This is a genomic window from Amycolatopsis marina, assembly GCF_900111885.1.
Classification (GTDB): domain Bacteria; phylum Actinomycetota; class Actinomycetes; order Mycobacteriales; family Pseudonocardiaceae; genus Amycolatopsis; species Amycolatopsis marina.
This window is the reverse complement of sequence record NZ_FOKG01000018.1, coordinates 1-57,671: the sequence shown is the minus strand read 5'-3', so window position 1 is coordinate 57,671 and position 57,671 is coordinate 1. Positions and strand designations below refer to the sequence as shown.

General features: G+C 68.2%; 50 protein-coding genes and 1 pseudogene. 25 read left to right on the top strand and 26 right to left on the bottom strand.

The genetic code is table 11. From position 1 onward, the window contains the following. The first annotated feature begins 224 nt into the window (after positions 1-224). From BM199_RS25150 to BM199_RS25130, 5 genes and pseudogenes are all read left to right on the top strand, one after another. Positions 225-794, top strand: a complete 570-nt coding sequence (locus BM199_RS25150; protein ID WP_091676424.1) for a DinB family protein — start codon at positions 225-227, stop codon at positions 792-794. A 189-nt stretch (positions 795-983) separates the two neighbouring features. Next, positions 984-1,286 (top strand): putative quinol monooxygenase, encoded by a 303-nt coding sequence (locus BM199_RS25145; protein WP_091676220.1) that lies wholly within the window; start codon positions 984-986, stop codon positions 1,284-1,286. A gap of 76 nt (positions 1,287-1,362) precedes the next feature. Beyond that, complete coding sequence (locus BM199_RS25140; RefSeq protein WP_091676218.1) at positions 1,363-2,058, top strand: TioE family transcriptional regulator; 696 nt, start codon at positions 1,363-1,365, stop codon at positions 2,056-2,058. Positions 2,059-2,117: 59 nt separating this feature from the next. Continuing rightward, positions 2,118-2,666, top strand: a pseudogene (locus tag BM199_RS25135) (cutinase family protein); the annotation flags it as partial. A 178-nt stretch (positions 2,667-2,844) separates the two neighbouring features. After that, positions 2,845-3,546 (top strand): hypothetical protein, encoded by a 702-nt coding sequence (locus tag BM199_RS25130; protein ID WP_218160435.1) that lies wholly within the window; start codon positions 2,845-2,847, stop codon positions 3,544-3,546. A 327-nt stretch (positions 3,547-3,873) separates the two neighbouring features. On the opposite strand, the gene BM199_RS25125 is transcribed toward BM199_RS25130, so the two are convergent. The 3 genes from BM199_RS25125 to BM199_RS25115 all read right to left on the bottom strand — a co-directional run bounded on the left by BM199_RS25125 (position 3,874) and on the right by BM199_RS25115 (position 7,204). After that, on the bottom strand, positions 3,874-5,361 hold the full coding sequence (locus tag BM199_RS25125) for a DHA2 family efflux MFS transporter permease subunit (protein ID WP_091676213.1): 1,488 nt from the start codon (positions 5,359-5,361) through the stop codon (positions 3,874-3,876). A gap of 74 nt (positions 5,362-5,435) precedes the next feature. After that, positions 5,436-5,924, bottom strand: a complete 489-nt coding sequence (locus BM199_RS25120) for a MarR family winged helix-turn-helix transcriptional regulator (RefSeq protein ID WP_091676210.1) — start codon at positions 5,922-5,924, stop codon at positions 5,436-5,438. Between the two features lie 143 nt (positions 5,925-6,067). Beyond that, positions 6,068-7,204: a tyrosine-type recombinase/integrase gene (locus tag BM199_RS25115; protein WP_091676208.1), complete on the bottom strand. Its 1,137-nt coding sequence runs from the start codon at positions 7,202-7,204 to the stop codon at positions 6,068-6,070. Between the two features lie 210 nt (positions 7,205-7,414). Between BM199_RS25115 and BM199_RS25110 the strand changes: the two genes are divergently transcribed. Beyond that, positions 7,415-8,563, top strand: a complete 1,149-nt coding sequence (locus BM199_RS25110; protein ID WP_091676206.1) for a hypothetical protein — start codon at positions 7,415-7,417, stop codon at positions 8,561-8,563. Between the two features lie 293 nt (positions 8,564-8,856). Here BM199_RS25110 and BM199_RS25105 read toward each other — a convergent pair whose 3' ends face one another. Further along, positions 8,857-10,218, bottom strand: a complete 1,362-nt coding sequence (locus tag BM199_RS25105) for an FAD/NAD(P)-binding protein (protein ID WP_091676204.1) — start codon at positions 10,216-10,218, stop codon at positions 8,857-8,859. A gap of 89 nt (positions 10,219-10,307) precedes the next feature. On the opposite strand from BM199_RS25105, the gene BM199_RS25100 reads away from it, so the two are divergent. Then, the gene (locus tag BM199_RS25100; RefSeq protein ID WP_091676421.1) at positions 10,308-11,378 is read left to right on the top strand and encodes a response regulator transcription factor; all 1,071 of its coding nucleotides are present in this window, start codon (positions 10,308-10,310) and stop codon (positions 11,376-11,378) included. A gap of 119 nt (positions 11,379-11,497) precedes the next feature. Then, positions 11,498-12,445 carry a helix-turn-helix transcriptional regulator gene (locus BM199_RS25095; protein WP_091676201.1) on the top strand — a complete coding sequence of 316 codons (948 nt, stop codon included), beginning with the start codon at positions 11,498-11,500 and terminating at the stop codon, positions 12,443-12,445. Between the two features lie 78 nt (positions 12,446-12,523). On the opposite strand, the gene BM199_RS25090 is transcribed toward BM199_RS25095, so the two are convergent. After that, positions 12,524-13,141, bottom strand: a complete 618-nt coding sequence (locus tag BM199_RS25090) for a DinB family protein (RefSeq protein WP_091676418.1) — start codon at positions 13,139-13,141, stop codon at positions 12,524-12,526. 170 nt (positions 13,142-13,311) lie between these two features. On the opposite strand from BM199_RS25090, the gene BM199_RS25085 reads away from it, so the two are divergent. Together BM199_RS25085 and BM199_RS25080 are read left to right on the top strand one after the other, a co-directional pair. Continuing rightward, complete coding sequence (locus BM199_RS25085; RefSeq protein WP_091676198.1) at positions 13,312-13,950, top strand: GNAT family N-acetyltransferase; 639 nt, start codon at positions 13,312-13,314, stop codon at positions 13,948-13,950. A 5-nt stretch (positions 13,951-13,955) separates the two neighbouring features. Next, positions 13,956-15,968, top strand: a complete 2,013-nt coding sequence (locus tag BM199_RS25080) for a bifunctional MFS transporter/dTMP kinase (RefSeq protein WP_245788655.1) — start codon at positions 13,956-13,958, stop codon at positions 15,966-15,968. On the opposite strand, the gene BM199_RS25075 is transcribed toward BM199_RS25080, so the two are convergent. Beyond that, the gene (locus BM199_RS25075; RefSeq protein ID WP_091676196.1) at positions 15,936-16,346 is read right to left on the bottom strand and encodes a winged helix-turn-helix transcriptional regulator; all 411 of its coding nucleotides are present in this window, start codon (positions 16,344-16,346) and stop codon (positions 15,936-15,938) included. The genes BM199_RS25080 and BM199_RS25075 overlap by 33 nt on opposite strands. A 92-nt stretch (positions 16,347-16,438) precedes the next feature. Between BM199_RS25075 and BM199_RS25070 the strand changes: the two genes are divergently transcribed. After that, positions 16,439-17,107, top strand: a complete 669-nt coding sequence (locus tag BM199_RS25070; RefSeq protein WP_091676193.1) for an NADPH-dependent F420 reductase — start codon at positions 16,439-16,441, stop codon at positions 17,105-17,107. Between the two features lie 4 nt (positions 17,108-17,111). Here BM199_RS25070 and BM199_RS25065 read toward each other — a convergent pair whose 3' ends face one another. Then, a complete protein-coding gene (locus BM199_RS25065; protein WP_091676191.1) occupies positions 17,112-17,405 on the bottom strand; it encodes a putative quinol monooxygenase in 294 nt (97 codons plus the stop codon). Between the two features lie 125 nt (positions 17,406-17,530). Here BM199_RS25065 and BM199_RS35000 point away from each other — a divergent pair, with 125 nt between their 5' ends. From BM199_RS35000 to BM199_RS25045, 4 genes are all read left to right on the top strand, one after another. Then, positions 17,531-17,665, top strand: coding sequence for a hypothetical protein (locus tag BM199_RS35000; protein ID WP_281245754.1), 135 nt, complete (start codon positions 17,531-17,533; stop codon positions 17,663-17,665). Positions 17,666-17,708: 43 nt separating this feature from the next. Beyond that, the gene (locus tag BM199_RS25060; RefSeq protein ID WP_091676413.1) at positions 17,709-18,674 is read left to right on the top strand and encodes a helix-turn-helix transcriptional regulator; all 966 of its coding nucleotides are present in this window, start codon (positions 17,709-17,711) and stop codon (positions 18,672-18,674) included. Between the two features lie 294 nt (positions 18,675-18,968). Then, complete coding sequence (locus BM199_RS25050) at positions 18,969-19,484, top strand: CGNR zinc finger domain-containing protein (protein ID WP_091676185.1); 516 nt, start codon at positions 18,969-18,971, stop codon at positions 19,482-19,484. A 34-nt stretch (positions 19,485-19,518) separates the two neighbouring features. After that, positions 19,519-20,280 carry an SGNH/GDSL hydrolase family protein gene (locus tag BM199_RS25045; RefSeq protein WP_091676183.1) on the top strand — a complete coding sequence of 254 codons (762 nt, stop codon included), beginning with the start codon at positions 19,519-19,521 and terminating at the stop codon, positions 20,278-20,280. Positions 20,281-20,377: 97 nt separating this feature from the next. On the opposite strand, the gene BM199_RS25040 is transcribed toward BM199_RS25045, so the two are convergent. The 8 genes from BM199_RS25040 to BM199_RS25005 form a co-directional block, all read right to left on the bottom strand. Beyond that, positions 20,378-21,673, bottom strand: coding sequence for an SPFH domain-containing protein (locus BM199_RS25040; protein ID WP_177242789.1), 1,296 nt, complete (start codon positions 21,671-21,673; stop codon positions 20,378-20,380). A 147-nt stretch (positions 21,674-21,820) separates the two neighbouring features. Then, complete coding sequence (locus BM199_RS25035) at positions 21,821-22,252, bottom strand: NfeD family protein (protein WP_091676179.1); 432 nt, start codon at positions 22,250-22,252, stop codon at positions 21,821-21,823. A gap of 89 nt (positions 22,253-22,341) precedes the next feature. After that, complete coding sequence (locus tag BM199_RS25030; protein WP_091676176.1) at positions 22,342-23,148, bottom strand: DUF3097 domain-containing protein; 807 nt, start codon at positions 23,146-23,148, stop codon at positions 22,342-22,344. Between the two features lie 69 nt (positions 23,149-23,217). After that, complete coding sequence (locus BM199_RS25025) at positions 23,218-24,111, bottom strand: aminoglycoside phosphotransferase family protein (RefSeq protein ID WP_091676174.1); 894 nt, start codon at positions 24,109-24,111, stop codon at positions 23,218-23,220. Then, complete coding sequence (locus BM199_RS25020) at positions 24,108-25,037, bottom strand: MBL fold metallo-hydrolase (RefSeq protein ID WP_091676171.1); 930 nt, start codon at positions 25,035-25,037, stop codon at positions 24,108-24,110. The genes BM199_RS25025 and BM199_RS25020 overlap by 4 nt, the downstream gene beginning before the upstream one ends. 15 nt (positions 25,038-25,052) lie before the next feature. Beyond that, entirely contained in the window at positions 25,053-26,285 is a 1,233-nt protein-coding gene (locus tag BM199_RS25015) for an alpha/beta hydrolase (protein WP_091676168.1), read from the bottom strand. A gap of 70 nt (positions 26,286-26,355) precedes the next feature. Then, entirely contained in the window at positions 26,356-27,162 is an 807-nt protein-coding gene (locus BM199_RS25010) for an SCO1664 family protein (protein ID WP_091676165.1), read from the bottom strand. Then, on the bottom strand, positions 27,159-27,734 hold the full coding sequence (locus tag BM199_RS25005; RefSeq protein WP_091676163.1) for a DUF3090 domain-containing protein: 576 nt from the start codon (positions 27,732-27,734) through the stop codon (positions 27,159-27,161). The genes BM199_RS25010 and BM199_RS25005 overlap by 4 nt, the downstream gene beginning before the upstream one ends. A gap of 103 nt (positions 27,735-27,837) precedes the next feature. Here BM199_RS25005 and BM199_RS25000 point away from each other — a divergent pair, with 103 nt between their 5' ends. Next, complete coding sequence (locus tag BM199_RS25000) at positions 27,838-29,784, top strand: prolyl oligopeptidase family serine peptidase (protein ID WP_091676160.1); 1,947 nt, start codon at positions 27,838-27,840, stop codon at positions 29,782-29,784. 20 nt (positions 29,785-29,804) lie between these two features. Further along, complete coding sequence (locus tag BM199_RS24995; protein ID WP_091676411.1) at positions 29,805-30,710, top strand: S66 peptidase family protein; 906 nt, start codon at positions 29,805-29,807, stop codon at positions 30,708-30,710. On the opposite strand, the gene BM199_RS24990 is transcribed toward BM199_RS24995, so the two are convergent. After that, complete coding sequence (locus BM199_RS24990; protein WP_218160433.1) at positions 30,707-31,903, bottom strand: amidohydrolase family protein; 1,197 nt, start codon at positions 31,901-31,903, stop codon at positions 30,707-30,709. The two genes, BM199_RS24995 and BM199_RS24990, sit on opposite strands and share 4 nt — an antisense overlap. A gap of 41 nt (positions 31,904-31,944) precedes the next feature. Continuing rightward, on the bottom strand, positions 31,945-33,087 hold the full coding sequence (locus BM199_RS24985; RefSeq protein WP_091676157.1) for an MAB_1171c family putative transporter: 1,143 nt from the start codon (positions 33,085-33,087) through the stop codon (positions 31,945-31,947). A gap of 149 nt (positions 33,088-33,236) precedes the next feature. Here BM199_RS24985 and BM199_RS24980 point away from each other — a divergent pair, with 149 nt between their 5' ends. Further along, complete coding sequence (locus tag BM199_RS24980; protein WP_091676155.1) at positions 33,237-33,662, top strand: TIGR03668 family PPOX class F420-dependent oxidoreductase; 426 nt, start codon at positions 33,237-33,239, stop codon at positions 33,660-33,662. A gap of 167 nt (positions 33,663-33,829) precedes the next feature. On the opposite strand, the gene mptB is transcribed toward BM199_RS24980, so the two are convergent. The 8 genes from mptB to BM199_RS24940 form a co-directional block, all read right to left on the bottom strand. Beyond that, the gene (mptB, locus tag BM199_RS24975) at positions 33,830-35,497 is read right to left on the bottom strand and encodes a polyprenol phosphomannose-dependent alpha 1,6 mannosyltransferase MptB (RefSeq protein WP_091676152.1); all 1,668 of its coding nucleotides are present in this window, start codon (positions 35,495-35,497) and stop codon (positions 33,830-33,832) included. A gap of 154 nt (positions 35,498-35,651) precedes the next feature. Beyond that, positions 35,652-37,343: a nickel ABC transporter ATP-binding protein NikE gene (nikE, locus tag BM199_RS24970; RefSeq protein ID WP_091676149.1), complete on the bottom strand. Its 1,692-nt coding sequence runs from the start codon at positions 37,341-37,343 to the stop codon at positions 35,652-35,654. Further along, entirely contained in the window at positions 37,340-38,245 is a 906-nt protein-coding gene (locus tag BM199_RS24965; protein ID WP_177242788.1) for an ABC transporter permease, read from the bottom strand. The genes nikE and BM199_RS24965 overlap by 4 nt, the downstream gene beginning before the upstream one ends. Positions 38,246-38,277: 32 nt before the next feature. Beyond that, positions 38,278-39,282 carry an ABC transporter permease gene (locus tag BM199_RS24960; protein ID WP_177242787.1) on the bottom strand — a complete coding sequence of 335 codons (1,005 nt, stop codon included), beginning with the start codon at positions 39,280-39,282 and terminating at the stop codon, positions 38,278-38,280. Between the two features lie 37 nt (positions 39,283-39,319). Then, positions 39,320-41,128, bottom strand: coding sequence for an ABC transporter substrate-binding protein (locus tag BM199_RS24955; protein ID WP_091676401.1), 1,809 nt, complete (start codon positions 41,126-41,128; stop codon positions 39,320-39,322). Between the two features lie 192 nt (positions 41,129-41,320). Then, the gene (locus tag BM199_RS24950) at positions 41,321-41,536 is read right to left on the bottom strand and encodes a hypothetical protein (protein ID WP_143101916.1); all 216 of its coding nucleotides are present in this window, start codon (positions 41,534-41,536) and stop codon (positions 41,321-41,323) included. A 186-nt stretch (positions 41,537-41,722) separates the two neighbouring features. Continuing rightward, positions 41,723-42,439 (bottom strand): TetR/AcrR family transcriptional regulator, encoded by a 717-nt coding sequence (locus tag BM199_RS24945; protein WP_177242779.1) that lies wholly within the window; start codon positions 42,437-42,439, stop codon positions 41,723-41,725. Between the two features lie 38 nt (positions 42,440-42,477). Beyond that, positions 42,478-43,317, bottom strand: coding sequence for a pentapeptide repeat-containing protein (locus BM199_RS24940; protein WP_091676144.1), 840 nt, complete (start codon positions 43,315-43,317; stop codon positions 42,478-42,480). A gap of 191 nt (positions 43,318-43,508) precedes the next feature. On the opposite strand from BM199_RS24940, the gene BM199_RS24935 reads away from it, so the two are divergent. From BM199_RS24935 to BM199_RS24905, 7 genes are all read left to right on the top strand, one after another. Further along, on the top strand, positions 43,509-43,976 hold the full coding sequence (locus BM199_RS24935) for a hypothetical protein (RefSeq protein WP_091676141.1): 468 nt from the start codon (positions 43,509-43,511) through the stop codon (positions 43,974-43,976). 111 nt (positions 43,977-44,087) lie between these two features. Further along, positions 44,088-44,915, top strand: a complete 828-nt coding sequence (locus tag BM199_RS24930) for a M55 family metallopeptidase (RefSeq protein WP_091676139.1) — start codon at positions 44,088-44,090, stop codon at positions 44,913-44,915. Then, positions 44,908-46,239: a M20/M25/M40 family metallo-hydrolase gene (locus tag BM199_RS24925; protein ID WP_091676136.1), complete on the top strand. Its 1,332-nt coding sequence runs from the start codon at positions 44,908-44,910 to the stop codon at positions 46,237-46,239. Before BM199_RS24930 ends, BM199_RS24925 begins: the two co-directional genes overlap by 8 nt. A 392-nt stretch (positions 46,240-46,631) precedes the next feature. Next, entirely contained in the window at positions 46,632-50,888 is a 4,257-nt protein-coding gene (locus BM199_RS24920) for a GH92 family glycosyl hydrolase (RefSeq protein WP_245788653.1), read from the top strand. A 33-nt stretch (positions 50,889-50,921) separates the two neighbouring features. Beyond that, positions 50,922-54,182: a GH92 family glycosyl hydrolase gene (locus BM199_RS24915; protein ID WP_091676131.1), complete on the top strand. Its 3,261-nt coding sequence runs from the start codon at positions 50,922-50,924 to the stop codon at positions 54,180-54,182. A 32-nt stretch (positions 54,183-54,214) separates the two neighbouring features. Then, on the top strand, positions 54,215-56,350 hold the full coding sequence (locus BM199_RS24910) for an FUSC family protein (RefSeq protein ID WP_091676397.1): 2,136 nt from the start codon (positions 54,215-54,217) through the stop codon (positions 56,348-56,350). Positions 56,351-56,392: 42 nt separating this feature from the next. Further along, a complete protein-coding gene (locus BM199_RS24905) occupies positions 56,393-57,382 on the top strand; it encodes a malate dehydrogenase (protein ID WP_091676129.1) in 990 nt (329 codons plus the stop codon). A 100-nt stretch (positions 57,383-57,482) separates the two neighbouring features. On the opposite strand, the gene BM199_RS24900 is transcribed toward BM199_RS24905, so the two are convergent. Next, a partial coding sequence (locus BM199_RS24900) for a transposase family protein (RefSeq protein WP_218160432.1) occupies positions 57,483-57,671 on the bottom strand: 189 nt, incomplete at its 5' end.

Below are 57,671 nucleotides of genomic sequence, written 5' to 3'. Positions count from 1 at the left end.
GCACCCGGTACGAACCTAGGCACACACGAGCACGCCCGCGCATTCCTCCGACCTCGCTGGCCCGAGGATGTGCTGGCGACCTGCCGCCAGTCCACGGTCCGCCCGCCGACCAGCATCCCAGTTTCAGCGCCGCCGAAAGGCGGACACGTCCTGGCCGCATTCCCTGCGACTCTTGACCGGTCAGCCAACGAGAACGACCGGAAGGGCCGATCACCGTGACCGCCATGACCACACCACCGTCCACCCTCGACGCCGAGCGGACCGACCTGCTCGACGCGCTCGCGACCGCGCGGTCCACCCTCACCAACACCGTCCGCGGGCTCAGCGACGGGCAACTCGGCGAGCACCCCACAGTCAGCGCGTTGTGCCTCGGCGGATTGATCAAGCACGTGGCCTCGACCGAGGAATCGTGGCTGCGCTTCGTGGTCGACGGCCCGTCGGCGCTGAGCTACGACCTGCCCGACGGTGTCACCTGGGACGACATCATGGCCGGGACCGCGCGTGAGTTCCCGCAGTGGCTGATCGACCACCAGAACGACTTCCAGATGCAGCCCGGCGAGACGCTGACCGGCATCCTCGCACGCTACGAGCAGGTGGCCGCCCGGACCGAGGAGATCGTTGCCGCCGTTCCAGATCTCTCGGTTGCCCACCCGTTGCCGGAGGCTCCCTGGCACGAGTCGGGGATGGTGTTCACCGTGCGCAGGGTGCTGATGCACGTCATCGCCGAGACCGCCCAGCATGCGGGCCACGCCGACATACTGCGGGAGACGCTCGACGGACGGACGGCGACCTGAGGACTTGCCGGTCCTCAGCGTCGCAGACGATGAGACCGTGCGGACCCCGATCGCGCTGCTCTTCACGATCGGGGTCACGTCGGCGATTCACCGATGACTTTCGTTTTCCCGAACTGTCTGCACAGGAGGGACAAGCGCCCACGGGCGCCACAGCAGAGACAACGGGCCGATGCCAGAAGGAGCGCTCAGATGGTCATCGTTGCAGGACACATCATCGTCGAACCCCAGCAACGCGAGTCCTATCTCGCGGGATGCGTGAGCGTGGTCGAACAAGCACGCGGGACGGTTGGCTGCCTCGACTTCGCCATCACCGCTGACCTGGTCGTCCCCGGCCGCATCAACATCTATGAGCGCTGGGAGTCGCGAGCGGACGTCGAGAACTTCCGTGGCAGCGGCCCCAGCGACGAGCAGAGCACCGCAATACTCTCGGCTTCGGTAGCCGAGTACGACGTCGCTGGTGTGCGGTCCCTGATCGGGGAAGCCACGGTATGAACCAGGCCGGCCGCTTGGCCAAGCACGATCGGTCGCCGGGAAATCACTAGGGTGAAGCCTCAAACGGAGGTACACGCTGCGACCCATCGACCTCGCCCGGGAACACGGGTTGTCCGCCCAGGCGATCCGCAACTACGACGACGCCGGAGTTCTCCCGCCGACCGAGCGCAGCGAGACCGGCTACCGGCGTTACACACCGCTGCACGCACAGGCGCTACGCACCTTCCTCGCGTTGCGCCTGGGCCACGGGCACCAGCAGGCCGTGGAGATCATGCGCGCGACCAACCGGGGTGACACCGAGTCCGCCTACCGGCTCATCGACGCCGCGCACGTCGCGCTGCTCACCGAACGCGACACCCGTGCCAAGTCCGCGTCGACTCTCGGCAACCTGTCCACCACGACTCCCACCACGGTCAACGGTGGACCGCTGACCGTGGGCGAACTCGCGCGTCGGCTCGGCGTGCACCCGGCGACGCTGCGGACCTGGGAAGCCGAGGGCATTCTGCGCCCCGAACGCAACCCGGTAACCGGGTACCGCGAATACGGACCGGACTGCGTGCGCGACGCCGAGATCACCCGGCAACTGCGCCGGGGCGGGTACTTGCTGCGCAAGGTCGCGCAGTTCATCGAGTCGCTGCACGCGGCGGGCGGGGCGGACGCGCTGAGCGACTTTCTCGACTCCTGGCAGGGCCGGCTGACCACCCGTAGCCGCAACCTGCTCGCCGGAGCGGCCCAGCTTGACGCCTACCTCACCCTGCTTGATCAGGCATAGCTCGTGTCATCAGGATTTCATCGGTCACCGATAGCGTCCCCGGTGATCTTGGCCGAGCGATGTGCCGCCTTGGATGCGGTCGCGAACGCCATCCGAACGGGGAGGTAGGAATGAGCAAGCGAAGGACCGCGGGACTGCTGGCCGGTCTTCTGCTGACAACGGGGATTTCCCTTGCGGGAACACCGAATGCGCAGGCGGCGGCGCCGTGCGTGGGCACCTACACGATTGTGGTCGGCGGGACCGGCAGCAGTTGGGACAACGACGGTTTCGTCGGCGACATTCAGCAGCATGTGGGCTACCCGACCCAGATCCCCAACGGGGCGAGCGCCCGGGCGGGAGTCAACGAGCTGAACCGACTGGTCCGAGACCAGCGCAACATCTGCCCCGGCCAGCACGTCAAGGCGGTCGGATATTCCTTGGGTGCTGCGGTGGTGCATATCTGGGTTACTGAGAACTGGGCGACGTTCGGCAACGTCAACGCCGTTCTCATCTCGGACCCCAAACGCCAGGCACCTCCTGGCGCGAACGGCGGGAGCGTCCCGTTCGGCGGTGTCGTCGGCGCTCCGCTCGCCGGCGCCGACCGGAACTTCGGAAACGTGCCCGTGAAGTCAATCTGCCACTGGGACTACGTCTGCGACGAGTCCGCCGGAATTTGGACGTACCCGCACAACCATATGCACAACTATCCCGAAGACTTCAACGTCAATCATCACAACGACACCGCTCACGAGCAGTGGTACAACGGCACCTGGCAGCCCTGGTGAGCGGACGTCGAGGAGCAGATCGGTGCCCCCGGCCGCGGCCAGGGGCACCGTCGTCACCCGGTCGGAGGTAGCGCAGAGACAGGATTCGGCATTGGGTCCTGTGGTGACCTTTGCTGTCGGGTTGTTCGACCTGTTCACCTACACCATTCCTGGTGCGTTGTATCTGTCGGCTTTTGCCTACCTTGCCGGCCGGTTGCACTGGATCGACCTCGGTGCGCTCGGCGGTGGGCCGCTGGTGCTGCTGGTGATCGGCATCGTGCTGGCCAGCTATCTGCTCGGCTACCTGGCGTATCCGCTCGGCGCGCGGGCCGAGCGACTGCTGCCCCGATGGCGCTCGCGGAATCCCCGGCAGGAATTCCTCCGCAGGAATCCTGCGGCGCGCCATCGGACCTTCGTCAAGGCGGATGCGTTCCTGCTGTACTCCGCGTTGCAGGCGCACGACAAAGAGGTCGCGGTCGATGTCACGCGACTGCGGACCGCTGGGTTGATGCTGCGCAACTCCAGCCCGCCCATGGCGCTCGGATTCGTCGCCTCGGCGGTCGAACTCGCCCTCGGACGGAACATCCTGTTCGCGGCGGGTTGCCCGAGGAGTGAGGGGAAGCCCACCGGGGCAGCTCCGCGAAGAAGGCGAACAACTTGGGTGGGAACGCATAGACAGCGCTCATGTCCGCGTCCTTGTAAAGGCGTGGTTGTGTTCCAGGGCAGCGTCCAGGCATGTGTGTGACACAGTGCGTTCCCTTCGTTGATCATGGTGGGCGGTCTCGACTCGCCGATGGGCCGCCAGTGGTCGGGCCCGGCGTCGCCCAGTCACTTGTACTTATCGCAATGGGTGGAGTTGGGGGGAATCCCGGGCGCGGATTGGTCATCACGTCGTGTCGGCCAGCCGTCCAGGACGGTGGACAGATGTGGGTGGCTGCTCCGCTTCACCGCCGCGAGCACACCGAACTGCGGCTCCTCGCGCAGTCTGGCCAGTTCGGTTCGTTGAGGATTCGGGGAGCTGGACCGGTGTCGCTCATGTGGATCGGTTTCCTTCCGGGGAACGGCCGGCTGATCAGGCAGTCTGCGGTCCGGGTCTGTCCGATATCGCTGTCTCGTTGACGACGGCCTGGGGCGTGAGTCGGCGAAGCAGCATCAGCGCGACGACGAATGCGGCCACGAGCAGTCCACTGGCGATCTCGAAGGCCAGCCGGTAGCCGGCGGTGAGTGCCACGGCTTCGTTCGTACCGATGGCCCGCAGGCCCTCGGTACGGGCGACGGCCAGCGTGGACAGCACCGCGAGTCCGATCGCCATGCCGATCTGCTGGGTGGTGTTGAACAGTCCGGACGCCAGTCCAGCGTCGTCGGCCCTGGCGCTGGACATGGCGAGCGTGGTGAGCGCGGGGAGCACCAGTCCTCCGCCTGCGATGAGCAGCATTGCCGGGAGCAGATCGCTGACGTAGTTCGCGTTGACCGGGATCCGGGTGAGCCACCGCATCGCCCCGAACAGCAGGAGCAAACCGGCCAACAGGACCGCGCGGGGACCGAACCGCGAGTTGAGGCGGGCGGAGACGAACAACGACACGCCGCCGATGGCCATCGCGGCGGGAAGCATGGCCAGGCCGGTGTCGAGCGCGCTGTAGCCGAGAACCTTCTGCATGTAGAGCGCGACGATGATCTGGAACGCGAACATCGCCGACAGCGTCAGGATCTGCACCAGATTGGCGCCGGAGACGTTGCGGGATCGGAAGATCCGCAGTGGCATCAGCGGTGTCCGTGCGGTCGCCTGCCGGACGACGAACGCGGCGAGCAGGGTGAGCGACAGCGCGCCGACTACGAGTGTGTGTGCCGCGAACCAGCCGTACTGCTCGATCTTCACGACAGCGTAGATACCGAGCATCAGACCACTGGTGACGAGCACCGCGCCGAGGATATCGGCGCCTGCGCCGAGTCCTATCCCCCGTTCGTTCGGCAGTATCCAGATCGCCAGCGCGACGGTCGCGGCCCCGATCGGCAGGTTGATGAAGAAGATCCAGTGCCAGCTGAGCGCGTCAGTGAGTACTCCGCCGAGGACCTGGCCGATGGATGCTCCCGCGGCGCCGGTGAAGCTGAAGACCCCGATCGCCTTGGCGCGTTCCCGCGGCTCGGTGAACAGGGTCACCAGGATGCCCAGCACGACCGCGGACGCCATGGCGCTGCCGATGCCCTGCAGGAACCGGGCACCGATCAGAAGGCCAGGACTGTTCGCGATGCCTGCCAGCAGCGAGGCTGCGGTGAAGACGACGCTCCCAGCCAGGAACATGATCTTGCGGCCGATCAGGTCCCCCAGTCGTCCTGCCAGGAGCAGGAGTCCACCGAATGCGATCAGATAGGCGTTGACCGTCCAGCTGAGCCCGGAGGACGAGAAGGCCAAATCCTGTTGGATGGCCGGCAGCGCGACCGTCACGATGCTGCCGTCGAGGATCGTCATCAGCATCGCGGCGGACAGCACCACGAGGGCAAGCCATCGGGACGACGGTGTGTCGGCGCGAGTGGCCGGACGTGCGGACGCGGGGTGCGGCATGGGCTCTCTCCTGTTCACGAAGCAACAAGAGAGACCGTAGCAGATAGTTCCGTTGTAGACGTTCTAGCTTGGAACTAGGTGGCGCGTTGCCGTGCGCGGCGGGCGGTTGGCGGCGCTTCTGCTGGCGTGCGCAGATGCCCCTCCACCAAACGGTTCATGGCCCGCAGGAACACGCTGCGTTCGTCCTCGGGAATCGCGTCGAGCGCAGAACGGTGCACGCGGTCGGCGATCGCCTGGCTTCGTTTCGCGACCTTCGCCCCTTCCTCGGTGACCGCGATGATTCGTGCGCGGCGGTCGGTACTGGACGGCCGGCGTTCGGCCAGTCCCGCCTTCTCCAGTGCGTCGACCGTGACGACCATCGTGGTCTTGTCCATATCGCCGATCTCGGCGAGCTGGATCTGGGTGCGCTCCTCCGCCAAAGCATGGACCAGCACACAGTGCATACGGGCCGTCAGCCCGATCTCCCCGAGAGCGGCCGCCATCTGCGTGCGCAGGACGTGACTGGAGTGATCCAGGAGGAACGACAGGTCCGGCGCGGTGTTCGAGGCGGTCATGACTGTCATGTGATCAGTCTAGCCACTGATCCGGCTCGGGATAATCCGCAGATAACTGGTCGGCGAGCAGTGCAGGCGAAGTGGCGGCACCCTGGCCCCCGGAACACCGCCTCGCCGTCGAGGTCGTCAAAAAGTGACTTCGTGCGACCTGATCAGTTCCTGTCGCTACCGAGTGCGTCCGCGATCGTGTAGGCGGGGCTGCCGGTGATCTTGTAGCTGTTCGCGGCGTACCGGCGGGCGATCCGGATGTCGGCAAGGCCGAGCAGGTCCTGGATCTGTTCGATCGTCGCACCGCCTGCCAACGCCACCTCAGCCGCCGAACGCCGGGTCGAGTGCGCGGTCAGCTCCGGCAGTCCGGCCGCCACCGACAACGCTCTGATGCGCCGATCCAGGTCCCGCTGCTTCAACGCGCTCCCCCGCAACGAGACGAACAACGGCCCGGACAGATCATTGCGTGCGACGCCCTCGCGAACGGCACGCACACTCCAGTACCGCTCGCAGGCTCGCAGTACGGCGTCCGGCAAGGGAACAAGATCGCTCTGGCCACCCTTCTTCGTGTATCGCAACGCCGCCCGGCCGGCCTCCTCGGTCAGATCGCCGAACCGAACTGATGTCGCCGCCGCCACCCGCAGTCCAGTGGTGAACATGAGCCGGAACTGCGCGGCCTCGCGCAACGGCACCTCGGTCGCGAGCGTGACCGCGCGTTCGTCCAGGAAGGCCAGGAAGCGCCCCACCTGTTCGGTGGCCAACGCGGGCAGCGGCGAGAAGTCCGGTGGCTTCGGCCGAGACGTTCCCCGGACCGGATTGCGCACGGCGAGGTCGCTGCCGATCAGGTACTCGTACCAACTCGACACCGCGGCCAGCCGTCGGCACACGGTCGCCGGAGCGGCTGACTCACTGGTTTCACTGGTCGTTCCCGTCGCCGGGTCACGCCTGCGCCGGGTGATCGTCATGCCTGCTTTCCAGGCGTCCACGTCCGGTCGGCGCGCCTGGAGCGGATCGAGGTCATTGCGCTCGCAGTGCGCCAGCCAATCAGCGAGATCTCGAAAGTAACCGCGGCGGGTGTTGGCGGAGGCGTCGACAAGCCAGAGCACGGTCAGTGCGCGCGGGTGGTACCGGTCCGAGCGGTCCGGTGGCGGCAACGCGGGCAGCAGTTGCACCGCCGAGGTGCCGTCGAGACGCAGAAGCTCGGCCGCCGCACCGGCGTCGACACCTGCCGCCTGAGTCCGGCCGACGGCCATCGGCTGCAGTTCACGTCCGGTGTCCTTGCCCTCGCCGTAAAACGTCACGTGACGATCTCCCAGTTTTCGACGGTCCTCCACACGGCCTCTCGCTGGCGGTACTCGCGTACCCCGTCGCCCGGCTCGCTCCCGATGATCCTACTTGAAGAACGGGTGATAACAGTCATTATCACCCGTAATCTTTGGGGACTATTGCTCGCGTTACGCGACGCGAGTAAATAACTCGCGTCGCGTGCACGCGACAAGTAGGCTCAGGCCATGACCGAAGACGCCCCGCCTGTCACGGTGCCATCTCCACCGGAGACCAGCGAGGAAATATCGCCGATCTGCCTGCTGGAGGGCTGCTCCGCGCCGATCCCGCCGAACCGGAAAGGTGGAAAGAAGTACTGCTCGAAGGCGCACGCCGACCAGGCATCCCGGCAACGGCGCCAACTCGCCGAGACGACAGCGGGCCCGGTGCTCGACGAGCTGCGCCTCCTGCGGCAGGAAGCGGAGACGGTCTTCAGCGAGCACACCACTCCCCTGCTCGCAGCCGTGGCGGCGCTACAGGAAAGGTTTGCCACCCTCGACACCTCGGCGGTGGCCGAAACGGCCAGGGCGCGAGAAGAGGCGGCGGCCGCGCGACTTGCCCAGCAGGAGGCGCAGGAAGCCGCGGAACAGGACCGACTCCGTGTGCAGGCAGCCGAGCGCGCGGCGGCGGAAGACCGGGAACACCGCGCGCAGGCCGAACGAGAGGCAGCTCGAGCCCGGGACGCCGCGCGGGACGCCGAGATCGCCCGAGCGAGGGCGGATGGCGCGCGGCAGAGTGCGCTGGAGGACAAAGGTGCCGCCGAGGAGCGGGCGGCACTCGTCGCCGGCGAATTGGCGGACCTGCGCGCCGAACACTCACAGCTACAGACCCGGCTGCACCTGCTAGACGAGCACATCGTGGCCAACCGGCAACGACACGAGGAGACGGTGCGCGAGTTGCGGGAGCAGCACCAGGCGGACCTGCGCACGCAGCAGAATCACCACCAGGACCTGCTGCGCCGTCTGGAATCCGACCGGGACGACACACGTGCGCAGCTCGCCCAAGAACGAAAGGCCCACGGCACGTTTCGAGCGGAACTGGACCAACTCCGCGGCCGGTGGGACATCGAACGAAGCGAGCTGTCGCGCACGCACGCCGACGAGCTCGCGGCGCTGCACGAGCGCATCGCCGAGCTCAGCGGCGAACTCGGAGCGACACGGGAACGCTCAACGACGGCCACCGCGACACTGACGGGCTGGCGGTCCGCGCTGACAGACCTCCTCGACCATCCCACCGAGTCGCTGCACAGCAGGCTCCGATCCCTGCTCGACCAGGCGGGTGACGTACCCGAGCCCGGTGATTTGCGCCATCCGGGCGGCCCGGAGACCACAGTTTGATTCCAGCGCCCCTCGACGGTCCGTTTTGTCATAGCTGCGGAGCATCATCTTTCGGATGAACATGAACCTGGTGCTATTGCTCCTTGGCCTAGTCGGCCTGTATTTGCTGACGTCTTCGCTGTGGCCTTACACGAAATGTGGCGGCTGCACTGGCGGAAAGCTGGCCTCGCCGACCGGGCGGTACTGGCGGCCGTGTGGCCGTTGCGGTGGTAAGGGACGGCGTCGCCGATTCGGCGCCGTACTGCTCGGGCGAGGAGAGTGACCGGCTCGCTGCGTTCCCGGCGGAGCCGAGTTCAACGACCGGACGTGATCTCCGCCGCCACCGCACTGGCACCGGCCGCTAGCGTCGGCACGCTCGGGGTGATGAACGACGTGCTGGCCGTGATACCACCGAGCGTGTGCACCCCGCCGGACCGCAACGACACCCCACCGGTCGCCGGCAGGGTGATGACGCCCGCGTCGAGCAGCGAGCTCACCAGCGGCTCGGTGCGGGCTGGAATCGCGTGGGCGGGCGGGTTGACCGCGTTCAGCACGACATCCGCCGACAGTTCACGGGCCCCGCGCACGCGGAACCCCCGCATGGCGGGCTCGATCTTCGGCACACCGGACATGAGCCGCAGCTGGCCGGAGTCGAACAGCCGCAACAGGATCTCGGCGTTGCCCGGGACCATGGGGGAGGCCAGGCTGGTGATCGTGCGGAAGTGCTGTGTCCGCAGCACGGTCCGCTCGCCAGCGGGGAGCCGCGGCCAGACGACCGGACCGAACATGTGCACGGCCGCCGACAGCATCCGGCGTCCCGGATGCGGGGAGTCGACCTCGGACAGCTGGCGGCGGAGCCGCTCGACCGCGTCCTCGGCGCCAGTGATCTCGGCGGCGAGCGGTGCGAGGTCCTCGCCCAACTCCGCCCGCATCGCGGCCACGAGACCGGCGAAGGTGTCCGGCAGGTTCTCGCGCGTCAGGTGCCGAAACTCGAGCTTGACGGGCGTCTGCTGCACGTACGGCAGGACTCCCTGGCGCGACAGCAAGGTTATCGGTCCACTGTGTCCGTTGGCCGCGAGTGCGGCGACGATGTCGACCGCCGTCAACCCGCTGCCGATCACCACGACATGGCTTCCGTCCGGAACGCCGTACAGGGTGCGCGCGAGCGGGTATGGCTCGAGCACGAAACCGGGGCTGCCCTCCAGCCCGTAGTGATCCAATGGACGCCCCCCGCCCACGCACAGCACGGCGTGATCCAGCGTGTGCGTGCCGCCGGTGCGGGTGAGCAGCGGCGAGTACCCGGTCACCCAGTCATTGATCACGCTGACATGACAACCGCGGTGCCGCAACCGCGAGATCGCAGCCATTGCCGTGGCCTCGAGGTATTCGCCGTAGACCGCACGCGGCACGATCGGCACTCCCAGCAAAGTGTCCAGATGACCGTCATGCTCGGCAAGCCAGCGCGTGTAGTGCAGTTGGTCATCGTGCCGGATGGACATGAGCGCTGGCGGCGCGTTCACCCGCACCGCGTCCACGTCGGGTTGGTACGCCCGCCCGCGCCACAAGCACGACGAGCCTTCGAACACGGTGACACCGCTCGGCGGCGGTTCGGTCAGAGACAGGGCATCGAGCAGGCTCACACCCGCTGCGCCGGCCCCGATGATTCCGATTTCCATGGCAGTCAGTCTTTGCCGAACGCACCGTCGGCTCCATCCCCCGTTTTCGGGATTGCTCCCCCTTCGCACAGGAGACGATGATCATGGTCATGACGAGCGAGCGCGGAGCCATGGCCACGGCGTCGGACGCACTGGCCCTGTTCGCCGAGACATCCACCGCACTACGCCGTCGCATGACGTTCGATGCCGCCATCATGCAGGCCACCGACCCGGCAACCGGACTGGTCACCGCGCCAATGCGTGCCGAGAACCTGGGCGAGGACGGCTGTGCCACCTACTGGGATTGCGAACTCCTGTCGGAGACGGTGAACCGCTTCCGCGATCTTGCCCGTGCCCCGGTCCCGGTGGCAGCCTTGCGTGACAGCACAGGCGACATGCCCGAACACAGCACCATCTATCGCCGGTTCCTGCAGCCGAGGGGACTGGACGACGAGCTGCGTGCCGTGTTGCGTGTGGACGGCCAGTGGTGGGGCCAGATCAGCCTTTACCGCTCACGGGGGCGTTTTGGCCGTGGTGATATCGACATCGTGGCCGGCCTGACCTCCTTCCTGGGGAAGCGTCTTCGCTCCTTCGCCGTGCCCGCAACGGGAACTGTGGCCGATGGCGCGAAGGGCCCCGGCCTGCTGCTGTTCGCCGCCTCCGGCACCTTGCTGTCGATCAACGACGAAGCACGCGAAGTCCTCCGCGACATGCCTCCAGGTCCTTCGGCGCCGACCCGGTTCGGCATTCAGATCCCGGCGTGGATCCACAGCACGGCCGCCCGCGCCCTGACTGAGGAGGGCGTGCGTGTCCGGGCCCGTGACAACGCTGGCAGGTGGCTGGTGTTCCAGGCGTCCTGCCTGCGTGACGCCGACGGAACACCGACCCAGACGATGGTCGTCGTCGAGTCGGCCAGAGCCGCGGAGATCGCGTCCCTGCTGACCGCGGCTTATGGTTTGACGGACCGCGAGGTGGAGATCACCCAGCTCATCGCCCGCGGCCTGTCCACCGCGCAACTGGCCAACAGGTTGTACATCTCGCAAAACACGGTCCGCGACCACGTGAAGGCCATCTTCGCGAAGACTGGCGTTGCCAGCCGCGGCGAACTGGTCGCCAAGCTCTATACAGAGCACTACCGGACCCTGAATCTGGACACCCGTATCCGGGTATGGCGAGATTGACGGCCATTTCGTCGGTCTTGACCTTCCAGCCGCCGCAGCGGCGAGGTCGCGGCGCAGAAGGAGACGAGGCCAGCGGCAAACTGCTCACCTCTGAGCACTTTGTTTGTCATGCTGACGTCATGCGCGCTGACCGTCTCGTCGCCACCCTGTTGCTGATGCAGAGCCGTGGCCGCTTGACGGCCGCCGAGCTGGCCCGGGAGCTCGAGGTGTCGGTCGCGACAGCACGCCGCGACCTCGAGTCGTTGTCCGCGGCGGGTGTTCCGGTCTATCCGCAACCGGGTCGCGGGGGCGGCTGGTCGCTGGTTGGTGGGGCCCGGACCGATCTCACCGGGCTCACCGCCGTCGAGGCCCAGGCGTTGTTCCTGCTCGCGGGCCCTTCGGCGGCCACGGCACCGGAACTCAAGTCGGCCCTGCGCAAGCTGGTACGGGCCCTCCCCCAGACGTTTCGCGCGGATGCGGAAGCCGCCGCCGAAGCTGTGGTGATCGATTCGGCCCGCTGGGGAGAGTCCGACCACGAGCGGCCCGAGCGGATCAACGTGCTGCAGAACGCCGTGGTGCGCAGGCGGAAAGTCTGGCTGACCTACGTGGGGCGCAAGCGAGAGGAGTCGAATCGGCTGGTCGACCCGTGGGGGCTGATCGACAAGGACGAGATCTGGTATCTGCTTGCCGGGACCGAGAAGGGTCAGCGCACTTTCCGGGTGGACCGGATCGTCGACATCACCCTCACCGAGATGGAGGCCGACCGGCCGCACGACTTCGAGTTGTTGCAGGCGTGGCAACGCGTCGTCGCCGAGGTTGAGCAGAAACGTTCGCTCGAATCGGCGATCGTGCTCATCGACCCCAAGTTCGTCTGGGTGTTGCGAGATCAGTTCGGCCGCCACTGCGAGGTCGAGAAAACCCTGGACGACGGCCGTGCCCGGGTGCGGGTCGCCGCGCCGGCGCCGCTGTCGATCGCGCAGTACCTGGCCGGCTGGGGCAACCAGGTGGAGGTGATCGAATCGGAGCCGGTTCGGGCTCACCTCGCACGGATCGGTGCCGAGCTCACCGCGCAGTACGCGCCGGATTGACGGCCGTGGAGGCGGAGCGAGACTGCCGCGGCGAGAGTGCGGTTCTGCGGGATCAGCCCGCGACCAGTTCGGTGGCGGTCAGCCGCGCTGTTCGCGGTACAGGTCACGCAGCAGAGCGATCTCCGCACCGTGGTGCAGTATTTCCTGATTGACCCACCAGACGATCTCGAGGAACGGCTCCTCCGGGTCGCTGCCGTACGGGTAGGAGCTACGGCCGACTTCGTCGAGTGCCGCGTCGTCGGCGCTCACGAGCGCCGCCCGCCACGACCGCGTGCCCTCCGCGAAGTCGCGCAGCCCACCGGTGACGTCGCCGTGGAAGACGTAGTGCTGTTCGGTCAGTGAACGGCTGCCAACCGTGTAGTCCGCTCGTAAGGTGAGCATCTCGCTGAGATGAGCGAGCCGCCAGGCGATCGTCGTGATCGGTGGCGGCCACGGGTGCGGGCGTCCGGCGTCTCGGCCCCAGTCCCCCGCACCGGCGAGCATCGTCGCACCAGGACCCGGCCCAGCCGCTTGCGGGCGGATCGACCAGCAGTTCCGCACCGGCTCCCACAGGTACTCATCGTCGGTCATCGCCGTGACCTCGATACGCTCCCCGTCTCCGCTGTCCATCCGCGGGCCGCTCAATCGGTCCACGAGGCGTTGGCAGGCGAAGTCGAACTGCGCGAGCAGCGGGAGAAGCCGCGGTGGTGTGGTCATCGTGTCCCCGATACGCCGGTTTCGGTGCGCCTGCCGGGCGCTGACGATTCCACAGTCCGCACCGCGCGTGCCACGGAATTTGGCCACCGCTGGCCCAGTCGCCAAGGACCGGCGGGTCGGTGACAGACTGCGGATCGAGATTCCGGGGCGAACACTGGGGAGTGCATCGAGTGGAGATCCGTACCTTCGCTGAGCGCGATCGGGCAGAGTTGTATGCACTGTTCGAACGCGCAGGCGAGGGCAGCCCCACCGCGTCGCTCTGGGGACACACGGAATCCGAGGCCGCCGTCTATCTCGAGCCGTACCTGGACCTGGCGCCGGAGTCGGTGTTCGTCGCCGAGATCGACGGAGCGTTGGCCGGGTACCTGACAGGCTGTCCGGACACCGCGAGCTTTCCGAGCGAAACCGAGCGGATGGAACGGGCCATCCGGAAGTACCGCCTGGTCTTGCGTGCGAAGCCCGCGGCCTTCTTCGCCCGCAGCCTCGCTGATCTGGTCCTCGCGAAAGCCCGGCGGGTGCCCACCTCGGGAGACTTCGAGGACGCCAGGTGGCCCGCGCATCTGCACATCAATGTGGAGCCGGCGGCACGGGGAACCGGTGCCGCCGGCGGACTGATGAGTCACTGGCTCGAACGGCTGAGTGAGACCGGCTCTCCTGGTTGTCACCTGCAGACCCTGCGCGAGAACACCCGCGCCGTGCGGTTCTTCCGGCGCATGGGATTCGTCGAACACGGCCCGTCTCCGCTGGTCCCCGGGATTCGACACGGCAGCGCACGCCTGCACCAGCAGACGATGGTCTGGAACCCCTGACCGTCGTGGTGAGAATCGCAGCCGCCGGTGACGGAACCGCTGTCGCGCGCCAGGGCGCCTCGACGTTTCATCAGGCGCGGTTGGTGCTGGTGCTGCGACCTTTCCGGCGGCTGTGGCTGGTCACCGGCCTGTGCAGCTCGGCGGACTGGCTGACGGTACTGGCGCTCGCCGCGCTCGCGAGCAGTACCGCGACGAGCGCAACCGGGGTGAACTTCGCGCTTCCCGGCGTGCTGTTCGCGAACCTGCTACCCGGACTGCTGTTCGCCCCGATCGGCGGACTGCTCGCGGACCGGTTCGACCGGCGCACGGTGATGGCCGCGGCCGACGTCGTGCGGTTCGGACTGCTGTTGTCGATCGCGTTCGCGGACACCTACTGGTGGATCTTCGCCGGCACGTTCCTCATGCAGGTCGCGACGATTCTGTGGATTCCGTGCAAGGATGCGGCGCTGCCCAACCTGTTGCGCCGTCCCGAGCAGTTGCCCGCCGCGACTCAGGTCGGCCTGGTGATGACCTACGGCCTTTCCGTCCTCGTCGGTGGCGGATTGTTCGTGCTGGTCACCGGTGCGGGCACGGTCCTGCAACTGCCTGCCGGGTTCTTCGGCACGAATGGTCTGGTCAAGGCAGCGATCGTCCTCGCGGCGCTGTTCTACCTCGGCAGCGCGGCGATGATCGTGACGAGGCTTCCCGAACTGTCGCTGCACACCACGGCCGCATCGGCTCCGCATACCGAGGAACAGCGACCGCCACGGCTGTGGGAAATGGTGCGGGACGGCGCCGGCTACGTCTGGCGGACGCCGCTGGTTCGGGGCCTGCTGCTCGGGATGATGGGGGCGCTCGCCGCGGGAGGCGCGGTCGTGGGCGCGGCCCAGTCGTACGTGCTGAGCCTGGGCGGCGGGCAGGCCGCGTTCGGCCTGTTGCTCCTGGCGATCTTCCTGGGGCTGATCACCGGGTTGGTCGGGGCGCCGAAACTCGCGCCGAAACTGCCGCAGGAACGCCTCTTCGGCGCCGCGATCATCGTCGCGGGCACCGCGCTCGTGCCGATGGCGCTGTCGCCACACATCGTGGTGTCGCTTGTCGCCTCGGTGGTGGTCGGCGCCGCCGCGGGTGCGACCTTCCTGACCGGGGTCACCATCATCGGTTCCCGTGTCGAGGACTCGATGCGGGGCCGGGTCAATGCGGTGTACCAGGCGATGCTGAAGGTCGTCCTCGGGTGTTCGGTCGCCTTGTCCTCGTTGCTGGTCACCATGATGCAGACGCGGACGATGACCCTGTGGCGGCACACGTTCTCGGTGGACGGGACCCGGCCGGTGATCCTCGCGGGCGGTCTGCTCGCCGTTCTGGTCGGTGTACTCGCCTACCGGCAGATGGACACGCGCAGGGCGGAACCGATCCTTGCCGACCTGCGCGGTGTGATCCGCCCTCGCCCGCATGCCGGAAGCGGCCTGCTGATCACCGTCGAGGGCTCCGGGGCGGCCGACACGGCAGAGCAGGCCACTCGGCTCACGTCCCACCTGCGCGCCCGCGGTCACCACACCGTGCTGTTCGGCGATGTGAAACCCGACGACGACCGGCTCGCCGCGTTGGTCCTGCGGGCGTCCCCGAAAGGCCACCGGGCGTGGGCGCTGGCGGCTGCGGCGGTCCGTGCCGACATCGTCGAGTGCCAGGTCCGGCCCGCGCTCACTGCCGGCACCGTCGTGGTGATGGAGCGGGTCCTCGAATCACGATTCTCGACGGCAGCCGACGTGGACAGGGCCGAGTTGCGCAGTCTTGCCGACTGGGCAGGGGCCAAGCTGCGGCCCGACCTCGTCGTACTGCTCGACACCCCGACGGTCCCGGCTGGCGAAGCGACAGCGGCCGGACATTGGTCTGTCGAGGAACTGGTGTCCGAGATAGCCACCGTCGCCTCCGACCGCTACCTGCTGGTGGACGCGGACGGCTCGGCGGACGAGGTCGCCGAACGAGTGACCTCGGCGATCGACCCCGTGCTATCGGAGCTGTTCCCCTGCTCCGACCGGTGACACACCCGCCGAGGACGCCGCTCGCTGCTGTGCGGCGAACAACTCGTCGCCGTGTTCCACCGTCCACTGGGCAAGCGCGGCCATAGGGCCGTCGACCAGACTGCGTCCCAGCCTGGTCAGTCCATACTCGACACGCGGTGGAGCCTCCCGGTACGCACGACGCTCGATCAGCCCGTCGGCGAGCAGCCGGCGCAACGCCTCGGTCAGCATCTTGTCGCTGATGCCCCCGATCGAGCCCTGCAGATCTCGTCGTCGAAGCGGACCGAAGTTCAGCGCCGCGAGCACGACGGGCGACCAGGTGTGGGCGAACAGGTCGGTCGCCGCGCGCAGCCGGCAGTCCGCCACCTGTTCGTAGCACCCGCTTTCGTGCTCGTCCATCCGCGCCCTCCCCTGTGTCTCCGTTACACACCTATCGGTGCGTAACGCCTTCCCTACCGTAGCGGCAGAGACATCGCGAGAGAGGAAGACGGATGCGAATCGGGATTCTGGGCACCGGAACAATGGCCGAGGCACTCGGCGGTAGCTGGGTACGAGCGGGCCACGAACTTGTCGTCGGTGGGAGGTCGGAAGTGAAGGCGAAGGCCCTTGCCGCTCGACTCGGCGGTGCGGCGCGGGCAGCCGCTCCACCCGACGTCGGCACCGGCTGTGACGCCGTTCTGCTGGCGGTGTTGTGGTCCGGTGTCGAGGACATACTGCGCAGTGCAGGCGCGAACGACGGCACACTCGCCGGAATGCCGCTGATCGACCCGACCAACGCTGTCGAGCACGGCGTCGGCGTACTGCTGACCGGATCCGGCGGATCGGCGGCTCACCACATCGCCGCGCTGGCGCCGGGAGCGCATGTGGTGAAGGCATTCCACCTGTTCCCGGCCGAACAGTGGACGACCCCCGGCAACCACACCGCCCCCGTCACCGTGCCCCTGTGCGGCGACGACCCGAGGGCACTGGAGACCACCAGCGAACTGGTGCGCGACAGCGGTGCGGTGCCCGCCGTGCTGGGCCCGCTGTCCCGCGTTCGTCAGCTGGAAGAGGTGGCGGGCTTTCTCGTCGGCCTCGCCTTTTCCGGCTTCGACCCGAACTCCGCGATTCCACGAGTACCGTCAGCGTCTCCCAGGGCCGTCGCCGATTCACCGGCCTGACCTGTCAGTCGAAGGGCGGACCGGACTTGGCGACCTCGTGCTTGAGGACCTGGACGTCGCTGATGCGGACCGAGGTCGACGGGGCAGGTGCGATCGCGCGCCAGGCGTCCAGCGCCTCCCCCGATTCCCAGTATTCGACGAGATTCACCCTCCCCGGTTCGACCGGGTCGGGTGAGATGGCCAGATCAAGACAACCGGGATGCGCACGCCCCTGGGTGATGAGCTCCCGGTGGCCTTCGATGAACCGGTCCCTCTCCTGTGGGGCGACGTAGACCTTGCCTGCGACGATCAGCGCCACGATGCTGTTCCTTCCACTCACGTCAGTTCGGTTGCGTTCGTCAGGACGACGAACGGGATCGGCCCAGCGGGACAGATCGCGCGAATTTCCTTTACGGCAACTGCCGTCCAGGTCAGATTGGGGACGTGAGTTCAGTTGTCATCCGCCCTGCCGAGCCTGGCGACCTGGGCGAGGTCGCCAGGCTTCGGTGGCACGCCAGGCACGGATTCGCCGTGTCGCCTCGCCTGCTGCAGGCCGACGTTCCACCTGAACGCCGCTGAATTAGGACAGCTTTCGTCCCACTCGGCTGGCATGCTGAACGGCATGACCGACACCGCCTCGCGGCTGCTGAGTCTCCTGGCGCTGCTCCAAACACCCCGGGAGTGGCCTGGCAGCGAACTCGCCGAGCGGATGCGGGTCAGCCCGCGCACCATCCGCCGAGACGTCGACCGCCTCCGCGAACTCGGCTACCCCGTAGCGGCCTCGCTGGGAGTGACCGGCGGATATCGCCTTGTCGCGGGCAAAGCCATGCCGCCGCTGGTGCTGGATGACGAGGAGGCAGTCGCCATCGCCGTCGGGCTGCGCAATGCGGCGGGGCATGCCGTGCACGGAATCGAGGAGGCATCGGTGCGGGCACTGACGAAGCTCGAACAGGTGCTGCCTCCGCGGCTGCGCCGTCGGGTCGCCACGCTGAACGCGGCTACCTTTCCAGCGCCGCCCGGCGAAGGACCGAAGGTCGACGCTGTGACCCTCACCGTGCTCGCGGGCACGGTGGCCAACGGCGAACGGCTGCGCTTCACCTACCGCTCCAGCGAAGGCGCGGAGAGCAAACGACTGGTCGATCCGCACCGGCTCGTACCGCTACAACGCCGTTGGTACCTCGTCGCGTTCGACCATGTCCGTGACGACTGGCGGATCTTCCGCGTCGATCGGATCACCGCACCGTTGGCCACCGGAGCCCGGGCAACGCCACGGGAGTTGCCCGCCGCCGACGCGGCCGAGTTCGTCACCAGCAAGCTGTACTCACTCGCTCCCACCTACCGTGCGGTGGCGACACTGCACCTGCCGCTGGCGGATGCGCTCGGCCGCATCGGCGACGGACTCGCCGACCTCGAACCCATCGACGAACACAGATGTCTGCTGCGCAGCCACAGCGACACCCTGGAATGGGTCGCCTTCCGGCTGGTCCTGCTCGGCTGTGAGTTCGAGGTCCACGAACCACCCGAACTCGCCGAGTACCTGCGGGCTCTGGGAGCGCGAGTCCTGCGAGCCTCGGCCGCCCCCGACTGAAAGTGCACCGCACGCTGCGTAGTACGGCTTCACCCCGACCCCGGCCCCGGCGTAAGCAGTCGCGGATCCCGGCCGAGGGACGGGACAGGAGCCGTCGAGCCCACGACCGCGGTGCGCACTCGCACCAGCCAACTGCCACAAATGCAGCGCCGGTAGCTCACCGTGCCCGAGGAGGTCCGGTGTTCCGACACGGATGCGCTGGCGAGTTCGTCCACCGGACAGCCGCATCTCGGGCAGCGCTCTCGTGTTGTCGCGGGTTCTTGCTTCATGGGACCACTGTGTTGTAATGAGTCGGTGCACTTCAACCCTTACGGCGGCGCGGCGGCGCAGGTGGCGGCCGCGCTGGTCAACGCGAGCACATGTGCCGCGGCCGAACTGCTCACGCTCATCCGCACGGAGGGCATGACGCTGACCAGCCTGACCGAGGAAGAGGCCACGGAAACTGCGATCTGGGCCCAGCGACTGCGACCTGTCTTCGAGGAGACCGACCCCGCCACCCGCGCGGACCTGGTGAACACCCTCCTCGACGACTCCGCCTGCAGGCCGTACATCTCCCGGCACGACGGGCTGCCCCCGCACCTGCACTACGCGAGTGAGAACGCCGGATCGGTGAGCCGGATCAGGGCCTACACCGCGGGCGGGCTCGCGCACCTCGTCTGTGACGCCCCGGACAGAATCGGGCACTGCGCGAGTCCGGGATGCGCGACGGTGTACGTGGACACCTCCCGCAACGGCAGACGCCGGTTCTGCTCCACCCGATGCGCGACCAGGGTGCACGTCGCCCAACATCGAGATCGGCAGCGCGTGTGACAGAGCACAACCCCCCCACGCTTAGAGTGCGGTCATGAACACTCGCTTCGTGGCACTGGGGGACTCCTTCACCGAGGGTGTCGGAGACGACGATCCTGCCTATCCCAACGGGGTCCGGGGCTGGGCCGACCGAACCGCCGAGGTTCTCGCCCGCCACGAACCGGACCTCGGTTACGCCAACCTCGCCGTGCGCGGCCGGCTGCTGCGCGATGTCGTCGGCGAACAGGTCGGTCCGGCACTGGACCTGCGGCCGACACTGGTGACGCTATATGCGGGCGGAAACGACCTGATGCGACCGAAAATCGACCTCGACGCACTTGCCGAGGTGTACGACGACGCTGTGAGCGCGCTGACCGCGACGGGTGCGACGGTAGTCCTCTTCACCGGAGTCGACGGTGTGGAGGACCCGTTGTTCCGCCGCATGCGAGGCCGCACCGCGATCTACAACGAACATGTCAGGCTGATCGCCGCGCGGCACGGCGCCTTGCTCGTGGACATGTGGGCGATGCGGATGCTGCGCGACCGGCGCATGTGGGCGGCGGACCGCATCCACCTCAACCACAACGGGCACGCCGCCATTTCGATCGCCGTGCTCGACGCGCTCGGCGTGGCCCACGAGTTCACTCCGGTCGATCTCGGACCTCGGGAGTCGGTGAATCCCAGGCAGCAACGCGCCCAGAACCTGCGCTGGGCCCGCGAGCACGCGGTTCCCTGGGTCCGACGCAGGCTGCGCGGCGAATCCTCCGGTGACACCGTGACCGCCAAGCGCCCGGAGTTGAAGCCCGTCTCGTTCTGAACGGAACAGGTGTCGCCTGGCCGGTGCAGCCGCAAGGTTCCGGACACGAAAACGGGGCGGACCGAATCCTTCGGTCCGCCCCGTTTTCGTTCAGGCGTTACTGCCGCGGCGGCGGCCCACCCTGTCCACCGCCGTACGGCCCTCCGGGCGGCGGCATCGGGCCGCCTGCGGGCGGCTGCGGTGCCCCCGGTGGCGGGGGCGGCGGAGGTGCCTGCTCCCCGCGCCGCTGGAACTCCGGTGCGGGCGGCTCCGGCGAGCGCTTCGGCAGCGGAACCGGCTGGTTCTCCTGCTCCTCTTCCTGATTCCCGCCGCGCAGACTCGACAGCGCTGACGGCACCGAACGCGGACTCGGGGTACTCAGCGGGCCCGGAACTTCCTGCCGTGCCACCGCTTCGGCCGCACGCACAGCTTCGGCCACCTTCGGATCCGTGCTCGTGTCGAACCAGGCCGCCACTTCTTCGTCCTCGATCGGCGGCTGCTCCACGTCCTCGTGCTTCGGCGGTTCGTACCGGAAGACCCCGTCGTCGCCGGGCGCGCCAAGGGTGCGGGCGAAACCTTCCAGGGCCTTGCCGTAGTCGCTGGGCACCAGCCACACCTTGTTCGCGTCGCCCTGCGCCATCTGCGGCAGGGTCTGCAGGTACTGGTATGCCAGCACCTCTGGTGTCGGCCTGCCCGCCTTGATGGCCGCGAACACCTTCTCGATCGCCTTCGCCTGCCCCTGCGCCTGAAGGTAGCGGGCAGCTCGTTCACCCTGCGCCCGTAGGATCCTGGACTGCCGCTCCGCCTCGGCGGCGAGAATGGCCGCCTGCTTGGAACCTTCCGCCGCGAGAATCTGGCTCTGCTTCTGCCCTTCCGCGGTCTTGATCGCGGATTCCCGCTGTCCTTCCGCGGTGAGGATCATCGCGCGCTTCTCTCGGTCGGCGCGCATCTGCTTCTCCATCGAGTCCTGAATGGAGGGTGGCGGGTCGATCGCCTTCAGCTCGACACGAGCGACCCGGATGCCCCACCGGCCCGTGGCTTCGTCCAGAACGCCGCGCAGCTGACCGTTGATCTGATCGCGGGAGGTCAGCGTCTCCTCGAGGCTCATGCCACCCACGAGGTTTCGCAGCGTCGTCGTGGTCAGCTGCTCCACACCGACGATGTAGTTCGAGATCTCGTACACCGCGGCACGCGAGTCGGTGACCTGGAAGTACACGACGGTGTCGATCGACACCGTCAGGTTGTCCTGGGTGATCACCGGCTGCGGCGGGAACGACACCACCTGCTCGCGAAGGTCGATCCTGGCCCGCACCTTGTCCAGGAACGGCACCAGGAAGTTCAGACCGGGCGAGGCGACCGTCCGGAACCGGCCAAGTCGTTCGACGACGGCCGATTGTGCCTGCGGTACCACCATGATGGCCTTCGCGACCGTGACGATCACGAAGAGCGCGATTATCGCGACGACAATTATCGCTGCGGTCCCCAAAACGTTCTCCCCTTCAGACTATTCCGGCCCGGTACGGCCGGATGCGGGTGCTTGGCCCCTGGGTAGGCGGTGTTGTCACAGTTCCGCCGAGACGACCGCGGTGGCTCCGGATATCTCGACAACGGTCACAGACTCACCAGGCTGGATCACCTGACCGTCCGAGAAACTCCGCGCGGACCAGACGTCCCCGGCGAGCTTCACCTGGCCGCTCTGGGCGTCCACCGTCGACAACACGATCGCCTGCGCACCCACCAGTGCGTCGGTGTTGGTCTTCACGCCAGGGCCGGAAAGAAAGCGTCGTTTCAGTGCGGGTCTGGCCAGCACGAGCAAGCCGATGGAGGCGACCGCGAACACTCCGACGTCGATGAAGATGTTGCCGGTCAGTGCCGCGGAGCCGGCGGCCGCCAGCGCTCCGAACCCGAGCATCAGCAGAACGAGGTCGCCGGACAGTACTTCCGCCACCACCAGAGCGATCCCGATGATGAGCCAGATCAGTGCCGGTGTCATGCGGACATGTTGTCAGAAAGTGACGGTTCGCACTAAGTCGGCGACGGGACGTGATCCACGCGTGACCTGGATCGGGCGAGGCTCCCACCTCACTCCTCCGTCACCGTGACGAAATCGATCAACCTCTCCACCGCGCCGATCAACGGTGTTTCCAGATCCCGGAAGGAACTGACGCCGGCCAGCACGCGCTGCCAGCCCTCGTAGGGCTCGCCCCAGCCGAGCGCGGCACAGATCCCCTCCTTCCACTCCACTCCCCTCGGCACCGACGGCCACGAGGAGATGCCCACGGACTCCGGTTTCACCGCCTGCCAGATGTCCACGTACGGATGCCCGGTGACGAGGACGTTGTCGTCCTGGACTGAGTCCACGATGCGCGACTCCTTGCTGCCACGCACCAGGTGATCGACGAGCACGCCGAGTCGCCGTCCGGGGCCGGTACCGAACTCCTCGACCCGCTGTGCGAGTTCGTCCACGCCGTCGAGCGGCTCCACGACGACGCCCTCCACGCGAAGGTCGTGCCCCCACACGCGCTCGACGAGTTCGGCGTCGTGTTTGCCCTCCACCCAGATGCGGGAGTCGCGAGCGGTCCGTGCCTTCAGACCGGCGACCCGTACCGAACCCGAAGCCGAGACCGCGGAAGTCGCCGGAGCGGACTGCGGCAGCGGAACGAGGGTGACCGGTTTGCCCTCCAGCAGGAACGCGGCCGGTCCGAGGGGAAACACCCGGTGTCTGCCGCGCGCGTCCTCGAGCACGGCGTTGCCGTATTCGAGGCGGATCAGTGCACCGCAGAAGCCGCTGGCTGGATCTTCGAGGACCAGTCCGGGTTCCGCGGGAACCTCGGCGACCTTGCGTTTGCGTGGCCCGGCCAGCACGTCGTCATAGGAGTGGGAACGCACGGGCTCAGACGGTATCGGGCCGGGACCGGACTGGCAGCGCGCCACGCCGCGAGCAGGTCAGGCCACGCACTAGGGAATCAGCTTCAACATCGTCTCGGCTTCGCCGGTACGGCCGTGCCTGCGCAGCTGCGCGATCGCCATCAACACCGCGAACGACCGGCACCACGCGGTGAGGCGTTCGACGTCGAGTTCCGGAACGGCCGCGACGAGCGTGGACACACCGTCGTCCAGACTGCCGCCGTGCAACAGCGGCAGCATCGCCCAGTCCGTCGCGTCCGCGGCAGGGTCGCCGAGGCATGGACGCGGATCGATCGCCACGGCGCCCCGGGCGGCCCCGGCGTCCAGCACGTTGTTCGGATGCAGGTCGCCGTGTAACAACCGGACCGGGCCGCTGCTGGCCAGCTCCCTCGCCAGAGCTAGTGATCGAGTGATCGCCGCCGGGTCGATGCCCACACCCTCCGCTCGTCGCGCGAACAGGCCGAAGATGAAGTCGAGCCGCTCGCGCAGGGTGATGAACCCGCCATCGGGAACGGGGGTGGTGGCAAGCTGACCGAGCAACTCCGCGATCTCCGGCACCGGAAAGTGCGGGCCGTGCTCGGCGAGCGGCGTGCCTGGAGCAAGCCCCTCCAACAGGATCGCCCCTTCGGCGGGAGCGGTCTCGAGCAGGTTCACCACCCGGCCGCAACCAGCCCAGACGCGCAGCGCGGCCGCCTCGGTCCGCGCGATCTCGGGCTCGGGGGTCACCTTCAGCACCACGAACATGCCCGAGGTGTCCTCCCCGAGGAACGTGCGGCCGGTGCCACCCGCCACCGAGGAGTGCAGGCGCAGTCCCCAGTGCACCGCAAGATCGGCGATCAGGTCCGGCAGTGCGTCACACCACGGCCCGACGTCTGTGCCGAACCGATCCACCAGCCGGGCGCGAGCCTGCTCGTCGAGCACGAGCGCGGGGTCGATGGCCGTCATGCCCGGTCCTCGAGGACGCGGGTCTCCCCCACGGCCAGTGCCCACAGATCAGCCGCGTCCCGGCCTGCCGTCGCCCACTCCTTGCGGATCAGTTCGAGCGGCTGCTCCACCGGCTCCCTGGTGAGCACGAACGTGCCCCAGTGCATGGCGGCGAGCCTGCGGGCACCGAGATCGCCGAGCGCGCGTACGGCCTCCGCCGGGTCCATGTGCACCGCGCGCATGAACCAGCGCGGCTCATAGGCGCCGATCGGCATCATCGCGACCTCGATTCCTGGATAGCGATCCCCGATCTCGCCGAACCAGGTGCCGTATCCGGAGTCGCCGCAGTGGTAGGACCGCGGTCCGTGTTGCGGCGTGATCACCCAACCACCCCACAGTGACCGGCAGGTGTCGAACATGCTGCGCCTGCTCCAGTGATGTGCCGGCGTGAAGTCGAATCGGACTCCGCCGACCTCGGCGGACTCCCACCAGTCCAGTTCGACGACCTCGCTGAAGCCGCGCTTGCGGAACCAGCGGCCGAGGCCCGCGCCGACCAGGATCGGTGTGTGTCTGGGTAGTTTGCGCACGGTGGGCGCGTCGAGATGATCGTAGTGGTCGTGACTGATCAGGACCGCATCGATCTCGGGCAGGTCCGCCCACGCCACTCCGGGAGGAGTGAGCCGCGGCGGTACCCCTGGGATCTTCGTCGACCACACGGGGTCGGTCAGCACCGAGATGCCCCCGGTTCGCACGAGGTAGGTCGAATGCCCGATCCAGGTCCACGTCGATGTGCCGGGTTCGAGCGAAGGCAGACCACCCCGCAGGACCGGGATCCGGTCGGCGTTGTCGGTCGGCCCGCGGAACCCGCCCTCACGCAGGATTCGGTACAGATCCTGTGGGCGGGGCAACGGCGAGGTCAGCCGGTCGCGGTAGGAGACGCGCGTCATGTGTTCAGCCTGCCATCACCCGCGGGTTCCGGCTCGCGGCACCTTTCCGGTCAACCGCTCCAGGCGCAGCCGCGCCTCGAGTGCCTTGGGCAGCAGGGCACGCATCGTGGGCCGGGCGAGTGCTTCGATGCGCGGCAGGAGGCCGGGAAGCAGCCGTTGGTTACCGGCCGCCATGGCACCCGCGATGTGGATCGCGGCGCGGGGACGGGTGTCGAAAACGCTGTGCGCCACGTCGTCGAACGGCAGCAGGACCGCACCCGGGATCCGCTCGGCCATCCGCCGCAGGACAGGTCGCACCATGCGCATGTCGCGCCGGCCGGAAAGCACCGCGGTGGGCCAGTCGAAGTGCGGTAGTTCATCAGGCAGATGGCGCGGCTCGCCGGCGAACGGCGGAAACCTGCCCGCGATCTTGCCGAACGCCGCTGCTTGGTCCATCGGCAAACCATCTGGCCGTAGCGGGTAGAGATCTCGGAAGTTGATCACGCCTACGAGATCGAACTCCATGAGGTAGCGCTTGGTCTCGTGCAGTTCGGCGTTGCCGAGGCCGGCAAGCCAATTCCAGGTGCCCAACCGCCCTCGCTCGGCGGCGTCGAGCAGCCGCCGGAGCAGGTCTGCGCCACCGAGGTCATAGGCCACCGGCACCACGTCCCCGGTCTCCTCCACGGGGACGACGCCGGTATCGACCAGGGTCCGCAGCCGTTCGGCGAGCGGAGCGGTGACGGGGTCGGTGCCATGCCACAGCAACTCGCGTACATAGGACCTGGCCAGTTCGAACTCACCGGCCTCGGACCAGGTGGAATCGAGCACCATTCCGGCGACCCGCTCCGGGTGGGCGGCCGCGAAGCTCTGCGCGAGGTACCCGCCGTACGACGTGCCGTACACAACTGCCCGTGCGATGCCTTCCGCATCGAGCACCGCCGCCAGATCGGCGACCACGGCATCGATGTTCAGTGCCGCGCGCGGAAGATCGGCTCCTGCGGTATCCGTGCGGGACAGACCGACCCCACGATGCTCGACCATGATCGTGTCGAGCCCGTACTTCGCCGCGAGGGGGCGGAAACGCAGGTACGGGTACACCGCTCCCAGCCCGGGGCCGCCCGGGATGAACAGCACCGGAGTGTCCGCACGGGGACCGGTACGGACATAGGTCAAGTCGAATTCGATGCCATCGGCGGCCGGGCGGCGTACGGACGTGACCCCCGGTTGCCGTCGCAACCGCTCGCCGAGCTCATCGACTGACCTGTCCATGACACCTCCCAGTTCCAGGGTTAGCACGTCTCGGGCCGAAACGCCGCCGACCAGGAGGGGTGGCTCGTCCCTAGAACAGGGGCCAGGGAATCGCTCGCCATTCGTCGCTGGGCGCGGGAAACACCGGATGCGCGAGCAGACGGCCCGCGCGTTCGCCGACGGCCGCGACCTCGGCGGGTGTCAGGTGCTGGCCGAGCGCCCGTCCCAGATCACCGTCGAGTGCCCGCCGCAACCCGTGCAGCTTCTCCACGACGTCGTCGTCGAGCGCGTTCCCCACCCAGCCCCAGAGCACGGTGCGGAGTTTGGGGTCCGGATGCAGGCAGATGCCGTGATCCACCCCATAGACGCGGCCGTCAATCCCGGCCAGCACATGCCCACCCTTGCGGTCGGTGTTGTTCACCACGACGTCGAGCACCGCGAGTTCGCGCATGCCGGGGCGATCGGCGTGGGCCAGTACCGCCGGTTCGCCCGTGCGGTCATGCGCGTGCAGGACGACGCGCCAGTCCTCGGGGACGTCGTCGGGTGAGCGCACGTCGACGAGTTCGTCGTCACCGGTTTCCACCCAAAGCTGGACCATGCCCTGACCGAACGGGCCGTCGCGCAGGGCGGTCGGCGGTATCGCGCCGAGGTCCACGGCCTCGGCGACAAGGTAGGTCGCCACCTCGCGGCCCGCCAGTGTGCCATCAGGGAAGTCCCACAGCGGTCGTTCCCCGGCCACGGGCTTGTACACCGCGTTCGCCTGCACGCCGTCCAGTTCGATCGTGCAGAACAGGGTGACGTTGGAGGCGTCCACCAGCCTGCCCTCGACCTCCAGCCGGCCCTGCGCGACGAGGTCCTTCGCGGCGGGGTCCTTCGGGTCGATCTCGGGCGAGCTCATTCCTCGGTGAGGTCTGAGTCGCGCCGGTAGCCGTTCTGCCTCGGGCAGATGTGCCCATCCGGGTCCAGCGGTTCCCCGCACAGCGGGCACGGCTTGCGCCCCGCGTTGACGACGCGCTCGGCACGTTCGGCGAACGCCCTGGCCGCGGCGGGTTCAAGGAACACGCGGACGGCGTCCGGGCCCTCTTCGGTGTCATCGAGCACGACGGTCTCGTCGACCTCGCCCTCGGTGATCGCCAGCAGTTCGATCACCACGGCGCTGCTCTCGGCGTCCCAGCCGAGGCCCATCGTGCCGACGCGGAACTCCTCCTCGACCGGAACGCTCAGCGGCTCGACGTCCCGCAGTTCCTCGGGAACCTCGTCGGGGACCTCGGCGCCGAATCGGTTCGACACTTCTTCGAGCAGGGAGCTGAGACGCTCGGCGAGAACAGCGACCTGTTGTTTCTCGATCGTCACGCTGATCGTGCGGACGTCCTCGGACGCCTGGAGGTAGAACGTGCGGTCACCGGGTTCCCCGACGGTGCCCGCTACGAAGCGGTCGGGTTGGCGGAAGACATGAATGACGCGAGCCATGGCACTGATGACCCTAAGCCACGCCTCCATGATCGGCATCCGCCGCCCCCTCTCCACCCAGAAGTCGATGCGACCGGCGACCCTTTCGCTCTAGGGTGGCGTGATGCCGAGGATCACCGCGAACGGATCATGGACCTCTCCCATCGGCGCCGCTGACGTCGCGGCAGCCGGGGGTACCGCGCAATGGCTCGAGGTGGTGGACGGCGAGACCTGGTGGGCGCAATCCCGTCCTGCGGAGGGCGGCAGGGTCGCGCTGCTGCGCGCCAGCGGTGGTGCTGTGACGGAGGTGCTGCCCGCGCCGTGGAACGTGCGCAACCGGGTGCACGAGTACGGCGGCCGCCCCTGGGTGGTCGTCGGCGACCTGCTGTTCTTCACACACTGGGACGATCAGCGCGTCTACGCCATGGACCGCACCGCTGGAACGGTGGAACCGATCACCCCGAAACCGGCCGACACGCACGGTGTCCGGTACGGGGATCTGCGTGCGGGCCTCGACGGCGAGGTGTGGGCCGTCCGGGAGCGCAGTACCGGCCCCCGCAGGGCGGATGTCGCCCGTGACCTCGTCGCGCTGTCCCCTGCCGGTGCGCAGCCGCGGACGCTCGCGGCGACCCATCACTTCCTCACCTCGCCGCAGATCTCCCCCGACGGCAGGCGTGCGGCCTGGCTCGGCTGGGATCACCCCGCGATGCCATGGGACGGCACACAGCTGTGTGTCGCCGATATCGAGCCGGACGGCACCTTCGCCGCGCACCGGGTACTCGCGGGGGGCCCGGACGTGTCGGTCTGCCAGCTGGACTGGGAGACGGAGGACACGCTGCTGGCACTCCTCGACCCCGAGGGGTGGTGGAACCTGCACAGAGTGACCCTCGACGGCGAGATCACGAACCTGGCGCCCGTGCCGGCCGAACTCGGCGGTGCGCTCTGGCGAATCGGCTCCCGCTGGTTCGCTCCGCTGGGCGGCGGCAGGCACGCGGTGCTGAGCTCCGGCAGGCTGGCGGTGCTGGACGAGAACACCGCGACGGTCAGCCCTGTCGAGGAGGCTGCCGAACTCGTGTCCTGGTCGCCCGCCTTCGCGGTGCGCGACGACACAGTGGTGGGCGTGGCGGCGGGTGCCATGAGCGAAGGCGCGGTAGTGCAGGTCGACCTGCGCTCGGGGACGATCACCGAGCTCGCGCGGTCCGAGGTGAACACGGCCCATCTGCCCGACCCGGCCTACCTCCCCACACCGCGGGAGCGGACCTTCCGCTCGCGTTCCGGGGAGGACATCCACGCCTATGTCTATCCGCCCGCGAATCCCGACCACAGCGCTCCCGCGGACGAGTTGACGCCCTACCTGGTACACGTGCACGGCGGGCCGACGGGTCGGGCGTTCGGAGTGCTCGATCTCGACTTCGCGTACTTCACCAGCCGGGGTATCGGCGTCGTCGCGGTGAACTACGGCGGCTCGACCGGGTACGGCCGTCGCTACCGGGAACGGCTACGAGAGCAGTGGGGTGTGGTGGACGTGCAGGACTGTGTCGACGTCGCGGAGGCGCTGGTAGCCGAGGGGATCGCCGATCCGAACCGGCTGGCCGTCCGGGGTGGCAGCGCGGGGGGTTTCACCTCAGCCGCGTCGATGACCACCGTGCGCACCTACCGCGCGGGCACCGCGCAGTTCCCGATCCTCGACCTTCTGAGCTGGACCGGTCAGGGGGGCGAGACCCACGACTTCGAGTCGCGCTACCTCGACAGCCTGGTCGGGCCGCTGCCGCAGGCTCAGCGGCGGTACGAAGAACGCTCGCCGATCAACAACACCGACGCACTGGCCGGGCCGGTGCTGTTCCTGCAGGGTCTCGAGGACGAGATCTGCCCGCCCGAGCAGGCGGACCGGTTCGTCGCCGCCCTTGACGGCAGCGGCGTTCCGCACGCCTACCTCACGTTCCCCGGCGAGCAGCACGGCTTCCGCAGGGCGGAAACGATCATCGCGGCACTGGAGGCTGAACTGTCCTTCTACGGCCAGGTGTTCGGCTTCGACACGCCGGACGTGCCCACTGTCGAACTGCGCTCGTGACGTCCACGCCGATGACCGCGATCAGGCCGCGCCGGCTTCGCCGAGGTGACACCGTCGCCCTGGTGGCACCCGCGGGACCGGTCCCCCGAGACCTGCTCGACCGGGCCGTGCCGGTACTGCGCTCCTGGGGCCTGACGGTGCGGGTGTTCGACTCGGTGCACGCGGGGAACCCGACCTTCGACTACCTGGCCGGAACCGACGAGGACCGGGCCGCTGATTTCCAGCAGGCCTGGCTGGACCCGGCCGTGTCGGCGGTGTTCGCGGCCCGGGGCGGCTATGGCTGCATGCGGATGGTCGACCTCGTCGACTGGGCGAGACTGCGTGCCGCCGGGCCGAAGCTGTTCGCGGGGTCCAGCGACACGACCGCCCTGCACGAGGCCATCGGGGTCCATCTCGGTGTCAGCACGTTGTTCTCACCGATGCCCGCGACCGCACACTTCGACGAACTGGCCGCCGCCGGTCTGCGCCGCATGCTGTTCGAACCGGAACTCGCCATGGAGCTGCGTGGGCCCTCGTCCGGCGCGCTCCGGGGTGGGAGTGCCACCGGGGTGACCGTCGGCGGCAATCTCAGCCTGCTCGTGGCGAGCGTCGGCGCCCCCGAACACCGGCGAGCCCGTGGGGGCATCGCCCTGCTGGAGGACGTGACGGAGAATCTCTACCGCATTGATCGGCTGCTCACCCAGCTTCTGCGGGTGGGCTGGTTCGACGGCGTGGCCGGCATCGCACTCGGCTCGTGGACCGACTGCGGCCAACCGGAGGACATCCGCTCGCTGATGCTCGACCGGCTCGGTCCGCTCGGTGTGCCCATCGTCAGTGAGCTGGGTTTCGGGCACCACAACGGTGCCCTCACCGTGCCACTCGGTGTTCGGGCGAGGCTCGATGCCGATGCTGGGTCCCTCACCCTGCTCGATCCCGCGCTCGGCTAGCAGCCGGTCACGGGAGTGTGCTGCCGCCCGCCTGCCAGCACGAGTCGCACGTCGCGTACCGCGTCGAGGTCGGCGACCGGATCGCCGCCGACGACAAGTACGTCGGCACGATAGCCGGGGGCGAGCCTGCCGGTGTGGGTCCCCAGATGTAGTGCCTCCGCGGCATCGCGGGTCGCCATGTCCAGGATCTGCTCGCCGGGGAATCCGAGGAAGCGGTAGAAGTCCAGACTGCCTGCGAAGTTGTCGAACACGGCGTTGGGGACGCCCGCGTCGGTACCGGCGATCAGCCGGACGCCCTGCTCCGACATCCAGCGCACCCGGCCGAAGATCTCGGCGGCCCGGTCCTCGCCGAAGCGCTCGGCGAACTTCCGCCAGTTCGGGCTCGCCCCGGTACACACGGCGATCCCCTTGGCGGCGATCTCGGTCACCACGTCCTCGAGCACCTCGAAACCGTTCTCGGCCATCCAGGTGCAGTGCTCGATGGTGTCCACCCCCGCGGCCACGGAGTCGGCGATCCCAGCGCTGCCATGTGCATGTGCGGCGACCGGAAGGCCAAGGCCGTGCGCCTCTTCCACGGCAACGCGAATATCGTCGAAGCCGAACTGCGACTCCCAGGTCTCTGCGCCGCCCTTGGTGAGGCCGCCGCCGGTGACCATCACCTTGATCACCTCGGCGCCGCGAGCCGCGTTTTCCCGCACCATCGCGCGGATCTCCTGCTCTCCGCTGACTTCGCCGCCGAGGAACCAGCAGTGACCCCCGGGCACGGTCAGCGGCACGGTGGCGGCCACGATGCGCGGTCCCGGGTGCTCACCCTGCTCTATCGCGTCCCTGAGCCGGACGGCGAGCGCCCCCCTGTCACCGAGGTCACGAACGGTGGTCACCCCGTTGTCGAGCAGTTGCCGCGCGCGCTCGGCCATACCGGCGAGCAGGGCCTTGTCGTCCAGTTCGCGCACGTTCGTCACCGGGTCGGCACTCGCGTCGAACGCCAGATGAACGTGACAATCGATCAGGCCGGGCAGCACCGTGCAACCGGGGAAGTCCCGACGCTTCGTGGTGCCGGAAACGCGGGTCTCCAGCTCGGCTCGGGGCCCGACGGCGACGATCTCGGCGCCGTCCACCAGCACCGCGCCGTCGGTGATGCGAGTTCCCGCAGGCCCTGCCAGCACCTGGTCCGCGGTGATCAGAGTTTCCACCGTGCCCAACTTCCTTTCCGTCACCCGGCCAGAGCCGGACCTCACACGGGCCGAGCGCGAAGGGCCTCGGCGAGATCGATCAGTTCCCGCACGTCGTCGTCGAGTCCCTCACCGGCGGGCATCGCCACTCGCGACGCGCGAGCGTCGACGATTTCGCCTTCGGCGCGTGCCTTCAGTGCGGTGCGCAGCAGCTCGGCCAGTTCGGCGGGGCTGGCGGGCCTGTCCGCGGGCTGACCGGATTTGGCTCGTTCCTGCGCCAGGTAGGGACTCAGCCACACCAGGCCGTCCCTGCACTCGATGACCCTGCGGTAGTACCTGCGATGCACCCCGCGCAGACTCAACCGGTCGCGGCGGCCCGCGGCGGGCACCCTGCCCAGCACGTGCTCGGGGTAGGCGCCGTGCAGCAGAGTCCATAGTGGACGGAGCTGGTGATACTGCCTGCGGTGCTGCCACCACACGCGGCCCGCCGCCCAGCGCGTGGCCACCGCGGGGTAGATGACGCCGATGACGAACAGCGGAATCGCGATCATCAGGATGGCGCTGGCGGTCGCCGAGATCGCCGGTGGCGGAGTGCCACCCTGCCAGCGGACCACCACCAGCACACTGCGTACGCCACTGGCGAGCACCATGGCGGCCATGCCGGTCGCCGCGATTCGCAGCCCGGTCGACAGCGGTCTGCGCGAGGATCCGGCGTAACGCAGGGTGGACCGCAGTGCCATCGCGATCGCGTACAAGAGGTACAGGCCGCCGAAGAAGTAGAACGCCGCCACGGCGGTGTGGCTCATGTCCCCGGTGTCGAACGTGTGAGCGCGCAGAGCGGGCGGCGTGGCGAGGGTGGCGGTGGTGATCGCGGCGATGGAGAACGCGAGCGGCAGCAACTCCCAGCGTGCGCGGCGCCGCCCGTCCTCGGCGTCTTCGGCGGAGAACAGGTAGAAGCACATCAGCCAGTACACGGCGATCAGCAGCAGCACGTTCTGTGCCCACTTGGCGGTGCCCGGTGCGATCAGTGCGTCGGCCCAGCGTGCGCCCGCGGGTAGCCCGAACGGGAAGGCGATCGCGGCGGAGACGAGACAGAACGTCACCGCCCGCAACGGGAGGTCGTGCGGTGCGCGCACGACCTGGCGCAGCTTCCACACCACGGCAGCCAGCAGGAGCACCCCGAATGCGATGCTGAACGGACTCACAGCCACCCCTGTCGTCAGGTTCTCCGGGGAGTGACCTTACTGCACCACGGAGTGACGAAACCGCACTGGTAACACCCCGAGTTGACACTTCCGACGGGTGAGTTGGCAGTTCCGGCGCCCGAGTTGGCGCTTCCCCTAGCCTTGGCACCATGCGACTCGACCGGGATGAGGCCCGTGCGCGGTTCGGCTCCGCGAGGGTCGCCAGGTTCGCGACCGTGAGCGCGGACGGGCGTCCGCATCTGGTGCCGGTGACGTTCGCAGTGGTCGACGACCAGATCGTCTTCGCCGTCGACCACAAGCCCAAACGGACCACGAACCTGCGCAGGCTGCGCAATGTCGCTGACAACCCGGCGGTCTGCTTCCTCGTCGACCATTACGCGGAGGACTGGGACCACCTGTGGTGGGTGCGCGCCGACGGCACCGCCGAGGTACTCGACATGACGGCCGGAAACGCGAGCACGGCCAAGGCGCTGGACGCGCTGTCGGCGAAGTACCAGCAGTACCGAGCCCACCCCCCGGCGGGCCCCATGGTCCGCACCACAGTCACACACTGGTCCGGCTGGTCCGCCACCTGACCCGTCCAACCTTGGGTTGGCTGCAAGTACTACCAAGCAAGATCAAGTCCGTCGCCAACCGCTACCAAGCCGCGCCGCCTCGAACCCTGGTTGGTGGCAGAAAAAGCGGTACTCGATCTTGCTTGGTAGTACTTGCAGACGCACCAACCGTGTGCGGGAGGGCGGGATCAGGGGCGGTGGGCGGGGCCGGAGTTCGCGCGGGTTGGGGTTTGGGGCGCGCCGGATTCCTCGGGGTCGGCCGGGTCCTTGTTTTCGGCCTCTTCGTCGGCTTTGCGCCATGCGGCGATCAGCCCCAGCGGATCCGGCCGGAGCAGCGACGCCGCGGCATAGAGGCTGGCGGCGAGGACGATCGCGATGAACCACCAGTCGTAGAGCGCCTGCTCCCCCGTCGGGTAGTAGACCAGCACGAGGACCACCGAGACCGCGACCACGATCGCCAGGTGCCTGCGCTGCCACGGGAACGTCGAGGCGATCACGAAGCCCCACGTGAGGTACCAGGGCAGGGTGGGTGGCGCGAAGATCGCCACCGCGAGCAGCGTCATGGCCATCCGCATGATCGCCTCGTTGCCGCCGTGGCGCGCCAGCCACCACTGCCGGACCGCGAACGCGGCCAACGCCACGTACGCGATGAGCCGCGCGACCGTGACGAACGGCGAGGACGGCACGTCGACCAGCAGGTGCACGAGGTTGTAGACGATCTCACCGATCCCGGTCGGGAAGTTCAGCCAGTTCGTGATCAGCGTGGGTGCTTCCATCCCACTGATCCAGCCGAGGTTGAACGAGCCGAGGGACAGCCAGGTTCCTGACACGAACACCACACCGAAGATCCCCAGGGACGGCGTGATCGCACGGAAGAAGTTGCGTCGAAGGTTGTCGCCTGGAAGGTGATTGGCCCAGATCCACACGAGGAACGGCAGGGCCACCGCCGCGGTCGGCTTTATCAGCATTCCCACGGTGACCAGGACGATCGCCAGCGCGTGCTTGCGTTCCAGCGCGGCGAGCACACCGATGGTCAGGAAGCCCAGCATCAGCAGGTCGTTGTGCGGCCCGCCGACGAGGTGGATCACGGTCATCGGGCTCGCGACGGCGAGCCACATCGTGACCGGCAGCCGGCCACCGAGGTGCCGGACGAGCCTGGGCAACGCCCAGAGCATCATGCCGAGACCGATCAGCAGCACCAGCCGGGTGATGACCACGCCGAGGATCATGTTGTTGCCGGTGAAGGACACGATCCCCTTGGCCACCAACAGGAACAGCGGTCCGTAGGGGGCGGGAGTCGTCTGCCACAGTGAATGGACGTTCTGCACGACGTCGGGCAGGACGTCGAGTTCGGCAGGGCCGTTCGCATACGGGTCGAGCCCGTAGAGCAGCTGGGCTCCCTGGCCGAGGTAGGAGAAGACGTCCCTGGTGAACAACGGCGGCGAGATCAGCAGTGGCGCCATCCAGCAGCCTGCGGCGATCAGCACCGGCCGCGTCCCGACCCGGTGCGCGAGAACGTACCGGCCGAGCCGCACCCAGGCCCAGACCACCAGTGCGAAGCCCACGTACAACAGCGCCGTCGCGAGTGCCTTGCCGTGGCCGTACCGGATCCAGGACAGCGGACCGTGCCCGAGCACGGGGTCCCGGATCAGAATGCCTCCCGCACCGAGTGCGGCGACCATGAGCAGCGTGCTGCCGACGGCGCCCATGGCGATCGTGCGGTACGGGAATCGCGAGGCGTCGCCGCCACCGGCGGTGGCGGGCTCTTCGGTCGGCGTAGCGGCAGCCGTGTCGCTGGAGCCGCGGTCGGCTCCAGCGGATCCGGCCCCCGGAACGGGGTCTGTGGAGGTGGCCATGTCGGTTGTTGAGATTACACACCGGCTGGTGGACCCGGTCGGGAACGGGCGGTTTGCGCCCCCTGCCAGCTCGGCACTTTCCCGGGAAAGTGCCGCTGTACGCCATCCTCGGCCGGGGACGTCGCGTACTTTCCCGGGAAAGTGCGTGTACTGGTCACCCGGCGGTGGGAACGTTGGTCCCGCTGGGCAGCGCAGCCAGTAGCGACTTGGTGTAGTCGTGCTGCGGGGCGAGCAGCACCTCCTCCACCGTGCCGACCTCGACGAGCTTGCCCCGGTACATCACGGCGACCCGGTCGGCGATGTTCCATGCCAACCCCAGATCGTGGGTGATCACCAGCGCGGCGAGCCCCAGCTCGCGGCGCAACCGCAGGAACAGCGCGAGAATCTCACCGCGCACCGACGCGTCGAGGGAGGCGACTGGTTCGTCGGCGACCAGCAGGCTCGGGTCCAGTGCCAGTGCGCCGGCGATCACCACCCGCTGCCGCTGCCCACCGGAGAGCTCGTGCGGCATCCTGGGCATGAACCGCTCGGCTGGCCGGAGTTCGGCGGCCTCCAGCGCTCTGGTCACGAGCTGTCGTTCGCCGGAGCCCGTGAGGCCGTGAATGCGGGGCCCCTCGGCGATCGCCTCGTACACACTGTGTCTCGGGTTCAGCGCACTGGTGGGGTCCTGGAGCACGAGTTGCGCCTTGCGCCGGTACGCTCGCAGCGCCGAGCCCCGCTTCGGCAGTGGGTCACCCGCGAAGCGCAGGGTGCCGGCCGAGGGTGATTGCAGGCCGAGCATCGTCCGCGCGAGGGTGGTCTTGCCCGACCCCGACTGACCGACCAGCGCCACGATCTCCCCACGGTGGACGTCCAGGTCCACGCCGGCCACGGCGTTGATCGGTGCGCCGGACCGGTCCCGGAAACTCACCCGCAGGTCGCGGGCCGACAGCAGTGGATCGTGGCGTTCCGCCTCCCGCGCACGCGCCGGCTCCGGCGGCAGGGGGTTGCTGGTGGCCGGGGCGAACCGGGAAACGGGATCACCGACGGTGGGGAACGCGGCGGCCAGTGCCTTGCTGTGCTCGTGCTGGGGGTGGTGCATCACGTCGCGCCCCTGCCCCAGTTCGACGACCTCCCCGTCGTACATGACGGCGATCCGCGCGCAGGTCGCGGCGAGGACGGACAGATCGTGGCTGATCATGATCAGGCCGATATCGTGCTCGGCGACCAGTTGGCGCAGCAGGTCGAGCACCTGTGCCTGCACGATGACGTCCAGCGCCGTCGTCGGCTCGTCGGCGACGATCAGCCGCGGCCTGCAGGCGAGGGCCATCGCGATCATCACCCGCTGTTTCTGCCCGCCGGACAACTCGTGCGGATAGGCGTTCGCGCGGGATGTGGGCAGATCGACCTGCTCGAGCAGTTCCCGCACCCGCGCCTGCACGGTACTGTCCGAGACTTCGCCCTTCGGTGCGTGCAGGCGGATCGGCTCGGCGATCTGCTCACCGATCTTGCGTACCGGGTTCAGCGCGTGCATCGCGCCCTGGAACACCACAGAGGCCGCGGACCAGCGCACCGCGCGCAGCCTGCCCCAGCGCATGGTGCGTACATCCTCCCCTTCGAGGAGGATCTCGCCGGTGACCGTGGCGGACTTCGGCAGCAGCCGCAGCACGCTCATCGCGACCGTGGACTTGCCCGAGCCCGACTCACCGGCGATGCCCAGTGTGTCACCCGCCCGCAGGGTCAGGTCCACGTCCCGCACGGCCTCGACCTCGCCGCCCGCGGTGCGATAGGTGACGCCGAGGTTCCTCAGTGCCAGCAGGGGCACCGATTCCGCCTGCGATGCCGGGTGCTGCGCTTCGGCGGTCATGCCCGCCCTCCCTGCTTGAGCCTCGGGTTCAGGACCATCTCCAGCGCGCGTCCGACCAGCGTGAACGACAGCACGATCACCACGATCGCGATTCCCGGTGGTAGCACGTACCACCACGCGTTGGCCGTCACCGCCCCGGAACTCAGTGCGGTCTGCAGCATCGAGCCCCAGGACACCGCGCTCGGATCGCCGAGGCCGAGAAAGGACAGCGTGGACTCGGCGATGATCGAGTTGCCGACCACGAGCGTCGTGTTGGCCAGTACGAGAGGCATGACCGCGGGCAGTACGTGTTTGCCGATGATGTGCGGATGACCGCCACCCAGCGCTCTGGCCCGTTCGATGTAGGGCCTGCTCTCGATGGTGAGGGTCTGGGCCCGGACCAGCCGTGCCGTCGTCGGCCACGAGGTCACCCCGACCGCGACGATGATCGTCATGATCCCGCGTGGCAGCACCGCCGATAGGGCCATCGCGAGCACCAGCGAGGGCAGTACCAGGAAGAAGTCGGTGAAGCGCAGCAGCAGGCCGGAGATCCAGCCACCGAAGTGCGCCGCGGCGATGCCGACCAGCGTGCCGATGAACACCGACAGCACGGTCGCCGCGAAACCGACCAGCAGGGAAACCCGCGCGCCCCAGAAGGTCATCAACAGCACCGAACGTCCGTCGACGTCGGTTCCCAGCAGGTACTCCCAGCTCGGGGGTTGCAGGGGAAGACCCGCGGCCCTGGTGACGTCGAGGCCGGCTTCGTCGGTGATCAGCGGTGCCAGCGCCGACAGCGCGACGATCAACGTGAGCAGACCAAGACCGAAGAGCCCACCCTTGTTGGTGGTGAACTCGCGCCAGAAAGCGACGGCCGACGCGCGCCGACGCTGCCAGGTGATCACCCTCGCGCTCGTGTCCCCCACGGTGTTGTCCTTCGCTGGTGAGTCCTGTGGGTTCACGACGCACGCACCCTCGGGTCGAGCACGCGGTAGAGCAACTCCGCGGCCAGGTTCATCACGATCACCGATCCGGCGAGAATCACGAACACCCCTTGCAGAACGGGAAGGTCCGGTCCGCTGAGTGCCTCGTAGGTGAGCAGGCCGAGGCCCGGCCAGGAGAAGACGGTCTCGACGGTCACCGTGCCCGAGACCACCATGCCGAACTGCAGGAACACGAGCGTCACCGTGGGCAGCAGGGCGTTGGGCACCGCGTGCTTGCGCCGCACCATGTCATCCCGCAGCCCCTTCGCCCTTGCCGTGGTGAGGTAGTCGGCGTTCATCTCCTCAAGCAGCGACGAGCGCATCACCAGCATGTACTGGGCGTAGATCACGGCGAGCAGGGTCACGCACGGCAGCACCAGGTGGTGCGCGACGTCGAGCGCCTGCGCGAGGAAGGCCTCGGGGATGTCCGGCGAGCGCATGCCCCTGCTCGGGAACAACCCCTGGGTCGCGATGAGCAGCAGCAGGCCGAGCCAGAACTGCGGAACCGACCACAGGGTGAGCGCGATACCGGTGTGTGTCCGGTCGAACCCGCTGCCGTGCCGCCACGCGGCCCGCACACCGAGCCACAGGCCGAGGATGATGGCGAGCACGGTCGCGGTGCCCACCAGCAGGATCGTCGGCCACAACCGCTCGGCGATCATCGCCCCGACCGGCCGGTTGTACACATAGGACATACCGAGGTCGCCCCGGAACAGTCCGCCCGCGTAGTCGAGGAACTGCTGGAACAGCGGCTTGTCCACGCCGAGGCGTTCGCGCAGCTGTGCGATCTGTTCCGGGCTGGTCGGACGGTCCCTCGTCAGGGTGTTGATCGGATCGCCTGGGATCATCCGGAACAACAGGAACCCCAGCACCATGACGAGCCCGAGGCTCACCACCGCGGCACCGAGTTTGCCTGCGACGAACCGCGCTGTGCCAGTGCCGCCACGCGGTTCGTCCGGATCGTATTGTTCCCCCGGCAGCGATGGGGACGTGCTGACGTCGGTCAACTCGCGCCGCCTATTCCTGGTCCTCTATGGACTTCTTGCGTCGCGCCACGAGCAGCCCTGCTCCGGCACCGACGATCAGCACACCCGCGCCGACGGCGATCCACATGCCGGCCGAGCCACCGTCGTCAGCAGCGGCGGACTCACCTGCGGGAACCGCACCGTAGAACCCCCACGGACCGTTCTGCTCCATGATCGGGCCGTTGTCGGCCGGCTGCTTGGTGAAGCTTTCGAACTTGTCCGAGCGGTACGCCTCGAGCGCGTTGTCATAGTCGAGGACCACACTGGGGACCTGGTCGTAGTAGCGGGCCTGCGCCTGCCGAACGAGTTCAGCTCGGGCCGCGGGATCGGTCTCCGCGCGCTGCTGCTCGTAGAGGCGGTCGTACTCCTCATCACAGAAGAAGGCCGCCGTGCTGTTGCTGCCCGAGACCGCGGGAAGGCTCTCACACGCCTGCTTGGCCAGGATGTAATCGGGATCCGGGTTGGTCCCCCAGCCGGACAGCGCCATGTCGTAGTTGCCCGCCGAGGTCTTGACGTCGACCTCGTTGTCGGAGACGAGCTCCTTCGTCACAGAGATGCCGACGGCGTCGAGCCAGCCCGCCACGTAGTCGGCCACGCGCTGGTCGAAGTCCTCGCTCGCGCGGCCGGTGAGCCGGAACTTCAGCGGCTTGCCGTCCGGGCCCACCCGGACGCCGTCCGGGCCCATCGGGTATCCGGCCTCGTCGAGCATCGCTTTCGCGGCCTCCGGGTCGAACTTGTACGCCTGCTCGGGTGACGGTGTGAAATGGAAGTCTTCGTAGAGCGGGGGAACGATGCCGCCGGGAAGCTCTCCGTACCCGCCCACGACCTTGTCCACAATGGTCTGCGGGTCGATCGCTGTCGCGATAGCCTTGCGGACCCGGACATCACGGAGCGCTGGATGCCCGTCGCCGATGGGTTTGCGCTCCAGTGTCTGCGCGCCCGGATTGAGCAGCAGATCGTTGAACCGGCGTCCCACCGCCTGATTCGTGGTGATGCCGTCCTTGCCCTTCAGCGAGTCGAACTGGGTGGGGGTCAGGCGGTTGATGAAGTCGACCTCGCTCGTCAGCAGCGCGTTCACCGCCGCGTCGGCGTTCTCATAACTGACGAACTGCAGCTCATCGACCTTGGGAGCACCCCGCCAGTAGTCCGGGTTCGCCTTCAGCTTGACGACCTCGTTGCGGCGGAACTCGGTGATCAGGAAAGGTCCGTCGCCCACGCCCACGTACTCGATGGAGTTCGTCTTCGGGTCGGCCATGTCCTCGACGTCGGCCCAGATGTGCTCGGGAACGATCGGCACGTCCAGTGCCGTCATACTGGCCTGCGGTTCTTTGATCTTGATGACCAGTGTCCGGTCGTCGGGTGCGGTCACACTCTCGAAGTTGGTGACGTAGCTGCCGTTGGCCTCCGCGGCTGCCGGGTCCTCCATGATGCGGTTGAAGGTGAAGGCTGCGTCGGCCGCCGTCACCGGTTCCCCGTCGGACCAGGTCATCCCCTCGCGAATGGTGAAGGTCCAGGTGAGGCCGTCAGGCGATGGTTCCCACTTCTCCGCGACGCCGCCGGTCGGAGTGGCGTCCTCGGCGGAGGGCAGCGTGAGGAACTCCCACGCCATCCGGCCGATCATGGCGCTGGAGGAGAAACTCGCCAGGAACGGGTTGAGGTGATCGACTTCCTGTACCAACGCGACCCGGAGCACGGTGTTCTCCTGCGCCTGCGCCGGGGCGACAAAGGGCCCCGCGACCAGCACAGGAACTGCGAGCATCGCCACCGCCGCCCGGACGTGTCTCCGCTGAATGCCGCGCATCTTGACCACCGCGTTCCTCCCTGTGGATATCGCCGAAGACGAAAAGTAACCACATAGGGGCATAAGTGCGCAATATCTCCCCAACACGGTAGGTGTCCGATCGTTGCTTTCGCGTGTCCGATCGTCACAGAGGGGAGTATTTGCTCACGTACGGTTATCGCGGAGCCGGGCTTGGGAGCGGAGGGGCGTTCCTCAGTTCTGCTTCTCGTCACCTGTCTGCTCGCCGGAGCCGGACTCCTCGGCCGCGCCGGTCGACTCCTGCTTCACCGTGCTCTGCTCCACTTCGTCCTCCCGTCCGTCGGGAGATCCCAGGGCAGCGCGCCCCTCCGCGTAACTGCGAGCGATGGCGTCGTGCGCCTCACGTTCGCTTTGGTCCAGCCAGGCGCGGAAATCAGTTGCCTCCGACACGATGCTCACCCCTCGTTGTCGCTGTTCGCGTCGACACGGGCGGGCGGCGCTGCGGGAGCCCCCTCGGCACCCGCGATCGGCTCGAATTCCGCCGCCGACCGACGCTCGTTACCCAACGTAACTGGTACGGGAACGTACCACGAAGGTGCGCCGCGGTCGCCCTGTATCACCCGGGCGCGTGGTGCCCTACCGCCAGCCCGGCAGCGGGGGCAGCGGGTCGTCGGGGCCGAGCGTGGCCCCCTCCCCGCTGAGCACCTGGTCGAATGTTCCCCAGAGCCAACTGGTCAGACTCTCGACGAGATCGTCGAGAGTGAGGTCTCCGGGCTCGTCCAGCCAGCGGTTCGTCGTGGCCTCCACCATTCCCACCACGCCGAACGACAGCGGATCGGCGAGCCTTGAACTCGCGCCAAGCGCTTCGAGGTAGGCGGCCAGCAGCCGGCCGACCTGCGCGGCGATCGCCTGCTTGATATCGGCGACCACACTCTCGTGCCCCGCCGCACTCGCCGTCGCCCGGTGAGCGACGTAGCGATAGAGGTCCGCTTGCTGAGCGAGCCACCGCACGAAGGTGTGCACCGCCCTGTGGGTCATGGTTCGTGCCGATCCCGTGGGTTCGGTCAGTACCGGCGCCATGTCGGCGAGGAGCATCTCGGCCGCACGGTGCCCGACCGCACGGTACAGATCATCCGCATCCTCGAAGTGCCGGTAGAGCCGAGGACGGGCGACCCCCGCCTGCGCGGCGATCTGTTCGGTGGACACCCCCGGTCCGTGCAGGGCGATGGCCGCGACAGCCGCGTCCACGAACTCGGCGCGCCGCTTTGCTCGCTGACCTGCCCACCGGGTCGTCCGCCCGTCCGAGATGTCGGTCGCGGCGGTGCGGTCGGCGGTTCTGCTGTCCTCAGGCACGTGCACAGCGTACGAAGTCCGGCGCCGAATCGGCGGATTTACCAGTGCACCGGGCGTGCGAGCGTGGCAGGTATCCGTGTCGCAGCGTCGCCCTTGGCCGCGTTCAGCTGGGACTGGGTGAGGAAGATGCAGTCCGTGAGATCGGCGCCGCGCAGGTCGGCGTCCCGGAAGTCGGCGCCGATGAGATCCGCCGAGCGCAGGTCCGCGTTGCTGAGGTCGGCGGCGATGAGCAGGGCGCCGCGCAGGTTGGCGCCGCGCAGGTCGGCCTTGCGCAGCTTGGCGCCGATCAGGTCCGCTCCCCTGCGGTTCTTCTTGCGCCCGGCAACATCGGCCCGGACGAGTTCGCTGGTGCGCAGCAGCAGCCCGTTGACCTCGGCCCGGTGCCCCGCCACGTCCATCCCGATGAGCTCGTCGGCGCCATCGAGGGTGAGTTCCTCGGTGGTTCGCAGCGCAGCGCGCAACTCCGCATGGATGGATCGGGCCCTGGACTGCGCCAGCGCTTCCTCGAGATACCAGCAGAGCTCGTGGAGTTGGCGCATGACCGGAAGCACCGCGAACATCTGCGCCGCGGTGCCGGGGTGCTCGCGCCAGTCCCGGCCGCCGAAGGTGACCTGGGAAATCTTCTGGCCCGCACCGAAGCATTCGTAGACCGTGCAACCGGAGAATCCCTTTTCCCGCAACTGGGAATGGATGCCGCAGCGGGAGTCTGCCAGCAGGTTCGGACATGGCGTACCAGCGGGCTTGTCGATCGCGAAATCCGCGGACGCCGCGAACGGCAGGGCTACGCAGCACAGCCCGAAACAGTTCCCACAGTCCGCCCGAAGGTCCTGTCGGTCTGCGCCGGAAGTGGTGCCTTCTGGCTGTCGCGGCACGGGCATGATCTCCCTGGTTCGTCACCGGTGATGCGTTCCCTATTCTCCCCGCAGCGGAACCGCGACGAGAACCGGGGCAGGACGGAAGAGGCAGGTGCAGCATCACGAATCCGCATCAAGGTGGCCTTCCGACGTGTGTTTGACCGGACTATGGGCAGTCCGTGACCGCACGTAGGTGAAGAAGGAGCGGTGGAACAATGCGGATCCGCCACACCGGCAGGCGCACGTCGACGTTGATCGCGGCAAGCGCTGTCGCCGTGCTCCCGTTCACGGTGGCGGCGTGCGACATCGACGGGAACGCGGTCTCGGGCGGCTACCAGTCAGACCAGATCGCCGTCGACAGCGAGTACTTCGCCGACGACAAGTTCGTCGGCGAGACGGTGAACCTCGACACGACGGTGACCGAGGTGCTGACCGCGAGGTCGTTCGTGATCGATGGCGGCAGCTGGGGTGACGATTCGGTGCTGCTGCTGTTCGTCAGGGACGTCGACGACGTCGAGGAAGGGGCCGGGGTCCGGGTGATGGGGACCGTGCAGCGGTTCAGCTACGCGGCCTACGCGGACCAGTACGAACTGGCGGACGCGGAGAAGTACGAGCCCTACGCCGACGAGCAGTTCGTCGTGGCCACCACCATCGCGTCGAAGGGGCACGGCGGCGAGACGTAGCGAGCCGGGGATGCTCGTGCTCGTTTCATCTTGCGGCCCGGCCGGCCCCGACGATGCCGATTCGTTATCGCCACACTTGTCTGGACCACAGAAACCGATAGGTTGGCCCTCATGCGGATCATGATCTCGGCCGACATGGAAGGCGTCACCGGTGTCACCTGGACAGATGACGTCGTCCCGGGAACCGAACAATGGCAACGTTTCCGCCGCCTCTTCACCGACGACGTCAACGCCACGATCAGCGGGCTGATCGACGGTGGCGCTTCCGAAGTGCTGGTGAACGAGGCACACTCCGCGCAGCGGAACCTGCTGCTGGAGGATCTTGACCCGCGTGCGGCGATGCTGACCGGCAGGCACAAGCCGCTTTCGATGATGCAGGGGATCGACTCGGGCGTCGAAGGTGTCGTGTTCCTCGGCTACCACGCGGGCGCGGGGTGCGACGGAGTGCTCTCCCATACCTACCTGGAGAACCAGATCACCGGCGTGTGGTTGGACGGTGCGCCCGCCAGCGAAGGACATCTCAACGCCGCGCTCGCGGCGGAGTACGGCGTGCCGGTGCTCATGGTCACCGGAGACGACAGGACCTGCGAGGACGCACGCGAGTACGCGCCGGAGGCGCAGCTGGTGAGTGTCAAGGAGTGCGTCAGCCGGTATGCGGCCGTATGCCTCCCCCCTGCGCGGACAGCGGAACTGCTGACGTCCGCGGCGCGCGAGTGCACGGCGCGGGCGGGCGGGAGGACGCCGCAGCCGAGGGCGCACCGGATCGAGGTGGAGTTCGACGCGAGCCATCTGGCGCAGGCGGCGGCGGTGATACCCACAGTGGAGCAGGCCGGGGTGCGCAAGGTGGCGTTCGACGCGCCGAACATGACCGAGGCGATGAAGGCGTTCAAGGTGGTCACGGCCATCGCGGCTGGGGCGGTGCAGGGCAAGTATGGCTGAGCGAGTGGTGAACGTGCCCGCGCACAACGACGTCGTCGACCTCTGTGCGCGGCTGGTGCGGTTCGACACGACCAACCACGGCAACGGCGACTCCGCGGGCGAACGGGATGCCGCGGAGTTCGTCGCCCAGGTCCTGTCGGACGCCGGTGTCGAGAGCACGATCTACGAGTCGGCTCCCGGCCGGGCGAACGTGATCGCGAGGTTGTCCGGGCGCGACCCGTCGTTGCCCGCCCTGCTCGTGCAGGGGCATCTGGACGTCGTGCCCGCGGCGGCAGCGGACTGGACGGTGCCGCCGTTCTCCGGAGAGATCCGGGACGGGTACCTCTGGGGGCGTGGCGCCGTCGACATGAAGGACTTCTGCGCGATGGTCCTGTCCGCGGTGCGGTCGATGGCCGCATCGGGGCGCAAGCCGCGCAGGGACGTCGTGCTGGCGTTCGTCGCGGATGAGGAGGACAGGGGCGACTTCGGGGCGCACTGGCTGACGGCGAAGCACCCGGACCTGTTCGATGGGTGTGCGGCGGCGATCAGCGAATCGGGCGGATACACCTACCACGTGCCAGCCGCCGACGGGCGAACCGTGCGGTTGTACCCGGTGGCCACGGCGGAACGGGGAACGGCCCACCTGCGGATCTCCGCGACCGGCAGGGCCGGGCACGCCTCGCGCCGCAACGACGAGAACGCCGTCCTGCGCCTCGTCGGAGCCCTGCACCGGCTGTCCGAACATCGCTGGCCTGTTCGGCTGACGCCCACCGTGACGGCGTTCCTCGAACGAGCGGGCGCGGCGCTGGACGTCCAAATCGATCTGTCCGATGTAGACGCGACACTGGCCCGACTCGGTCCCGCGGCAGGGCTGGTGGAGTCCACGGTGCGCAACAGCACGACCCCGACCGTGCTCGACGCCGGGTACAAGGTGAACGTCATTCCCAGCCTGGCGAGCGCTCAGGTGGACACCAGAACGCTGCCGGGGACCGAGGACGACCTGCTCCGCGAACTGGACACGCTGCTCGGTCCGCACGTCGAACGGGAGTTCCTCACACGGCAGCCCGCGGTCGAGGCTCCCGTCGACTCGACGTGGTTCAGCTCCATGGCCGACGCGCTGCGGTCGCAGGATCCGGCGGCGGTCGTGGTCCCGTACTGCATGGGTGGCGGCACGGACGCGAAGGCGTTCAGCGCGCTGGGCATCGACTGCTACGGCTTCGCGCCGCTCTGGCTGCCGGAGGGGTTCCCGTACCGCGCGATGGCGCACGGCGTCGACGAACGGGTGCCGGTCGAGGGCCTGCGCTTCGGCGCCGCCGTCCTCGACCACTTTCTCAGCCACTGCTGACGCCAACGCCGGTTCACCTCCAGGGCTTGGAGTGTCTGCAAGTACCACCGAGCAAGATCGAAACCGCGTGCAACTACCACCGAGTCGAGGCCGTCGCCAGCGCGGCTTGGGAGCAGTTGGTGCGTAAATGATCTTGCTTGGGCGTACTTGCAGGCGCGCCAACCACGGTCACGCTGGGAATGGACAGGACTTCGGCCAACCGGGGCAGTGCTTGTTGTCCGATTTCGGTCAGGTTCGGACCACTTTCTTGACATCGATGTCACATGGCGGCTTTTCTGCCAGGGCGCGCCAGCGGTCGGGGTGCGTCTCCGCGGTCCCCGCCACGAAAGCCTGGTGCGCTGATGCTCCGACGTGTCCGACCTCCGGTCTGTACGCTGCTGTCCGTCGTTGTCATGTCCGCCGGACTCGCCACCTTGCCGACCACCGTCGCCGTGGCCCAGGAAGGCGGCAGCTTCTACTCCTCCTTCGAGGCGGGCGAGCCGGAGCCCACCTGGGTGGACACAGTCGAGACGCTGCCCTCCGGCGCACAGAAGTCCGAGGGCGTCAACGGAACCGATGCCACAGACGTGCCGGGGGACGTCCGGGGCAGGGTCACCGAGGTGACCGCCAGCGACGAGAACACCGGCGGCGGTGAGATCGCCGAGAACCTCGTGGACGGCGCTGCCGAGTCGAAGTGGCTGGCGTGGGAACCCACCGGCTGGGTCGAGGTCACGCTGTCCGAACCAACGACCATCACCCGCTACGGACTGACCTCCGCCAATGACGCGCCGGGCCGCGATCCCCAGGACTGGACGCTGCGCGGGTCCACCGACGGCACCACCTGGACCGAGATCGACAGTCGCACCGGCGAGTCTTTCGGCGCACGGTTCGAGGCCAGGGAGTTCGAGGTCACCGAGACACAGCCCTTCACGCACTACCGGCTGGAGATCACCCGCAACCACGGCGAGCCGCTGCTCCAGCTCGCCGAACTGCTGCTCGCCAACGACGACCCCGCCCCGCCCCCGCTGCCGAACATGCGCAGCCACGAAGGCGGCGGCCCACGTAGCAGCTACACCGGCAAACCCCGCGCGGGATACACCGGAGCCAGGGCGCTGCGGTACTCCGGCACCCATACCACCGAGGGCCACGGCTACTCCTACAACAAGGTCTTCGACGTCGACGTCCCCGTGTCGGCCGACACGGAGCTGTCCTACAAGGTCCTGCCCGAGTTCATCACCGACGACCTCGCCTACCCCAGCACCCACGTCGCCGTCGATCTGGCGTTCACCGACGGCAGCTATCTCAGCGACCTCGGCGCGGCCGACCAGTACGGTTTCGAACTCTCCCCCCGCGGTCAGGGCGCGGCCAAGTCGCTCTCGGTGAACCAGTGGAACCTGGTTCGCTCCGCCATCGGCACGGTCGCGGCGGGCAGGACCGTCGATCGCATCCTCATCGGCTACGACAATCCTGCGGGCCCGGGTTCCCTGAAGGGCTGGTTCGACGACATCACCCTGGCCGCGGCGGCACCAGCCCCGGACCATGCCCGCCCCTCGGAGCACGTCCTGACCACCAGGGGCACCCAGTCCAACAGCACCTTCTCCCGGGGCAACAACTTCCCCGCCACCGCGGTGCCGCACGGATTCAACTTCTGGACGCCGGTGACCGACGCCAGTTCCACCAGCTGGCTGTACCGCTTCCACGAAGCGAACAACGACGACAATCGCCCGAGTCTGCAGGCGTTCTCGGTCAGCCACGAACCGAGCCCGTGGATGGGTGACCGGCAGACCTTCCAGGTGATGCCGTCCGCCGCGAGTGGGATCCCCGACGCGGACCGGGAGGCGCGGGAACTCCCGTTCGGCCACGACAAGGAGACCGCACAGGCGCACTACTACGGCGTCGAGTTCGACAACGGCCTGCGCACCGAGATCGCTCCCACCGACCATGCGGCACTGTTCCGCTTCACCTTCCCCGGAGCGGACAGCAACCTGATCTTCGACAACGTCAACAACAACGGCGGCCTCACTCTCGACACCGAGAACGGGACGCTCACCGGCTACTCCGACGTCCGCAGTGGACTGTCGGCGGGCGCGGGCAGGCTGTTCGTGTACGCCACCTTCGACAAGCCGGTCGAAGCCGGCGGCGAACTGCCCGGCGCGGGCCGGGACAACGTGCGCGGGTACCTGCGGTTCGCCGCTGGTGAGTCCAGGACAGTGACCATGCGCATCGCCACCTCGCTGCTCAGCGTGGAGCAGGCGAGGAGGAACCTCGAGCTGGAGATCGCCCAGGACGCCACCTTGGAGAGCGTCCGCGACGCCGCGCAGGCACAGTGGGACGACACACTGGGCGTCATCGAGGTCGAAGGCGCCACACCCGACCAGCTCACCACGCTCTACTCCAACCTGTACCGGCTGTTCCTCTACCCGAACTCCGGATACGAGAACACCGGGACCGCCACCACCCCCCGATACCGGTACGCCAGTCCCGTCGCACCGAGAACGGGCCCGGACACGCCGACCGAGACCGGTGCGAAGGTCGTCGACGGTGAGATCTACGTCAACAACGGTTTCTGGGACACCTACCGCACCACCTGGCCCGCCTACGCACTGTTCGCACCGGAGCAGGCGGGAGAGCTGATCGACGGGTTCGTCCAGCAGTACCGCGACGGCGGCTGGATCTCCCGCTGGTCCTCGCCGGGCTACGCGAACCTCATGGTGGGCACCAGTTCCGACGTGGCGTTCGCTGACGCGTATCTGAAGGGCATCACGGACTTCGACGTCCAGGCCGCCTACGACGCGGCGCTGAAGAACGCGTCGGTGACGCCACCGGACGCGAGCGTCGGGCGCAAGGGCATCGACACCTCGATTTTCCTCGGGTACACGCCGACGTCGACACACGAGGGGATGTCGTGGGCACTGGAGGGCTACATCAACGACTACGGCATCGCGAACATGTCGAAGCGGCTCTACGACGAGTCCGCGCGGGACGACCCGCGCAGGCAGGAGTACCTGGACAACTACGAGTACTTCCGCAGCAGGGCGCAGAACTACGTCACGATGTTCGACGCCGAGTCGGACTTCTTCCAGGGCAGGGCCGCCGACGGCTCGTGGCGCCTGCCCGCCGACAAGTACGACCCGAGGGTCTGGGGGCACGACTACACCGAGACCAACGGCTGGAACATGGCCTTCACCGTGCCGCAGGACGGCAAGGGGCTGGCCAACCTCTACGGCGGCGAGGCCGAGCTCGCAGGCAAGCTGGACCAGTTCTTCAGTACGCCCGAGACCGCCACGTTCCCCGGCTCGTACGGCGGGGTGATCCACGAGATGCGTGAGGCCCGCGACGTGCGCATGGGCCAGTACGGCCACTCCAACCAGCCGTCGCACCACATCCCCTACATGTACAACTTCGCGGGGCAGCCGGCGAAGACGCAGGAGAAGGTGCGGGAGGTCCTGTCCCGGCTGTACCTCGGCAGCGAACTCGGTCAGGGGTACCCCGGCGACGAGGACAACGGGGAGATGTCCGCCTGGTACATCTTCAGCGCACTCGGGTTCTATCCCCTGGCGGTGGGCAGCGCGCAGTATGCGATCGGCTCACCGCTGTTCACCAAGGCCACCGTGCACCTGCCCGGCGGCAAGGACCTGGTGATCAACGCACCGGAGAACAACGCGGACAACATCTATGTCCAAGGACTGAAGGTCAACGGCAAGACGCACACCTCCACCTCGCTGCAGCACGACGTCCTCGCCGAGGGCGGTGTGCTCGACTTCGACATGGGATCGGAACCGTCCAGCTGGGGGACGGGCGAGAAGGACGCGCCGCCTTCCCTCACCAAGGGCGACGCGCCGCCCGCCCCGCTGCGGGACGTGACCGGCGACGGGACGGCGACCGGGAGCGCGGGCGCCGACGTGACCACCCTCTTCGACAACACCACCGCCACCGAAACCGCCCTGCCCGGCGACCGGCCCTGGGTGCGCTACGACCTCGACCGGTCGGACGGCAGGGTCACGCACTACACGCTGACCTCGTCCGATCAGCAGGCCGATCCGACGAGCTGGGTGTTGAGCGGCTCCTACGACGGTGAGCGCTGGACCACGGTGGACGAGCGGACCGAGGAGACCTTCACCTGGCGAAACCACACGAGGGCCTTCGGGGTCGAGCGGCCAGGTCGTTTCAGCCACTACCGGCTGGAGATCACCGGAACCTCGGCCGGGAGCGCCGAACTGGCGGAGATCGAGCTGCTGGGCACGCCGGATCCGGCCTGCAGCCGCACAGTGACCGGAACCCACGACGGGCCGCTGACCATCGACGCAGGTGTGGTCTGCCTCGACGCCGCCACCGTCCGCGGACCGGTCACCGTGACCGCGGGTGCGACCCTGCTCTCGCACGGCGGCTCCATCGACGGCCCGGTCACGGCCACCGGCGCTGATTCCGTGGTGCTCGACCACACCCGGGTCACCGGCCCGGTACGGATCGCCGGGGTCACCGGTGAGACGGCCGTCGAGGCGGCCACGGTGACCGGCCCAGTCGAACTCACCGGCAACCACGCACCGCTGATCACCGCGACCACCCTCACGGGACCGCTGAACTGCTCCGGCAATGAGCCCGCGCCTTCCGACCATGGTCTGGACAACACCGTGCGCGGACCGGTCTCCGGCCAGTGCGCGGTGATGTGAGCGTGAGCAGGTGCTCCCCATTACCGTGGGCCCGTGACCGCGACGGAATCCGACTTCTTCTGCTCCTTCGAGGACGGTGAGCCACGGCCGGGCACCGGTTCCCGGTTGCGGGTACACGTCGGCTCCGGCCCTGTTCGCGCCCCTGCCGCACGAACAGGAGCCGGGTTCACCGGCACCCGGGCGCTGCACTATGCGACATCGGCAGCAGGACAGGCCCGTGCCGGGCTGTTCGCGGTCGACATCGCGGTCGCCGAGGACAGCGAACTGTCCTACGTGGTCTTCCCGGAGCTGACGGGGTGGCCGTCCTACCGCAGCACGTTCGTCGCCGTCGACCTGGAGTTCGACGACGGCAGCACGCTCGCGGAGCTGTCGCCGACGGACCAGTACGGCTTCGGCCTGACGGCCGCCGCCCAGGGCAGCGCCAAGTCCCTTTCGGTCGACCAGTGGAATCTGGTGCGCTGCCGGATCGGCGCCGTGGCGGCTGGGCGATCGATCCGTGCCATCGTGCTCACCACCGACGCGCCGGAGGGGGACCACGAACTCACCGGCTGGCTCGACGACCTCCGCATCGCCCCGGCCCGGCCGTCACCCGACGGTCCTGCTGCGGTGGACCACATCCGCACCACCAGAGGCAGCCACTCCAGCAGACAGTTCTCCAGGGGAAACACCTTTCCCGCCACCGCGGTGCCGCACGGATTCAACTTCTGGACCCCGGTGACCGACGCGGGCTCGCTGGACTGGATCTACGAGTACCACAGGGCGAACACAACGCAGAACCTTCCCGCGCTCCAGGCATTCGCCGTGAGCCACCAGCCCAGCCCGTGGATGGGCGACCGGCACACCTTCCAGATCATGCCGGGCTCGGGACCGGTGACCCACGGGCGGCGCAGCAGGGCACAGACCTTCTTTCATTCCGACGAAACCGACCGCCCGCACCATTACGCGGTGCGGTTCACCTCCGGCATCGAGACCGAGTTGGTGCCCACCGACCACGCCGCGATGCTGCGAGTCACGTTTCCCGACGGGAAGGGCTGGCTCCTGTTCGACAACGCTCGCAACAGGGGTGGGCTCAGGGTCGACCCGACCACCGGAACGATGTCCGGCCACACCTGGGTGCGCAGCAGACTGTCCGCGGGCGCGCGCCGGATGTACGTGTACGGCACCGTGGACCGTCCCGCGACCGGAGGCGGGCGGATTCGCAGGCCGTGGTGGCGCACCGTCACCGGATACCTGGCCTTCGACAGTCCGGTGGTGACGCTGCGCATCGCGACGTCGCTGCTCAGCCTCCGGCAGGCGCGGGACAATCTCGATCTGGAGTTGCCTGCCTCGGTGACGTTCGACGAGGTGAAAGACCGGGCGCGGCAGCAGTGGCAGGACATCCTGGGCCGGTTCGAGATCGAGGGCGCGAGCCAGGACCAGCGGCAGACCTTCTACGCCAACCTCTACCGGCTGTTCCTCTACCCCAACTCCGCGTACGAGAACACCGGCGACGCGCAGCACCCCGTTCCCCGCCACGCCAGCCCCGTCGTGCGCCGCTGGTGGCCGAGTACCCGCAAGCGAACCGGCGCGAAGGTCGTCGACGGTGAGATCTACGTCAACAACGGTTTCTGGGACACCTGCCGCACCACCTGGCCCGCCTACGCACTGTTCGCACCGGAGCAGGCGGGAGAGCTGATCGACGGGTTCGTCCAGCACTACCGGGAGGCGGGTTGGATCCCACGCTGGTCCTCTCCTGGTTACGCCGACCTGATGACCGGGACCAGTTCCGACGTGGCGTTCGCCGACGCGTATCTGAAAGGTGTGCATGGATTCGACGTACTCGGGGCGTACGACGCGGCCGTACGCAACGCGACGGTGACTCCGCCGCATCGTGGGGTCGGCCGCAAGGGACTCGCCGAGTCGATCTTCCTCGGCTTCACGCCCACGACAACGAAGGAGGGACTGTCGTGGGCACTGGACGGCTGCGTCAACGACTTCGGCCTCGCGAACTGGTCGCAGACACTGTATGAACAGGCCGATCCCGGCGATCCGCGGCGGGCGGAGTTCCGCGACAACGCGGAGTACTTCCGCAACCGTGCGCTGCACTACGCGCACCACTTCGACAGCCGGACCGGGTTCTTCCGCGGCCGCACCGCCGACGGAAACTGGCGAGAGCCTGCCGAGCACTACGACCCGGCACACTGGGGCCCCGACTACACCGAGACCAACGGCTGGAACACCGCGTTCACCGTCCCGCACGACGGGCAGGGACTCGCCGCGTTGCACGGCGGGCGGGCCGCGCTCGCCGCTAAGCTGGACCGCTTCTTCAGCACTCCGGAGCGCGGCGGCAAGCCCGGCGACTACGGCGCCGTCATCCATGAGATGTCCGAGGCCCGTGCGGTCCGGATGGGTCAGTACGGGCACTCCAACCAGCCCTCGCACCACATCCCCTACATGTACAACTTCGCGGGGCAGCCGGCGAAGACGCAGGAGAAGGTGCGGGAGGTCCTGTCCCGGCTGTACCTCGGCAGCGAACTCGGTCAGGGGTACCCCGGTGACGAGGACAACGGGGAGATGTCCGCCTGGTACATCTTCAGCGCACTCGGGTTCTATCCCCTGGCGGTGGGCAGCGCGCAGTATGCGATCGGCTCACCGCTGTTCACCAAGGCCACCGTGCACCTGCCCGGCGGCAAGGACCTGGTGATCAACGCACCGGAGAACAACGCGGACAACATCTATGTCCAAGGACTGAAGGTCAACGGCGAACCCCATACCTCCACCTCGATCCCCCACACGGTTCTCGCCGAGGGCGCGGTACTCGACTTCGAGATGGGTCCGGAGCCCTCGTCGTGGGGCACCGGGGAGGAGGACGTGCCGCCGTCGCTCACCACCGGCGAATGGCCCTCACCCCTCGCCGACGTCGTCGCCACCGTCCACTGCTCCGACGGCACCGACCCCGTGGCGCTCGTGGACGACACCACCGCCACCGAGGCCAGGTTCTCGGTGCCCGACCCGGTCATCGAGGCCACGATCGACGGGCAGGTGACTCCCGTCCGCATGTACACGCTCACCTCCGGCGGGCAGGACGCCGACCCGAGGTCCTGGGTACTGGAGGGCTCGCCCGACGGGACGACCTGGACGGTGCTGGACGAGCGGGTCGGCCAGTCCTTCGGGCTGCGACGGCAGACCAGGGCGTTCGGGATCGCCGAGCCCGTGACCGTGCGGCACTACCGGCTGCGGGTGACGGCGACCGCGGGCCCGCGGCTGTGCCTGGCGCAACTCGAACTCCTCGCCGAGCCGGTGGGCCCCTCGTGATCCGCAGACTCGGCCACAACGCGGCAGACCGCATGGCGGCTTCGGATCCCGGACTCGTCCGGCTGCGGGTCGCCGCGTCCGCGGTGCTCGGAATCGCCATCGCGGTGGCCGCGCTCCTGCCTACCGGGCAGCCGCTGACCATCATCCTGGTCGGGGCCATCGCTGCCATGATGGCGGCGTTCACGGTCAACGACCCCACCCCGGTCCGGCAGGCGGTAACCCTGCTGCTCGGGCTGTTCGCCGGTGCCGTGTCACTCACCTCGGCCAGCCTGGGCAACGACGTCCCACCCCTGGACGGCGTCATCTTCGTGCTGCTGATCTTCGTCGCCGTGTACGCCCAGCGCTTCGGGCCAAGGGGCGTCGCGCTCGGTTCGATCACGTTCTTCCTGTTCTTCTTCGCGATGTTCCTCGGGACCACACTCGCCCAGGTGCCCGCACTGCTGCTGGCGCTGGCCGTGGGGATCGCCGCCAACGCGCTCGTCCGGTTCCTCCTGCTCCCCCGGCGTCCCGACCGGGAGCTGCTCCGGATTCGCAGAGCGTTCCGCGCCCGCCTCGCTCACGTGGTCAGCGCGGCGGCGGGGTACCTCGCCGCGGGGGGCAACGAGAAGTCACGGAAGCAACTACGCAAGGCCGATGCGCGGCTGCACGAGTGCGTGCTGCTGATCGAGGACACCGCCGAGGACGTCATCGGCGCATGCGCCGCCGGGATGCTGCGCAGGCGCGCGATCGAGGTCGAGCTCGCGGTGCAGTGGCTCTCGGTCACGACCCGGCGAACCTGCGCCGACGATCTCGCGCCGGACACCAGGGCCGACCTGCTGGCGAGGCTGCGCCGGTTCAGGGCACTGATCGAACGCGACCCCAGGGACCTGCCACTGATCAGCGAGACCGAGGAGTTCAGCCGGATGCTGGTCGAGGGCAGCAGTCTGCGTGAACGCCCGGAGCCCGGCGACGAGCTGCGCAGGGCCATCGCCGAACTCGCGCTGGCCGATGTCAACGCCCAGCGCGTGGCGGAGCGGGACTACTCCGTCGAGTTGGCGGAGACCGAGCCCGACGCCGACGCCGGGACGGCCCCCGAGCGGGTCAAGGCTTTCGCCTTCGACAACCAGACCCGTAGCGCCGTGCAGGCCGTCGTCGGCGGCGGGCTCGCCGTGCTCGGCGGCGAACTGGTCTCGCCGCAGCGGTGGTACTGGGCCGTGCTCACGGTGTTCGTGGTGTTTCTCGGCTCCTCCACCGCCGGTGCCACCTTCGTGAAGGGTGCGCGGCGGCTCGGCGGAACCGTCGTCGGGATCTTCGGCGGCGTGCTCTCCGCGTTGCTGGTCGGCGGGAACCAGCCGGCGACGATCGTGCTGATCCTGGTGTGCGTCTTCGGCATGGTGTACGTGTCCCGCGTCTCGCAGACCGCGATGGCGTTCTTCGTCACGACGATGCTCGGGCTGCTGTACAGCCTGCTCGGCACGTTCAGCTACTCGGTGCTCGGCGTGCGGCTCGCGGAGACGGCGGTCGGCGCGCTGGCCGGCGTGCTGGCCGCCGTGGTGATCGTCCCGGTGCGAACGCGAGCGGTCATGCTCGATGATCTGCGCGACGTGCTGACAGAACTCCGTGAGTTCCTCGACAGGGCCACCGGGCTGCTGTCGGGCACGGAGAACGTCAACGTCATCGAACTGTCCAGGGAACTCGACCGGGCCGTCGGCCGACTCAGAGTCACCGTCGAACCCCTCACCCATCCCGTCAACCTCAGTGCGCGCCGGGACTACGGCTGGTACGTACTCAGCGGCGCCGAGGCGCTCGCCTTCCGGGCGCGGCACATCGCCGCCCGTGCACAGCCGGGGCTGCTCGCGGGGCAGCAACCCCTGCTGCGGGAACTCGTCGATCGGATCGAGCGCAATGTTGACACCTTGATCGAGATCACGAACGATCCGTCGTCGGCGGGCAGGCGTGTGCTGTGCAGGGCGACCGGGGAACCGCCGGGCGAGGCCGCTCCGGAGATCGCGCAGCGGTCGGTGCTCTCCAGCCTCGGCAGGCTGGACGCGGGGGTGCTGGCGCTCGGTCCTGCCTTCGGCGTCCCGGTGCGGGACACTGAGCGGACGTCCGGGTCATCCACCGATCGCTCAACCGATCAAGATCGACGTGAGGCGACGCACCCGCTACGCCCCCGTCGCGCCGGATAGCATCGCCCGCACAAGCAACGAACCCGTCAGCAGGAGAACGCAATGACCCAGGCCCCTGTCAACGTCACCGTCACCGGCGCCGCCGGCCAGATCGGCTACGCGCTGCTCTTCCGCATCGCGTCCGGTCAGCTACTCGGCCAGGACACGCCGGTGAAGCTGCGCCTGCTGGAGATTCCGCAGGCCGTGAAGGCGGCCGAGGGAACCGCGATGGAGCTGCAGGACTGCGCTTTCCCGCTGCTCGCTGGCATCGACATCTTCGACGACGCCAAACAGGCGTTCGAGGGTGCGAACGTCGCGCTGCTGGTCGGCGCCCGCCCCCGTACGAAGGGCATGGAGCGCGGTGATCTGCTCGAGGCGAACGGTGGCATCTTCAAGCCGCAGGGCGAGGCCATCAACGCCGGTGCGGCCGACGACATCAAGGTGCTCGTGGTGGGCAACCCGGCCAACACCAACGCGCTGATCGCCCAGTCGCACGCCCCCGACGTCCCGGCCGAGCGGTTCACCGCGATGACGCGCCTGGACCACAACCGCGCGCTCGCGCAGCTGTCGAAGAAGCTCGGCACTCCGGTCGCCGACATCAAGAAGCTGACCATCTGGGGCAACCACTCGGCCACCCAGTACCCGGACATCTTCCATGCCGAGGTCGCGGGCAGGAACGCCGCCGAGGCCGTGAACGACCAGGCGTGGCTGGCCGACGAGTTCATCCCGACCGTCGCCAAGCGCGGCGCGGCCATCATCGAGGCACGGGGCGCATCCTCCGCGGCGTCCGCCGCCTCGGCGGCCATCGATCACGTCAACACCTGGGTGAACGGCACCGCCGACGGTGACTGGACCTCGATGGCCATTCCTTCGGACGGTTCCTACGACGTGCCCGAGGGCCTGATCTCGTCGTTCCCGGTCACCACCAAGGGCGGCAAGTACGAGATCGTTCAGGGCCTGGAGATCAACGACTTCTCCCGCGAGCGGATCGACGCCTCGGTCCGCGAGCTGACCGAGGAGCGCGACGCGGTGAAGCAGCTCGGCCTGATCTGAGCAGCTGGCGCGCACTTCCGAAGTTCCCCAATGTGGCATTCGGGAACTTGAGCGTCCCGAACGCCACATTGGGAACTTCAACGTCCCCAATGAGGTTTTCTCAGTAGCGGCCGTGGTGTTCGTGGTGGGTGAGGACGAGGGCTGCTTGGGTGATGGTGCCGATGTGGGTGGGGCTGAGGGTGATGCGGTGGAGTGCGCGCCAGCGGGTTTTGAGGGTGGCGGCGGCGCGTTCGCCGAGGCAGCGCAGGCTGGTGTGGAGCAGGTTGTAGGTGCGGTGGTCGGGGGCGAG

What these genes read in the sequence shown, in the direction of transcription:
- BM199_RS25150 (WP_091676424.1), top strand. Translation starts at nt 225, where the DNA reads ATGACCACACCACCGTCCACCCTCGACGCCGAGCGGACCGACCTGCTC.
- BM199_RS25145 (WP_091676220.1), top strand. Translation starts at nt 984, where the DNA reads ATGGTCATCGTTGCAGGACACATCATCGTCGAACCCCAGCAACGCGAG.
- BM199_RS25125 (WP_091676213.1), bottom strand. Translation starts at nt 5,361, where the DNA reads ATGCCGCACCCCGCGTCCGCACGTCCGGCCACTCGCGCCGACACACCG.
- BM199_RS25120 (WP_091676210.1), bottom strand. Translation starts at nt 5,924, where the DNA reads ATGACAGTCATGACCGCCTCGAACACCGCGCCGGACCTGTCGTTCCTC.
- BM199_RS25110 (WP_091676206.1), top strand. Translation starts at nt 7,415, where the DNA reads ATGACCGAAGACGCCCCGCCTGTCACGGTGCCATCTCCACCGGAGACC.
- BM199_RS25105 (WP_091676204.1), bottom strand. Translation starts at nt 10,218, where the DNA reads ATGGAAATCGGAATCATCGGGGCCGGCGCAGCGGGTGTGAGCCTGCTC.
- BM199_RS25100 (WP_091676421.1), top strand. Translation starts at nt 10,308, where the DNA reads ATGACGAGCGAGCGCGGAGCCATGGCCACGGCGTCGGACGCACTGGCC.
- BM199_RS25095 (WP_091676201.1), top strand. Translation starts at nt 11,498, where the DNA reads ATGCGCGCTGACCGTCTCGTCGCCACCCTGTTGCTGATGCAGAGCCGT.
- BM199_RS25090 (WP_091676418.1), bottom strand. Translation starts at nt 13,141, where the DNA reads ATGACCACACCACCGCGGCTTCTCCCGCTGCTCGCGCAGTTCGACTTC.
- BM199_RS25075 (WP_091676196.1), bottom strand. Translation starts at nt 16,346, where the DNA reads ATGGACGAGCACGAAAGCGGGTGCTACGAACAGGTGGCGGACTGCCGG.
- BM199_RS25070 (WP_091676193.1), top strand. Translation starts at nt 16,439, where the DNA reads ATGCGAATCGGGATTCTGGGCACCGGAACAATGGCCGAGGCACTCGGC.
- BM199_RS25060 (WP_091676413.1), top strand. Translation starts at nt 17,709, where the DNA reads ATGACCGACACCGCCTCGCGGCTGCTGAGTCTCCTGGCGCTGCTCCAA.
- BM199_RS25045 (WP_091676183.1), top strand. Translation starts at nt 19,519, where the DNA reads ATGAACACTCGCTTCGTGGCACTGGGGGACTCCTTCACCGAGGGTGTC.
- BM199_RS25040 (WP_177242789.1), bottom strand. Translation starts at nt 21,673, where the DNA reads ATGGTGGTACCGCAGGCACAATCGGCCGTCGTCGAACGACTTGGCCGG.
- BM199_RS25035 (WP_091676179.1), bottom strand. Translation starts at nt 22,252, where the DNA reads ATGACACCGGCACTGATCTGGCTCATCATCGGGATCGCTCTGGTGGTG.
- BM199_RS25025 (WP_091676174.1), bottom strand. Translation starts at nt 24,111, where the DNA reads ATGACGGCCATCGACCCCGCGCTCGTGCTCGACGAGCAGGCTCGCGCC.
- BM199_RS25020 (WP_091676171.1), bottom strand. Translation starts at nt 25,037, where the DNA reads ATGACGCGCGTCTCCTACCGCGACCGGCTGACCTCGCCGTTGCCCCGC.
- BM199_RS25015 (WP_091676168.1), bottom strand. Translation starts at nt 26,285, where the DNA reads ATGGACAGGTCAGTCGATGAGCTCGGCGAGCGGTTGCGACGGCAACCG.
- BM199_RS25010 (WP_091676165.1), bottom strand. Translation starts at nt 27,162, where the DNA reads ATGAGCTCGCCCGAGATCGACCCGAAGGACCCCGCCGCGAAGGACCTC.
- BM199_RS25005 (WP_091676163.1), bottom strand. Translation starts at nt 27,734, where the DNA reads ATGGCTCGCGTCATTCATGTCTTCCGCCAACCCGACCGCTTCGTAGCG.
- BM199_RS25000 (WP_091676160.1), top strand. Translation starts at nt 27,838, where the DNA reads ATGCCGAGGATCACCGCGAACGGATCATGGACCTCTCCCATCGGCGCC.
- BM199_RS24980 (WP_091676155.1), top strand. Translation starts at nt 33,237, where the DNA reads ATGCGACTCGACCGGGATGAGGCCCGTGCGCGGTTCGGCTCCGCGAGG.
- mptB (WP_091676152.1), bottom strand. Translation starts at nt 35,497, where the DNA reads ATGGCCACCTCCACAGACCCCGTTCCGGGGGCCGGATCCGCTGGAGCC.
- nikE (WP_091676149.1), bottom strand. Translation starts at nt 37,343, where the DNA reads ATGACCGCCGAAGCGCAGCACCCGGCATCGCAGGCGGAATCGGTGCCC.
- BM199_RS24955 (WP_091676401.1), bottom strand. Translation starts at nt 41,128, where the DNA reads ATGCGCGGCATTCAGCGGAGACACGTCCGGGCGGCGGTGGCGATGCTC.
- BM199_RS24940 (WP_091676144.1), bottom strand. Translation starts at nt 43,317, where the DNA reads ATGCCCGTGCCGCGACAGCCAGAAGGCACCACTTCCGGCGCAGACCGA.
- BM199_RS24935 (WP_091676141.1), top strand. Translation starts at nt 43,509, where the DNA reads ATGCGGATCCGCCACACCGGCAGGCGCACGTCGACGTTGATCGCGGCA.
- BM199_RS24930 (WP_091676139.1), top strand. Translation starts at nt 44,088, where the DNA reads ATGCGGATCATGATCTCGGCCGACATGGAAGGCGTCACCGGTGTCACC.
- BM199_RS24925 (WP_091676136.1), top strand. Translation starts at nt 44,908, where the DNA reads ATGGCTGAGCGAGTGGTGAACGTGCCCGCGCACAACGACGTCGTCGAC.
- BM199_RS24920 (WP_245788653.1), top strand. Translation starts at nt 46,632, where the DNA reads ATGTCCGCCGGACTCGCCACCTTGCCGACCACCGTCGCCGTGGCCCAG.
- BM199_RS24910 (WP_091676397.1), top strand. Translation starts at nt 54,215, where the DNA reads ATGGCGGCTTCGGATCCCGGACTCGTCCGGCTGCGGGTCGCCGCGTCC.
- BM199_RS24905 (WP_091676129.1), top strand. Translation starts at nt 56,393, where the DNA reads ATGACCCAGGCCCCTGTCAACGTCACCGTCACCGGCGCCGCCGGCCAG.